Raw genomic sequence first — 57671 nt, forward strand, 5'->3', positions numbered from 1 at the left:
GGGCGCGGGCTGCCCGTAAAACCGTTGAGCTGGCGCGCTATGGGCAACTACCGACAGTTGCTGTTATTCATAAGCCGTTATGGGTGATCCATCACGCGGTTCGCCAAGGCTGCCAGCAACTGGTGCAACAGTGCTATTTCACCCCTCTGTTTAAAAGCCAGCTTGCGGCTGCGCCCAGGCGTTTGCAGTTATACAGCGGTATGCCGCAGTTAAGCGGTGGTTTGCAGCTGAGTATTGGTGAAGGTTCGCGGATCAGTGGAATCAGCAGCTTCTTTGGCCGCAGCAGTGCTCAGGCACCGGTGTGCCGCATTGGCGCTAATGTTGATATCGGCTGGCAATCCACCATCGCCGCAGGCCGCACGGTAATCTTGGAAGACAACGTTCGTATTGCCGGTCGCTGTTATCTGGCGGGCTTTCCCGGGCACCCGGAAGACCCGGCCGGGCGCATTGCCGGCCAGCCCGAAACCGATGACCAGGTGGGCGATATTGTGCTTAAGAATAATGTCTGGCTGGCCACAGGGGTCACGGTTATAGCCGGTGTCACCATTGGAGAAAACAGCATCATCGCCGCTGGCAGCGTGGTTACCAAAGATATTCCGGCCAACGTGGTGGCCGGCGGTGTACCGGCGAAAGTATTGAGACCGATAACAAAAACAACAGCGGAAGAGGGCAGAGCGGATGACTAAGTTAATTGTATTTGGCGAAGACTGGGCATCGCACCCGAGCAGCACGCAGCACCTGATGCCCTATATCGGTCAGGATATCGAGGTAATCTGGGTAAACTCGATTGGCATGCGTCGGCCTACATTCTCGGCGAAAGACCTGAGCCGGCTCTGGCAAAAGGTGGTTGCCCGGCTGAAAGCTGGCCAGGCAACGGAAAGTGATACGCCGGCTCCGTTCCCCGTGGTTAAACCTCTCGTTATACCGTTATCTAAATCGCGGTTGCTGCGCTGGCTGAACCGTAAACTGCTCTCCGCGCAAATCTCTAAACATGTAAAGAAGGGTGATCAGGTATGGGTTTGGACGTCTTTGCCCAATGCGATTGAGTACCAGGGCGCATTCTCGGAAAACGGCTGGTTTTACTATTGCGGTGACGATTTTGAAGCGCTGGCCGGTGTTGACCATGCGCGGGTAAAGCCCTTTGAGGATTACCTGATCAATCAGGCCGCTCATATCTGGGTGGCGAGCCCATATCTGAAAGAAAAATTCAGTGTAGTAAAGCATCGGGTCAGCGTTGTCGAGCACGGTGTAAATCTGCAAAAGTTTTCTGAGCCCAACCTGAAGCCTGCTGAACTGAGAAAAGACAAGCCAACGCTTGGTTTTTATGGCGCGCTGGCAGATTGGATCGATCAGGATTTGCTGCTGCAGATTGCCCAGCGCCTGCCGGATTGGCAGCTGATGCTGATTGGCCCAAGGCTGACCGATGTCAGCAGGCTGGAGGCACAACCGAATATCCAGTTACTGCCGGCGAAAAGCCACGATGAATTACCGGCCTATCTGCAGCACTGGCAGGCGGCCATCTTGCCGTTTAAAGATTGCCCGCAAATTCATGCCTGCAACCCGTTAAAGCTGCGCGAATACCTGGCCAGTGGTACGCCGGTGATCACCACCGATTTCCCTGCCTTAGATCCTTACCGCGACCTCGTTAAAATCGTGCAGTGCGGTGAAAGCGCGGCACTGGCGCTGGAGCACCTGGAATACACCGATACCCTGCAGGCCAGAGCACTGCGCCAGAATCGCATGAGCAATGAAAGCTGGCAGTCGCGTGCCTATGGCATCCGAGCAGATATGCAGCGGCTGATGAACAACCACTCGCAGCTCGAATCATTCGAAAAGGCGATACTCGATGGTAAAACTTTGTCGTGAAATTCACGCTGTGGGCACTATGCTGAGTGCCGGAACCTAAACAAGCAGCCACAGCGCAGAGGCCAAATGAACTTCAGTCATAGCTACAAAAACTTAGGGCCGGCGTTTTATCAGACTGCACGGCCACAATCGCCCGCACAACCGCAGCTGTTACTCTGGAATGCACCCTTGGCAGAGTCGCTCGGTTTAGCGGCGCTTTCGCACGATGCAAGCTTGGCGGCACGGTACTTCTCCGGTGCCGAAGTGCCCGGTACGGCCGAGCCGGTCGCGCTGGCCTATGCCGGGCATCAGTTTGGCTATTTTAATCCGCAGCTCGGTGATGGCCGCGCGCATTTGCTCGGTGAGCTGAGTACCCGTGATGGCCGCCTGCTCGAACTGCAGTTGAAAGGCTCGGGCCAAACCCTGTTTTCGCGTCGTGGCGATGGCCGCTGCGCTTTGAAGCCTGCGGTTCGGGAATTTATCATGAGCGAGGCGCTGCATGCGCTGGGCGTACCCACCACGCGGGCGCTCTGTGTGGTGACCACCGGTGAGCCGGTATACCGCGAACGGGTCAACCCCGGCGCCGTGGTGACCCGTGTTGCGTCCAGCCATATTCGCGTTGGTACCTTTGAATACTTCGCCTCCCGCGGGGATGCAACCTCGCTGAGTCAGCTGCTCGATTACGCCATCGCTCGCCATTACCCACATCTGGATGCCCGCGCTGATGACCGCGCGGTACAGTTCCTGAGTGAGGTGATGCAGCGCCAGATCCATCTGGTGTGTGAATGGCTGCGCATTGGATTTATTCACGGTGTGATGAATACCGACAACACCGCCATCAGTGGTGAAACGATCGATTTCGGGCCGTGCGCGATGATGGGTGTTTATGACCCGAAAACCGTCTTCAGCTCAATAGACGAACAGGGCCGTTATGCCCTTGGCAATCAGGCCAGAATTGTTCACTGGAATATGGCGCGGTTGGCCGAAGCCCTGATGGCACTGGATTCCTCAGCTGAGCAAACCGCTCAGTTTCAGACTGTGATCGACAGCTTCCAGCAACGCTTTGATCAGCACTACCTGGCCATGTACCGGCGAAAGCTCGGCTTAATTGATGAACAGGAAGGCGATTCAGCTTTGTTGGCCGGGCTGCTTGAGCTTATGCAACAGCATCGGCTGGATTACTGCCAAATCTTTGCCGCGCTGACGGAACAGCCAGAGAGCCTGCCCTCAGTACTGCAAGGCTGGCAGAATCGCTGGCAGCAACGGCTGGGCGATAACCGGGAAAGCCTGCAGCAATCGCGGGCGCTGATGCGTGCCGCCAACCCTCTGGTAATACCGCGCAATCATCATGTCGAGGCAGTGCTCGCAGAGTGTGAGGCGAGCCTGACCAATACAGCCGTTGAGCAATTCCTGCAGGTGTTGCGTTCGCCGTACATCGAAACCGAACATACCGCGAAGTTTCAGAGCTTGCCGGAAGATGGCGATGTTGGTTACCAGACCTTCTGCGGAACCTGAGGCAGCGACCCTGAGTATTAGCAATTTAAGAATATTTGCTGATTAGCATTCGCAAATTGCAATCGCGTCTTTTGCTGATGTTCGTAACTGATTGATTTTAAAGCATTAAATCTTTGGCACACCCCTTGTAATGGTTTTGGCATAAACCGGAATTTAAGGATTCATCATGCCAAAGCCAACTTACCTGATCAGCGTACTTACAGCCTTGTTGCTGTCTGGCTGCGCGCATCAATCTGTTAGTTTGGCGGATATTCAATTGGCTCAGGTGCAGGTAACGCAACCGGAGGTCAACGAATTCCGCTGGGCCTGGCTGGCACAGGAAGCCGATAACAGCGAATTTACCCAGTGGCTCAACCGTCAGCAATCCCGCCAGCTACTGGCTTGTATTTGCCTGCCGCCGGAAGAGCCCGACAGCCAGTTGCTGTTTGCCGGCTGGCGCAATATTCAGCCGCTGATCGAGCAGGCGAAGCAACAGGGCTTTGCCGTAGAGGTGGAGCTGAAAACGGCTTTCACCGGCCCGGAGATTCTGTTCCGAAACGCGGCCGGGGTGCAGCATGGCCGCTAAACAAGCCTTTTACAAAAACGTTCACAGCATTCTCTTTGCTGCCTGGCGTCACCGTTATTTGTTGGTGGTGCCGGCATTGGTACTGCCGGTGCTGGCGTTTTTGCTCAGCCAGGTCACGCCAAAGCGCTATATCAGCCACACCACCGTGCTGATTCAGGAAACCACCAAGCTGAACCCCTTTCTGCAGGATTTTTCGGTATCCACTCAGCTGAAAGAACGGATTGCCGGCCTAAAAGCTCTGCTGCACAGCCGCCATATGCTGCTGGAAGTTGCCGAAGAGCTGGGCCGGATTGAAAGCCCGGAAGATGACCATGCCTCGCATGAAGTGTGGGTGCTGTCGCAGGGTCTGGCGGTGCAGTTGATCGGCTCCGATATGATTAAGCTCAGCTACCGCAGCTCAAACCCGGTGGAAATGGCGCACGTACTGGAGGTGGTTGCCAAGCACTTTCTGGAAAACCTGCTGGCGCCGGAGCGCAGCTCGGTGAACGCCTCGGAAACCTTTCTGGCCGATCAGCTCGCCATTCAACAGAATTCTCTGGTCAGTGCCGAAAAGAAACTGGCGGCGTTTAAAGGCAAGAACTCAGCACGCCTGCCTAACCAGTATCAGTTTGATGTGCAGCAGATGCGTGCCGCTGAAGATTCGCTGCGGGAAAAACAAACCTTGCTGGCCGGTGCGAAAGCGAAAACCGATTCACTGAAAACCCAGCTGCTAAAGACCAACCCCATGCTGTCCAAAATTGAAGAAAATCTGGTGCGCCTGCGTGCGGACCTGTCGATGCTGAAAACCCGCTACACCGGCGCTCATTCGCGCGTTGTGTCGCTGCAGCGGGAGATTACCCAACTGCAGATCGAGCGCGATGCGGTGCTGGCGAGCACCAATCAGCTGACCAACCTGGATATTCAGCAACTCTGGCACCTGGCCAGTGAACTGAGCCTGGACAGCAATGCCGGCAGCGTCCGTCCGTTGCTGGTCAGCCAGCTGGAATCTCTGGAAGCGGCCAGTGCCGACGAACGTCAGCTGGAGCAAGAGATCGCCCAGCTGGAATTTGTCATCGCCGATCTGGGCGTAAAGCTGGAGTCGTACGCGGAGATCGAGCAGCAACTGATTGAGCTGGAGCGCGATATTCAAACCAAACAAACGCTCTATAACGATTTTTTGAAGCGCTACGAGCTGGCCAAGGTGACCGGCGCGTTGGGCCGTTACGAAAAAAGCGACCGCGTGAAGGTGATCGACCAACCCTTTGTTCCCGGCACACCCATTAACCCGAGCACCATCCTTTATGTGATCGGCGGGTTGTTTGGCGGCCTGGCATTGGGGGCCGGCATCGCGCTGGTACTGGAGGTTTCCAATACCCGTGTTTACCGCAAAGACGAACTGGAAAAACTGACAGGCATGCCGGTACTGACAAGGCTGCCACGCGTTTCTGAGGCGGCACTGCAAACCTCAGTTGCAGTTGAATAAAAGAGGGCACTTAGCAATGGGAAAACAATCAACCACCGCAGTAACGCATGTTCAGATAGTGCAGCACCTGCAACCGGGCGGCATAGAAACCATGGTGCTGGATCTGGCCCGCTTTGCCGAGCAGGGCAAGAAGGCGCTGATCGTCAGCCTGGAAGGTACCGAGACAGAAGCACTGGCCCGCTGGCCGCGGCTGAAGGAGTTTCGTGATCAGCTGGCGTTTTTAAACAAACAGCCGGGCTGGCAGCTGAAAACCTTTTGGGAACTGCACCGGTTGCTGCGCCGCAATAATGTTGAGCGGGTTCATACCCATCACATCGGCCCGATGCTGTACGGCGGCGTGGCCGCGCGCCTTGCCGGCGTTCAGCAGTGGGTGCACACCGAGCATGATGCCTGGCACTTACAGAACCCGCGCCACCGTAAGTTGGCCGGCTTTTGTTTCCGTTCGTTTAAGCCTTGCCTGGTGGCTGATGCCGGCATGGTGGCGGACCAGATTAAAACCCAACTGCCGGGTGTTTCAACCGAAGTGATCTATAACGGCATCGATACCCAGCGTTTTTGCCCGGGTAATCAGCAGCAGGCACGCGAGCACCTGGGCTTACCTGTCGATAAACAGTTGATCGGCTGTGCCGCTCGCTTGCATGAAGTAAAAGGCCAGCACCGGTTAATCCACCTGATCAAGAAGTTTCCTGCACATGTGCATCTGGCTCTGGCCGGCAGTGGCGATACCAAGCAACAACTGGTTGAGCTCGCTTACAGCCTGAAGGTGGCAGACCGCGTTCATTTCCTGGGCGCCATAGATGACATGCCGGAGTTCTACCGCTCGCTGGATGTGTTCTGTTTAACCTCCGACTTTGAAGGCTTGCCGCTTTCTCCGTTGGAGGCGCAGGCGTGCAATATCCCGGCGGTGGTGACGGATGTCGGCGGTGCGCGTGAAACGGTTTGCCCGAAGACCGGTTACTGGGTACCGCTGGATAACGAAGCAAAACTGATTACCGCAGTGGCCAATGCCTTTATGCGGCCTCAGTACCCTCAGCCGCGAACCTTTATCGAACAACAGTACGACGTACGCAAAATGGTTAAAGAATATTCCGCCGTTGCGAAAATGGCATCTCAGTCCAACTGGAGGACAGCATCATGAACCTGTTCAGCATTATTTGGTTTTCTGCTTTGGCACTGGTGGTTTATCACCACCTTGTTTACCCGTTAATCATGAAATTGGTGGCCTCGAAAATTAAGGCGACACCGGCGCAACCTAAGTCATTGGCCGATCAGGATTTACCGCCGGTTACGGTGATTGTACCTTGCTATAACGAGTCGGAAACGGTGGTGGATAAGCTCTATAACCTGCAGTTTCTGGATTACCCGGAAGACAAGCTGCGCGTGCTGCTGGTTGATGATGGTTCCAGCGACGATACCGTCCGCAAAATCAGCTCAACGCTGTCTACAGACGAGTTCGCCGGTAAAGACTTTCAGCTGCTGGTGCAGCCGCGTAACGGCGGTAAGGTAGCCGCCATCAATGCCGCCATGCGCAAGGTCAGCCACGGTGTTGTTGTGCTGAGTGATACCTCGGCGCTGGTTTCGATTGATGCCTTAAAGCGTGCCGCCGGCTTGCTGGCCGATGATTCCATTGGCGTGGTCTGCGCAACTTACAAGTTTCTGCAGCCTGGCAGCGAAGGCGAAGACCGCTACTGGCAGTACCAGACGCAGATGAAGCACACCGAAAGCCTGCTGGGCTCCACATTGGGCGCGCACGGTGCGCTCTATGCGTTCCATGCAGAATCATTTAAGCCTCTGGCGGCAGATACCATCAATGACGATTTCATTCTGCCGATGAGCATCTGCCGCAGCGGAAAGCGCTGTGTGTACGATACCGAGATGATCGCAGTTGAGCTGGAATGCGCCAGCAACGAGCAGGATTTCAACCGTCGCCAGCGCATTGCGGCCGGTAATTTCCAGCAGGCGATGCGCCTGGTTGACCTGTTGCATCCTAAATACGGCTGGTCGGCCTGGAACTTTGCCTCCGGCAAGTGGATGCGCGTCTTTATGCCGTTCATCCTGCTGGTTTTATGGCTGGCGTCGCTGTTTAACCCGGTACAGAACCCACTGATCGAGCTGGCGGCGATGGTGCAAACGGTCGGCTACAGTGTGCTTACCATGCGCCACTTCTTCCCCGATTTCAGCTGGCCGCGCCTGGTGAATGTTGCTTACTATCTGGTGAGTGCGTATGTGGCCAGTGGTCTCGGGGCTGTGCGCTACATTATTAACCCGGAAACCTTCACTGCCTGGGCGCGTGCCGATGGTCAAAGCCTGGAGGAGTATGGCTATTCGCGCAGCACCTTTGTGGCCAAGCGCTTTACGGATGTCGTCGTGGCAGGTGCCGCACTGCTGTTCACCTTGCCGCTTTGGCCGCTGATTGCACTGGCCATTAAACTGGAAAGCAAAGGGCCGGTATTCTTCAGGCAGCTGCGCATCGGCCGAGCCATGCCGGATAAAACCGAGCTGTTCCACATGATTAAATTCCGCACCATGGTGACCGATGCTGAAGCCAAAAGTGGCGCGGTCTGGGCGGCCAACAACGACCCGCGCATTACCCGCATTGGCAACTTTTTGCGTAAAACACGCCTCGATGAACTGCCGCAGCTGTTTAATGTGCTCAAGGGCGATATGAGCCTGATTGGCCCGCGTCCGGAGCGCCCGGGCATCGCCCGTGACCTCAACCGCGCACTGCCGTTTTATGCCGAGCGTACCTACTTTGTACCACCGGGTATTACCGGTCTGGCGCAGGTGAATCAGGGTTACGATACCTGTCTGGACGATGTCAAAAACAAGCTGCTCTATGATCATGCCTATGCGCTCACCCTGAGCAACCCGCTGCGCTGGCTGAAGGCCGATGTGCATGTGGCCTTTAAAACGGTGTGGGTGATGGTGGCCGGGCGCGGGCAGTGATGGCTGTTGTGTCTGGGGCTCGTAATCTTTGCTAAAAGGAATGCCGGTGCTGTTAACGCGCCGGTTTTTTACTTTTAAACCGGGCTTGACCGCACGTCGAAAATAAATAAAAGGGGCATTCAGGCTGATGTGAATCTTATCTAAACTATTGAAGAAACTTCTATGTGTTCTGTATAGGAATAAATATCAGGTCCTATATTGTGAGGTTGGCGGCCAAAAATATAAAAAACAAACTCTAGAATAGCCTTCACGTATCAAGTTGAAATCGCCGTACAGCTTTTTAGCCATGACATTTTCCAAATAAATTTCATTTTAATTTTAACGAGGGCGTTACAACATGAACGGTCAGAATTGTCTGCGATTAATTTCGGCGTCTGTGATGCTGTTTTCAGCCTGCCTGTCTGCGGCGGAAACCTTTTATGTGTCTAGTGCCGATGAGCTTACCGATGCCTTAGCAAGCGTTGAGGCGGGTGACACCATTCTATTGGCTGGCGGCACATACCAAGCGAGTACCACCACCGGCGCTATCGCAACGGGTAACGGTGGCACCGTAAACCGCAGCTGGTATTACCGGGCCGAAGCTGACGGTACAGCAGATGCACCCATTACCCTGAAAAGCCAGTACGACTACGACCCCGCTGTGCTTTCCGGCGCTGGCTGGAGCGAATCGGGCTACACCCTTTATGTCACAGGTGACTACTGGGTGATCGAAGACATAGCGGTCACCGAAGGTGCGAAAGGCATTATGTTGGCAAACTCTGACTACAGTGAAATTAACAATGTTGAAATCTACAACATGGGTCAGGAAGGTTTGCATATCCTCGATGGTTCTTCCTATAACACGATTGATGGCATCAATATCCATGACGTCGGTAAAAATGACGATGGCTACGGTGAAGGTATTTATATTGGTTCAGATAACTCAGTCTGGTGGGAAGGCGACGGTGTAAACACCGGTGAAAGCGGTTTGTATTATCATCGTGATGTACACGATAACCTGATTACGAACAGTATTATCGGCCCGGAAATTACGGCTGAACCCTTTGATATTAAAGAGGGTGCTTACAACAATATTGTGGAATACAGCACCATTTACGGCTCGGGTATTTCCGGAAACAACTTTGCCGACAGCCACATCGATATTAAAGGTTACGACACCATTATTCGCTACAACACCTTCTATCAGGATGCGAATGAAAATATATCCCGCGCTATTATGATCGTTCCGCGTACCAGTGCTGGCGTAGATGCTGAGTACACAGCACACGATATATACGTGCACGACAACGTTTTTTATATGGATGAAGACGATGTAGAAGTTCTGGTCGCTAATTCGGGTTCTGAAAATATTTATGCCTGGGACAACGTTCGCGACCCTGCGGAGGGTAACTGGTACAACAGCCTGGTTATTGAAGAGGTACCGGAAGGTTACGATGAATACAGTGACAACCAAACTCCGGTTGCTGATGCCGGCAGTGATATCAGTGCCGAGACAGCCAGCCAGGTCGTACTCGATGGCTCATCCTCCAGTGACCCGGATGGCGATGAATTAACCTACAGCTGGAGCCAGACTTCCGGAACTGAAGTTAGCCTGGAAAATACAAGTTCAGCTCTGGCCCAGTTCTATGCTGAAACGACTGGCGAATACGTGTTCTCGCTGGTTGTTGATGATGGCGAAGCGACCGCTTCAGATTCGGTGACGGTCACCATTAGTAATCCGGATGACATCGACGACGGTACAACCGAACCCTCTGATTCCAGCACGCAATTGAGCTGTGTGATCGGCAGTGAAAACGTTTGGTCTACGGGCTTTGTATTGAACAACATTGAAGTGACCAATAATTCTGATTCATCCATCGAAGATTGGCAGGTGCAGGTGCAGTTAGGTGCAACCGATGTAACTGTCAATAACTACTGGGGCTCGGAAGTCACCCTCGATGGTGACATTGCTACAGCCGTCAATGCCAGCTATAACGGTAATCTGGATGCCGGTGAGTCAACCACCTTTGGCTTAAAAGGTACCTACAGCGGGACCTGGGGCGAGGCAAGCTGCTATGTCAGCGGCAGTGATACCAGTACGGCAACGGTTACTGAAGACTAAGACAACAGCGAAACGGAATATGAAACAGTTGCTACCGGAAGTGAAGAAGTCTCAGACACTGAAATCATTATCACCGAGCAAACGGATGACGATGCTGATATGAAAATAGCCATTATTAAAATAGCCATTATTAAAGCAGAGACCGATAACTGAAATTCCTTCGTTGACGGGCACTTCGACGAATACAGCCAGATCATCGATTTTCTGATCAGCGAAGGCTGGACCTTTATGCTGCCATCAGAGTACATCGCGTATGTAGAATCGTTCGATTAAGTTCCCCTCAGGTAAAACCAATACCGATAGCCTTTCCATTCCAAACTGCGTTGCATTTTGCAAACGCAGTTCTTCGTAATACCTTCCAAAAAATCCTAAGTTATTGAATTTAAAGTGTTTTCATATGTGGCACACGCCTTGCGATATCAAGCCTATCAACTGGAGGAAGCCATTATGAAAATGATATCGGAAAACATTAACGGTTATCAGGTAGTAACGCTGCACGGCTGTATGGATGTGGAGACGGTTCAGGAATTACGCAGCGATTTCGATACTCTGGCGGTTAACGCCCAGAGTGATGTGGTGTTCGATATGACGGATGTGAACTTTATGGATTCATCCGGCGTCGGTGCACTGGTATTTACCTTTAAGCGGCTGAAGGCCAAGCGTCTTTCGCTGCACATGGTGGGGTTGTGCAATCAGCCGCTGAAACTGGTGCGGTTGCTGCGCATTGATCAGAGCATTCCGGCTCATGCCAGCATTGACGATCTGACGGGTCTTTCCGGCGCAACGCTGCAGGGGAGCTGATCATGGCTATTCGCGCAGCAGCAATTTCAGGTTTAACCGCGGTTCTGCTGAGTTCTTGTGCTCAGTGGCCGGAAAAAGGCGTGGGTGGCGATGCGGAGCGTTATGTGCCGCAAAACTACTATCTGCCGGCGGCAACGGTTTCAGAAACCAAAGCGCATCAGCAGAGTCAGCTGGAGATTCTGCAGGCTCAACTGGACGTGTTGAGCTTGCAGGGTGCCAAAACCTGTTTGCCAGCCAGCGTGAAGCGTTTGTTTTTAATGAGTCACCGTGTACGCAGGCAGATAGATGGCGGTTTATTGGCCGATGCCGGACACGATCTGGTGGCGTTTCAGCACGAATTGCGCCTGTTGCGGCAGCAGTTTATCAGTGTCGCTCAACAAACCGGCTGCAATCAGCCATACCAGGATGCCAGTCAGCCGCTGGTCGCACTGATCAGCGTTTATTTTGATATCGACAGCACCGAAATTCAGCCTACCTATCTGCAACAGCTGCAGTGGTGGGTCAGCAACAGCAGTGCACAGGCGCAATGGCGCTTGCATGGTTACACCGATAACGACGGCAGCGAGGTGCACAATCAGGATCTGGCGCAGGCGCGGGTTAAAGCGGTAAAGGATGCACTGATCGGCCTGGATATCAAACCACAACAACTGTCCCAAAGTGCCGAAGGCGAAGCCGCGCCATTGCTGATGGGCACTAATGATTTTTCGATGGGGCTGAATCGCCGTGTCGATATCTATCTCACCTCACAAACGCAAACCACTCAGGGTGTGCCGGTGCAGCAGTGGGAAGAATTGAACCTGAAAACGCATCGCCACCTGATGCCGGATTGGGAATAGGGGGCGGTCATGTTTTCGCGTTGCTTGCAGCTGAACAAATTTCACGCAGTTTATCTGGCCGCTCTGATATTGCTGGCCTGTGTATTCCCGGCCAGTGCAGAAGCCGATGAAAACCGGGCATTGCAGGCCGGTGATGTGCTGTACATCGCCTTCCCCGGTGAGGATCTGTTCAACAAAAACTTCGTCATTGATGTGGATGGCAAAATAGATGTGCCGGAGATCGGCCTGTTTGCCATTGCCGGGCAGGATATTGAATCGGCGCAGAACCGTTTGCGCGATCTGCTCAGCCTGATGTTTGTTGACGTGTCCAGTGTGGTGCTCAATCAGCGCGAAGCCAACGTTATGGTCAATGTTATGGGCTATGTTCGTGAGCCTGGCCTGGTGACCATTCCCAGCCGGGGTAATGTGCAGACGGCCATCGAAGCGGCGGGCGGGCTAATCCCCGGCGCTCAGCTCGATAGATTTCAGTTGCGTAGCGAAGCAGAGACTCTGCACTTCAGCTATAAGGCGTATCTTGATTCCGGCGACCCGGCGTTCTTACCCGAGCTGAGCTCGATGGATACGCTGTTTATTCCGGCTTCACCCCTCACCGGTAACGTGCAGATCGATTTTGATGCAGCAACGCTGTCAGCCGGCGGCGATGCCGGCGATAAAGAAAGCAGCTTCCGCATTTTTGGTGAGGTAAAAAGTGCCGGTCGATACGCGTTAAAGCCGGATATGAACATAATTGATGCCATCATGCGCGCTGGCGGCGTGACCCGTTATGCCGGGGTCGACCAGATTAAGGTGATCGCCGGCAACGAGCCAATCACCTTTAACCTGATGCAATACCTGGAGACCGGTAGCCGCGATCAATTGCCACCGCTGTCACCGAACATCACAATATTTGTACCGATTCAGGAAGAAGAAATTAAAACCGGTGCCAACGTGGTTTACATCATGGGCGAGGTGTTTAAACCGGGTGCCTTTGAAAGCAAGCCCGGCGCAGGTTTTCTGGATATTTTGGCCAACGCCGGCGGGCCAACCCGGTTTGCCGATTCTCGCCAGATTCGCATTTTGCACAGCAGTGGCGAGGTCAGTGCGTTCGATCTGGTCGCCTTTACTGAAAACGGTGTATCCGAGGCCGTACCGCAGGTTGTTCCGGGTGATGCCATCTTCGTACCGGAAAAAACCGATCTCAATGAGCCTTCCTGGCTGAAAACACCGCCGGATCGTGCGATTCATATTATCGGGCAGGTTTATAACCCGGGCCGTTATGAGTGGTCCGGCGAGATGTCGATGATGGATTTGCTTTCCCATGCCGAAGGCCCCACGGCCAAAGCAGATATTGCAAACCTGCGCATCCTGTCGCCACAGCCCGACGGCACCGTGAAGAGTATCGATTTTAATCTGGACAAATTTATCCGTCAGGGTGGTTTAACGAGCGATCTGCCTCAACTGAAAGCGGGCGATACCATCGTTGTGCCGGAACTGCCGCAAGACCCAAGTGATAACAAGGGTAACTGGGTACGCCAGGCAAAAGAGGACTCTATTTATATCTTCGGTCAGGTGGGTTCGCCGGGGCGCTATATGTTCAACCGCGACATGAGCTTCCTGGATATTTTATCGGCAGCCGATGGCCCCAATGAAACGGCTGATATCCATAACATTCGCATTGTGCACCGTTATGAGAATCATACCGAATACCGTGAGTTGAACCTTTCTGATTACTTTCAGACCGGTGATGAACTGATGCTGCCGGATGTGCGCCCGGGCGATGCCATCTACGTACCGGCCATGGAATCCAACTGGCTGGATAAGCCACGCGATTCAGTCGTCAAGGTGATGGGCGCTGTACAAAAGCCGGGCCGTTACGATTTTAACGATTCCATGACGCTGCTCGATTTGCTGGCCGAGGCGGGCGGGCCAACCGACGGTGCATTCCTGAAGAAGATTGTAGTGGTCAACAGCAGCCGCTTGGAAACCCGCTCGGTGAGTTTTAACCTGATTAAATTTTTGAAAAACCCGGACCCGACAGAGCTGCCTGTGCTGCGTGCCGGTGACACCCTGTTTATTCCCGACAGAACCCAATCGGCGTGGAGTAAAACCATGGAAGGCGTGCGTGATTCACTCAGTGTGCTTTCTGTTCTGGCCATCGTAGGAGCGTTATAAAATGGCAGCACTTTCAGAATACCTGGAAATTGATGAGGTTTGCTTTCAGCTGGCACAGGGCAAGCAAAAGGTCGTGGCCGTCACCTCGGCCAACAGTGGCGAGGGTGTTTCCACCATTGCCTGTGCGCTGGCCGAGCGTTGTCAGAAAGCCGGTAAGCATACGCTGTTGGTGGATATGAATTACCACCGTCCTTCACTGCATAAAAAATACAATCTGCAGCGTGGTGTCTGGCAATGTGGCGAAACGGCCAGCTCGGCCATTCATAAAGTAGGCGGGCACCTGTCGGTTTTACCGGCAAGTCTGACGCTGGATAAAAGCCTGCGGGAACCGGATCTGCTAACCGAACAACTGCGCAACTGGCAGCAAAGTTTTGATGCCATCGTGTTTGATACCTCACCACTGAACGCGATTAACCGTCATAACCTGGCGGCCGAGCAGGCATGTGCGGCCGCCGGCTCCACACTGGTCGTGTTGCAGGCGGCGGTAACAAAAGAAGCGGATATATTAGAAGCCTTGGCTAAACTAAAAAGTCATAAGGCAAACATTGCCGGTTGGGTGATGAATGACCTCTGCTGCCCGGCGCTGGCCAGTGAAATGCAGCGGGAGGTGAAACGGCTGGCGCGATACGCTCCCAGGTTCGCGCGCTGGTTGGAACGAAAGATTCTTCAGAACGACTTTATTAACCAGGTGATGTGATATGAAAACGATAAAAAAAATAATGCTTGTGACCCTGTTAGTGTTCATTACGGCTCCATATGCAACGGCGCAAACCTATAACTTTGCCGTTGTGCCACAGCAGAGTGCCCAGCAGCTCGCCCAGCTATGGCAGCCGGTGTTTGATGAAATTCACGCCCAAAGCGGCATTGAGCTGGTGTTTACCACGGCACCGAGTATTCCGGATTTTGAGCAACGCTTAAACGATGGCGAATACGATTTCGCTTACATGAACCCTTATCATTACACGGTCTATTCGCAGCAGCCGGGCTACCGGGCGTTTGCTAAGTCGGCCGGTAATCTGATTCAGGGTATCGTGGTGGTTCACAAAGACAGTCACTACCAGAGCCTGGAAGATTTACAGGGCATTGAAATGGCTTTTCCGGCACCCAAAGCGTTTGCCGCTACTCTGTTGCCGTTGTCGCACCTTCGTAACGATGGCGTAGAGGTAGAGCCTTTTTATGTGCGTACACACGATTCAGTTTATTTAAACGTGGCCCAGAAACTCTTTGCGGCCGGCGGTGGTATTTACCGTACCTATAACAATATGGCGGAAGAGGTGCGTGATGAACTGCGCGTGTTGTGGGAAAGCCCCGGCTATACTCCCCATGCACTGGCGCATCATAACCGGATAGAAAATGATCATGCCAGCAAGGTTCAGCAGGCATTTATTGATCTTGCTATCAGCGATACAGGTCAGCAGTTATTGGCTAAGCTGGGTATAGACCAGTTTGAAGCCGCCGAAGATGCCAATTGGGATGATGTAAGGGCATTAGGCATAAAAGATAATTAAGGGAAATTATGCGCATCAGCTTCCGTACAAAAACCATTGTTGGAATAGCTGTCATTGAAGCGCTGTTCTTAAGTCTGCTTATTGTGAACAGCATCAAAATACTTTCATCCTCCCATGAAGATGAACTTGAGTATCGCGCCAACACGCTGACCAATGTTTTTTCGCACGCGGTCGCTGATGCCGTGCTGTCGTTAGATCTGGCAACGCTCTACACGCTGGTTGACGATCTTCTGGCCAGCGATGAGGTACTGCAGGTAGAGGTTGCCAACCGTCAGCGAACGCTGATTCTAAAAACCAAAGAAAATGCGACCGTCACGGCTGAACAGGCTATCCAATCTGAACGGCCGATACGGGTCGGTGATTCCGAATTCGGCTACGTTCGTCTCTGGCTCGATTCCACCTACGTCGAAGATGTCGTCGCGCACGCTAAATTCCAAAGCATCCGCATTGCAGTTATTGAAATTTTATTTGTCTCGCTGGCATCGATTGCCCTGGGTGCCTACCTGACCACTCAGCTTTCCCGTTTGCGCGGAGAAATCAAGAAGGTCGGTGAGGGCGATCTTTCACCCACAGAGCGACGCTTCATCCCCAATGATGAACTGGGCGATACGCTGACGGCCTTTACGAACCTGAAGGCAGCGTTATCTGCTGCAGAATCTGAACGGGCCGAGGTACTGCGCCGGGTTTCTGAACTGGCTGAAGAAAACCTGCAGAAGGAACTCTGGCTGAAAACCATCATTAACCAGTTGGTCGATGGTGTCGTTGCCTTTAATGCGAAAGGCGATATCCAGTATGCCAACGCGCCCGCACAAAAACTGTTCGGTTATTTAAATGAACCGCTCGCGGGGCTGAATATTTTTACTCTGCCGTGGACCGAGCTGCAAAAGGAACGCATTGCCGAGTTTATTCATCGTGACCCATCTGATCAGGTGCGGGAAAGCCTGACCCGCCACTCGGATGAAGTGCTTTACCGTATGGATGGCAGCTCGATTTCTGCCATCTTAACCCTGAGCCATACCAGCATTAATGATGAAAGCTATTTCATATTAACCCTGCATGAAATGGTCTGGCGTAAGCAGGTTGATGATCAGCTGGCGGTCAGTGATGCCATTCGCACCGGCATGCTGGAATCGAGCAGCAGCGCGGTCATTGCCATTGATGATGACGGCTTGATTCTGGAGTTTAATCCGGCGGCGGAACGCTTGTTTGGCTATCGGCGGCAACAGGTATTGGGGCAGGATATGGCCGAACTGATTATGCCGGAGCGCTTGCGGGAAGGTCATCGCATGGGCATGGCGCATTACAAAAAGACCAAAGAAGGGCCCATTTTACGTCAGGTCGTCGAAGTGGTTGCCCACAACTGCGAGGGCAGGGAGTTTCCGATTGAACTGGCGGTCGCACCGATCGAAACGAAATCCGGGACCATCTTTACTGCGGTGATCAGCGATATCAGCGAGCGCATCAAGAATACGGAGCGGCTGCAGCAAGCCAAAGAAGATGCCGATGATGCCAACCGTGAAAAATCCCGTTTTCTGGCGTCCATGAGCCACGAGATTCGCACGCCGCTGAATATCATTTTAGGTATGGTGGATTTGCTGCAAAACACCCCGCTGAATGATAAGCAACGGGGTTTTACCCTCAGTGCTGAAAACGCCGGCCGCAATCTTTTGGATATGGTGAACGACATACTCGACCTATCCAAAATTGAAGCCGGTAAAATGGAACCGAAGCTGCAGACCATTAATCCGGTTCAGCTGTTCGAGGAAACCGTTCAATTGTTTAACCAGCGCTGCATTGCAAAGAATTTGGCGCTGACAATCGAAACCAGCTCGGAGCTGCCCAAGGCAGTCGTTACCGATGCTTCTTTTTACCGGCAAATTATTTCCAACCTGATGGCTAATGCAGTGAATTACACCAATAATGGCAGTATCACCGCGCGCCTGCAGATAAAAACCATCAATGGCCTGCCGCATCTGTCTGCTGAAATTGAAGACACCGGGGTTGGCTTAAGCCCGGAAGAGCAAAAACAGCTGTTTCAGGAGTTTACTCAGGTGCATCAGGCGCACCCTAAACAGACCAAAGGCAGTGGCATTGGCCTGGTCATCTGCCGGGAACTTGCCAACCTGTGTGGTGGCGACATTACGCTGACCAGTGAGGTTGGCAAGGGGTCGACCTTTGCCTTCCAGCTGCCGGTAACGCTTGCCGAAATATCCGAACCGGCGCAGCAACCCCGTGTTGAACAGGCGCATAACGTACTGAAAGGTGCGCGCATTCTGTTGGTGGAAGACAGCGAAGCCAACCGGGTGATTGCCAATACCTTCCTGGAAGATGCCGGCTGCATTGTGACTGAGGCGGTCGATGGTCTGGATGCTATCGAGCAGGTTAAAAGCCATCACTTCGATGCCATTCTGATGGATATGCGCATGCCGAATATGGGCGGTGTTGAAGCCGCCGAGCATATCCGCAGGAATCAGCTTGCGGAATCCACCCCCATCATTGCCCTGACAGCGCATGCCCTGGTTGAGGTGCGTGATAACTGCCTGGCCGTGGGCATGCAGGATTTTCTGACCAAACCGATCGAACGGAAGTTACTGCTGCGTACCCTGAACCACTGGCTGACTGAACCGATGCAAAACAGCCAAGCCGCACCTGCGGAACCTGTCATCAACGATGAAAACGACTTGCTAATTTTTGATGAAGGCGCGGTGAATCAGCTGATTGAAGACACCAGTGAGAAAGCCGTCAGTCACATGCTGAATGTGTTTTTCCGAGAGTGCGATCAGCGCCTGAAACTGATTTTACAGGCCCGGCAGGATGCCGACAGCGAAGCCATGGGCGTGAGTGCTCATGCGTTGAAAAGCAGTGCAAAAACCTTTGGTGCCATGCAACTTTCGGCGGTTGCTGAAAAGCTGGAAGCCGCCTGTGCAAATGCAGATGCAGCCTTGCAGGAAACCCTGGTTGATCAATTGCCGGAATTGATGGCCGATACCAAAGGGTTAATGAACACGATGTTAGCCAACTGGTGGCAACCGGAAACGCAGGAGCAAACCTAACTGTGACAAACACCTTTACCCTGGCCGATGACGCCCCCTGTACCGTTGAACTGGTGCGCAAAATTCGCAGTAAAATTACCACGCTGCTGAAAAAGCAGGGCGAGCTGCAACTGCAAATAGACGATTTGCTGCTGGCGGTATCGGAACATTTAGCCAACCTGAGTGAACACGGCGACGGCCTTATTTGTGACCTCTACTGGCATAGCGACAGCCGTACCTTTGAATGTCGTGATAACGGCAACAGTATTGAAGCGCTGCTGAAGGGCGCGAGCCTGTTGGATGACAGCGAACAGACCTTTGAACTGCAGGAGAGTGGCATGGGGCTGTCGTTGATTACAACGCTGTTTCCTGACTACCGCTACCTTGCCGCCGATGACCGGCAACCTCGCAACCGCCTGTTAATCCGGCTGCCGAAGCCGCGTCATAAGTTGGCCGTGGTGGATGACGACCCGGTATTCCTGGAATTGCTCAAAGCTTACCTGGAAGCAGATTACGATCTCGTCACCTACGGTTCGGCTACCGAGGCACTGGCGCAAAACCTGCTCGCGCAGGTCTCTCTGGTTATCGCAGATATGCATATGCCCGGTTTTAACGGCATTGAATTGCGCAAGCACCTGCTGGATGACGATCAGACAGCCAACACGCCCTTTATCTTTTTAACCGGGGATGAATCGGCGACCAAACGCCAGAGTGCCAGTGAACTGCAGATTGACGATTACCTGCTCAAACCCATCAACAAGGCGCGGTTGATTGATACCATTGAGCGCGTGCTGCTGCGTTCGCAACGAATTAAATCGCGTTTAAATGCACAGATAGACAGCCGCATAAACCGCAGCCTGTGGCCAAAAGGGCCCTGGCAGATTGGCCCTGTTCAGGCCGATTACGCCTATGTGGTGGCAGAGCGGGGCGGTGGCGATTTTCTGTTTCACCATGCCTATGAAGATAAACAGCGCTTTGTGCTGGGCGATGTTATGGGCCATGGCGAGCAGGCCAAGTTTTTTGCTTTTTCTATGTCTGGCTTTATTACAGGCCTCAGTGCTGCCTCGACAGAGGCAACAGAGTGTTCTGCGTTTTTAAACCGCCTCTCAGGGTTGTTGTGTCATTCTGAGCTGATGATGAACACTTTGGTCACCTTGCAGGTGATTGATATTTACGAGGACGGGACCGTTGAAATCTGCAGTGCCGGGCATCCGCCCCCCTTCCTACTGGCGAAAAATGCAGCAGCAACGGAAGTCGATGTGAACGGGCCGTTGCCGGGCATGAGTGAAGATGCGCACTATCAGAGTGTGCGGCTGCAGCTAAGCAAAGACCAGTCTCTGATGTTCTATACCGACGGTCTGGTTGAAGCGCTGCTGATGAAAGATTGCCACACAGCTTTAGCAGAGACACTCAATGCGTTGCAGCAGCAATCAACACAGGTGCTCAACGCCGGTCAACTGGCCACAGAGCTGGCCTTTGAAAACCGCCTGTTGGATGACGACGTTTCGGTGTTTTCGGTTTTCTTTTCCTGTCAAAATGACGACTCTGAAAATATTAGCTAGGATTTAACTGAATACCTCAGAGTTCAGCTATGAAAAAGAGAGTTCTGCTTGTTGAAGACAGCCCGTCTTTATCTGCCGTTTATCAGGGTTACCTTGCCAATTCCGAAGAGTATGGAGTCGCAGCCGTTGAAACCGGCCGTGACGCGATGGTCAAGCTCACCCAGGCACCACCGCAGCTGCTGATTCTGGATTTAAAACTGCCGGATATGAACGGCATGGATATTCTGAAGCATATCAAGGCTCAAGACCTGCCAACTGAAGTCATCGTGATTACCGCGCACGGCTCGGTAGATGTGGCTGTCGATGCGATGCATAACGGTGCTTTTGATTTTCTGGTGAAACCCTTTGATGCCAAGCGTCTGCTGGTGACCTGCGAAAACGCTTTGCAACACCGCGAGCTTGCGCAACAGGTGCAAACCTATCGCGACAGCTTCGACCGCACTCACTATGAAGGCTTTATTGGTGAATCGCTGCCGATGCAAAGCGTGTATCGCATCATCGACAGTGCCGCCAGCAGCAATGCCACGGTGTTTGTGACCGGCGAAAGCGGCACCGGTAAAGAGGTTTGCGCCTCGGCCATTCACCAGCGCAGCCCGCGGGCCAAAAAGCCGTTCATTGCTCTCAATTGCGGTGCCATCCCCAAAGATCTGATGGAAAGTGAAATCTTCGGTCACGTTAAAGGAGCCTTTACCGGCGCCAGCACCACCCGTGAGGGTGCCGCCAGTCAGGCCGATGGCGGTACGCTGTTCCTGGATGAAATCTGTGAAATGGATTTGGAGCTGCAAACCAAACTGTTGCGTTTTATTCAGACCGGCACAGTGCAGGCCGTAGGCGGCAGCGAAACCAAACAGGTGGATGTGCGTTTTGTCTGCGCGACCAACCGCGACCCCTGGTTGGAGGTTCAGGAAGGGCGTTTCCGCGAAGATTTATATTACCGGTTGCATGTTATCCCTGTACATCTGCCGCCCCTGCGCGAACGGGAAACCGACGTTAAGCTGCTGATGGATTCGTTCCTGCGTCAGTACGCTCAGGAAGAGGGTAAGGAACTGACGAACTTCAGCAGTGAAGCATTGAGCATGCTGATGAGCTACGACTGGCCGGGTAATGTGCGTCAGCTGCAGAATATAATTCGCAATATCGTGGTGCTGAATCAGGGCAGTGAGGTCACCGCTGAAATGATTCCTCGCCCGGTGTGTGATTTGGCCTCAAGGGGCACACCTGCCGCGCCAGCGGCTGCGAACCTGCAACAAGCGCCGTCAGTTTCCGGCTCCGGCGGTGTACGGCCGTTGTGGGAAGTAGAGCGTGAAGCCATTGAACATGCCATTGCCGCCTGCGAAGGCAATATTCCTAAGGCTGCAGCCTTGCTCGATGTCAGCGCCTCGACCATCTACCGCAAGCGGGAAAAATGGGAGAAAAACGGCGTCTGAGCCCGTCAGACTCACTGACGGGTCCATCTTAATCAGCCTGCCATTTCCATTTCAGCAGGCTGCCAATTCCCCTTGAATGGTTTTTCCGGCACTGTGCTTTTTGCGATGCAGTTCGCATATTCGCATTTTGCGAATCAAATTGCAGAGTATACCTAAGCCTTATTCTTCAAATACTCCCTAAGTTATTGAAATTTAATTAAATCTTAAATTTGGCACCGGCTTCGCACCTGATCTGTAAATTGAATAAAAGGCGTAAGACGATGCACAAATTGATAGTTGGCTCGGCTGTTGTGGTGGCCGGTTCATTCAGCAGTGTCTATGGCGATCCATTTCAGGAATGTCCGGGAGAGGCGTTTCTGTTTCAGAAAAACCCGGTACAGATTTACAGCGTAGAGCTGCTTACCGGCCGGTTCGATCTGCTTCAGGATGATGCAGGTATGCCGGGCAACATCAACGGTGTTGGCTTCAGCTTTGATGATGGCTATCTCTATGGCTTCAACACCTCGCAGTATGAGGTGGTTCAGCTGGATAAAAATTTTAAAGCGAAGACGCTACCCGTCGATGGCCTGCCTTCAAACGTGACTTTTTACGTAGGCGATGTATCCGATAGGTATTACTGGCTGTACCGCAAAGGGACCGGCTTGTACCGCATCCATCTCGATGAGTCTGCCGATAAATACCTGCAGGCAGAGCAAGTTGGTGATGAAAACGCGAGTTTAACGCTGACGGACTTCGCCTTTCACCCTTCAACGGGTGAGCTCTACGCCATCGACAACAAGAGTGGCTACCTGTATCGGTTAAACATCAATAATGGCGAGTTAGACGACGATAGCCAGTTTGAATTTGTGGGTGATGCCGGTATTACCGGTACCTTTGGTGCTGCCTATTTTGATGTTGAAGGTTACTTTTACGTATCGCGGAATTCCGATGGTCATGTTTACCGTGTAGATCTGACCAACCCAAAGCAGGCCGAAACTCAGGCACGGTTTTTTGCCTATGGCCCCAGTTCCTCTCAAAATGATGGCGCCCGCTGCGCCTTTGCCAGTGTTCGATCAACCCGTGTGGACTGGGGCGATGCGCCCGACAGCTACGGCACCACTCTGACAGAAAATGGGCCCCGTCATGGCTTTGATGACAGCCTCTATTTTGGCACCGAACTGACTGATGGCGAATATTATGCGGCCGCTTACCCTGCAAGCGACGATAACGACCTGTTTGATGACGAAGATGGCATCCGCTGGCAGAGCGAATGGCAGGCCGGTTTACACCAAGAGCTTCTGCTCAGCGTTGTCGGCAGTGGCTACGCCAATGTCTGGATCGACTGGAATGGCAATGGCCGCTTCGATGAACAGACGGAGCATGCGATTCGCAACCAACGCCTGGCCAGCGGTGAACACCGTATTCCAGTCTTGATACCTAATGACGCCGTAATCGGTGATACCTGGTTGCGCGCACGGATCAGCAGCGACGAAGGTTTACAGCCGACCGGTGGCGCGGTTGACGGTGAAGTGGAAGATCACCTGATAAGCATTCAGCCAACCGCCTTAACCAAGCGCTACTTTCCGAGTGCCGCGGGCTGGGCCACCCTGGCGTTTGAAGACCGTTGGCCGCAGGCGGGCGACTATGACTTCAACGACGTGGTTTTAAATTATCGGATAGTTGAAACCTGGCAGGGTAGCAATGCTTTGCGTACCGATATCACCATTCAGATTAAGGCACTGGGGGCGAGCTACCGATCCGGTTTTGCGGTGCATTTGCCGGGCTTTGACAGCAGCCAGATTAACGTGCAGGAGCTATTCATCAGCACACCCGCCGGAGCTTATTTCTCGCCGCAATCGCTGGATGCAGAGCACAGTATTCTAGAGGTCTCGGATGATCTGTTGGCGGCAACGGGAGTGGGCTGCGCGTTTTATCAGACCTCCGGGTCTTGTTCAGATGACAACATCCATGAGCTGACGCTCTCGGTACCCATGGTTTCCGGCACCCCGGTGACGCAACTTCCGGCTTTTCCCTATAACCCCTTTATCTTTGGCAGTGATGAGCACTGGCGCGGAGAACTGGTCGCACCGGTAGAAAAACAACGTGTTGAGGTTCATCTGGTCGATTTTGCGGCAACCACGCGGGCTGAAGCGTCGCTGTGGCTGCAGGGTGATGATGACAGCTACCCGGAGCTGAGCCGTTACTACCGAACTGACGGCAACCTACCCTGGGCGTTGATCTTTGGTGAAGACTGGCAATATCCAAAAGAAGGCGTCTCAATCCTGCAGGCGTATCCGGCATTTCAGCGCTGGGCCGAAAGCAACGGCAGTGAGCAGGTTGATTGGTATCTGAAACAGAACGCGGTAACTGAAATGTTGTATGGAGAAAACCAATGAGAATGCTTTGTCTGATGTTTACCCTGAGCCTGGTGGCTTGTATGCCGGAAGCGGATCCGTCGCAAGAATCTGCCAGCACAGCTACGTCTTCGCCACAGCCGGGCGCAACTGAAGCGCCGGCGGCAGAAGCAACGGTGGCGATCACCGATTTAAAGGTGACCGATGAGTTTAATTTTCATACACAAAACAGCTTCAGTTTAAGCGTTTCAAAAGCGGCGGAATCGCAAGCCGTTTACCTGAAGGTTTACTTCAGCGAGCAGCAGGCATCCAACCTGTTGATCGAGCAGGTATTGACCGAGGCAGATGTGGTTCTGGAAGGCCTGTACCCGGCCAGAACCGAAGTGCTGATCGCAGCGTGGTTTGATCAGTATCAGCAGCCGCTGGGCAACATGAGCTGGCAACTGGATCGTGAAAGCGGCTCACAGCTGGAACTGACGCTGGAGTAACAATAATGGAATCGACCTTCACTCAGGCCAGAGAGGCGGATGCCATTAAATTGTTTGCAGGCAATCAGAGTATGCGCGGTGATGGCAGCGTATTGCTGAGCCTGCTGTCGCGTCTGGCGAATTGCAAAGAACCTGAGTTCGAAGAAATCGCAGACAATTTGTTCAAGCTGAATGCGCCGGTAAGCCGTTTTTTTCAACTCGATAAAAAGCAGCTCAGCGCACTGGAGAAAATGATCGGTCTAACTTTTGTTGGCCGGCTGTTTCACGAAACGCCATGTGAACAGGATCCGTATGCCTTTGAGCAGCTGGAATGGCTGTTCCGGGAAAGTGAGACGCTTTCGGTGCTGGCCACCGCCATGTGCCTGAGTATGGAGCGGGCCGACGGCAGCGGCAAGTACTGCCTGAACCTCGATACCATTCCGCTGCTTTCCACCGTTTACCGGGTGCTGTTGGAGTGCTCCCAGGTTACGTTGAACGGTAAGGAAATGACCGCTGCGGTCGGCCGGCTGACCCGCAGGCTCAACGATTATCTGGATTCCGATCGGGTTCAGAAACTGATGAAGGTGATTTTAAGCGACATGCCCAAGTCTTCGGTGGAGTGGATTAACCCCATGCAGCTGGTGCCGCGAATGGTCGTTCTTGAAGACGTTATCAGCCCGGAAGGGATACTGCTGATCGCAAAAAATACCCGCATGACCGAAAACATGATCAGTACCTTGCTGAACTACGACTGTATGCGCGGCATTACCCACAATATTTCTGTTAGACCACCTATGTAACTTAACTGGAGAAACAAATGACCAAGGAAAAAGATTTACGCATCGCACATTTTCTGGATGCCTCGGCTGTGGGTGGTATCGAGCAGCATGTCGCGACGTTAGCCGGTGCCCTGAACAAGGTTTATGGCATTCAACCGTACATTCTTTTGTGGAAGGACTACGGCAATGAAGAGCTGTTGCAACGGCTGGAAAGCGCCGGTTGCCCGGTGCATATTGTTCAGGGTTCTTATGATCGCCTGCGCCGATTTTTGCGTGATTACGAGATTGAAAGCCTGCACAGTCATGGCTATAAAGCTAACCTGATCAGCCGCTGGTTGGGCATTCGCTTTGGCGTTCGCAGCATTGCCACACATCATAACGGCGATGTTGGCACCGGCCGGGTAAGGCTATATACCATGCTCGACCAGTTAACCGCGCAGTTTTCTGAAAACTGGGCTGTCAGTGAAGGCATTCTCAACCGCCTGCCGAAGCAGGCACGACTGATGCCGAATTTCGTCGAAGCATTAAACATCAGAAAAGATCAGGGCAGTGAGGTTGTCTTTGTCGGCCGGCTGGAACAGGTTAAGCGCCCCGACCGCCTGCTGAACATTGCCCGCCAGTGCCCGGATGTACAGTTTAAAGTCTTCGGTACCGGAACATTACAGCCGCAGCTTATGGCGCAGCGCCCGGCCAACGTGCAGCTGATGGGCTTTGAGAACAACCCCGAAACCATCTGGCGCAATGCCGGCCTGTGTGTGATCTGTTCAGATACCGAAGGCCTGCCTCTCACTGCGCTGGAAGCCATGGCCGCTGGCGTGCCGGTTATTGCGACCGCCGTGGGTCAATTGCCGGCGCTGATCGAACACGGCCAGAATGGCTGGCTGGCAGAAACCGATGCAGACTTCGCCGATATTATTCTGCGCTGGCAAAAATCCAACTGGACGGTGAAGGAAGATATAGCCGAATACGCCAAGTACACCGTGCAAAATAAATACAGTGTTGATGCCTGTTTGCCCACCTACATCGAGGCGCTGTCACGAAACACTCTCTGAATTGTATAGCCCGGGATTAGGGTTTATTCTTAAGCGCAGTTTCACCTAACGGCGCTTTCGCCCCTTTCTGTCTAATTATCACGGAGCTATATATGACAGCCTTTCAACAAGCTGCAAAAGAACTACTGAGTCGTCGCCAGGCGGGCACCAAAGCCCCGCGTCTGGAAGAATCCATTCGCCCTGAAAGCATTGAAGATGCGTTGGCTATTCAGGACGAGATGGCAAAAATTGAAACAGTAGGTGGTTGGAAGTGCCTGCAGCCATTAGCAGAAGACAAGATCATTGCGGCTCCAATTTTCAATGTGCAACGTGACAGCGCTGTTGTTGAACTGTTTGAAGATAAAGAAGTTGCGCGCGTTGAGCCGGAAATCAGCTTCGTTCTGGCGAAAGACCTGCCACCTAAAGAGGGCGACTACAGCGAGCAGGAAGTGATCGATGCAATCGGTTCGGCTCACATGGCGCTGGAGTTGATGCAAAGCCGTTATGCAGACGATGCTGAGCAAAGCTATTTTGAAAGCCTTGCCGACTGCATGGTGAACCAGGGCATGTACGTAGGCCCGGAAATCGATAAAGCCACAGCTGTCGGTGTAAGCACGGTTCAAATTAAAGTTACGCAGGGCGATGACGTTCGTGAGCTGGATGGTAAACACCCAAATGACCGTGCCGTTGATGGTTTGATTTGGCTGGTGAACTACATGTCTAAGCGTGGCGTCACTCTGAAAAAAGACGCTGCAATTATCACCGGTTCTTTCAAAGGCATCGTGCCGATGGCATTCGATGTTGAAACGACCATCGCCTACGAAGGCTTGGGTGAATACAAGGTAACCTTTAAGCGCCCGGCTTAATCGTTCGAGTTTTTTGTTCAGCCGGTCAGGAAACTGGCTGAACAATTTCCCTGTAACTAAATTTCCAGATCTCGTTACAATGAATTTTCTACTCACAGCCCGTGTTTGCTTTAGTGAGTAGCCGCATTCCGATCAATTGGCTTTATTGTTGGTGAAAGCATGGATACTAAAAAAATTCTTGTATTGGGGGCTTCCGGTTACATCGGTTCTCAGCTAATCCCGCACCTGTTAACACAAGGCCATAAGGTTACTGCGGCGGCCCGCAATGTCAGCTACCTGCAGTCACGCCTGAAACCACACCCTAAACTGACGTTTACCTACCTGGATCTGGTCGATAAAGACCGAACCCTTGAAACGGTGCACGGTCATGACGTTGTTTTTTTTCTGGTTCATGGCATGGCGCACGGCCATGACTTTCTTGAATATGAATTGTCGCTGGCCATTAATTTTCGCGATGCGCTGCAGGGGAGTGGCGTTGAGCACGTTATTTATTTAAGCGCCATTCAGCCGCAAACCGGTAATTCAGAACACCTTGAAGCGCGTAAGAAAACCGGCGAGGTGCTACGGCAGAGTTGCGTACCGGTAACCGAGTTGCGTGCCGGTGTCATCGTCGGTACGGGCTCCGCTGTTTACGAGATCATGAAGGATCTGGTGTATAACATGCCGGTGTTGCTGGCGCCGAAGTTTGTCAGTTCAAAAGCGAACCCCATAGCACTGGCCAACCTGAATCATTATCTGGTCTCACTGGTAAAAGAAACGCCAGCCAGCCATCAGTACTTTGAAGTCGGCGGACCGGAGGTGCTCAGCTATGCTGAGCAGTTCAATATTATTGGTGAGGCGATTAATCGTAAGCGTAAACTGGTGCCAACTGCGTTGCTTACGCCAAGCATGGCCGCCTTTTGGCTTGGCGTGGTAACCTCGGTGCCGTCAGCAATTGGTAAGGCACTGTTGGCTGGCATTAGCCACGATTACATTGCCAACGCTGATGAAATTCAGGCCCGTTATCCGCAAACAATGATTACCTTTGAACAGGCTGTGAAAGTATCGGTCATGCAGGAAGGGGAGTTTGTCCGCAGTAATGTCTGGGGGTTTGACCCTCAGGCGCTGAACCGTTGGCAGCCCGGGTTTGGTTACTACCCGAAGAATGCCGGCGCCAGCATTTACACGGAATTGAGCAGTACACAGCTTTGGCAAATCATTAAAAAGATAGGCAGCAAAGAGGAAGGCTATTTTTTCGCCAATTATCTATGGCGTACCCGGGAGTGGCTCGATTTCTTCTTTGGTGCCGGCGTGCCGGTACGCAGGGCACCAACAAACCCGGAGCTGGAGGTTGGTGAATTTATCGATTCCTGGAAGGTGATCCGCTGTGAAAAGGGGCGGTTTCTTTCCTTACTGTTTGGTATGAAAGCACCCGGTATGGGCCGGCTGGAATGTACCATTACCGATCGGGGTGAATACCGTGAGTTGGATATTCGCGCCTGGTGGCACCCTAAAGGATTTACCGGTTTGCTCTATTGGTTTGCCATGATGCCCGCGCATCTTTTTATCTTTCGGGGTATGGTGCGCGCGATTGTGAAAAAAGCCAAGGCCGCCGGCCTTGAATGAAGAGTGGTTGCATTAGCCGCTCCTTATAACTAATCCGGCTATTTTTTCAGCCGAATACGACCAGAACATTTATTAACCGTTATCGCGAGGAGTGAGCAGATGAAAGTAGGTGTCATTGGTGCAGGCGCAGTTGGCGTCGGAATCAGCAATATACTGCTTATGATTGGCAGTATTACAGAGCTTGCGTTACTGGATTTAAACAAAGAGTTGGCGGAAGGTGAGGTACTGGATTTCAGTCATACCAGTGCGCTGACCTTCAGTAAAAACACCCAGATGAAGGCCGGTGATGATTACGAAATCATTCGCGATGCCGATATTGTTGTGATAACCGCAGGGGCACAGATTAAGAAGGGGCAGAGCCGTCTGGACCTGGCCGAAATCAACAGCAGGATCGTTGTTGATATTGCCAAGAAGATAGAACAGGTCGCGCCTGATGCCGTTCTGATTGTGGTGACCAATCCCTGCGATATTGTCAGCTACTTTATTTCGGCCAATACCGGCTTTAGTGCGGAAAAAGTCATCAGCTCCGGCTGTGTGGTCGATACAGCCCGTTTGATGAGTATTGTCGCCGGTAAGGTTGGCATAGACCCTAAAAACGTATTTGGTTATGTGTTGGGTGAGCACGGCAGCCACTGTTTTACGCCGAAAAGTTTAATCAGCGTGGCAGCCCAGCCGATCGATTACTACTGCACAACCAATGGTATTGATCATATTGATGCCGATGAATTATTGAACGAAGTGAAGCAGGCGGGCTTTGATATCTTTTCCCGCAAAGGCAATACCGTGCACGGTGTTTCTGCCAGTGTGTTCCGGGTTATTCAGGCTATTCATATTAACGAGAGGTCGGTTCTGCCCGTTGGTACGCTATTGCGTGGCGAGTATGGTTTGCACGATGTGGTACTGAGTTTACCAACGGTCGTCAGCCAGAAGGGGGCCGAAAAAATCCTTATCCATCCGTTTACCGATACCGAACTTGAACAGCTGCATAGCATCGCCTCGCAGCTACAGGCGTTGATTAAAGATGTCGCCGCTAAAACCGGACTGCAGACCGGCCATGCTTAATTTGAAAGGATAGGAACCTGTCATGCTGAATAAACTGTTTTATCTGTCGCTTCTGCTGGTGTTGACGGCCTGCTCTAACGATGCCGAACGGGTCGGCAAGGTAAGCCTGGGGCTACTGACGACCAAGGATGTCAAAGTCCTGGCCTTTAACGACCCTAAAGTGCCCGGTGTAACCTGCCATATCTCCCATGTTGATGCGGATCTTTCCCTTGCCGATCCATCAGACATGAGTATCGCCTGCCGCCAAACCGGCCCGATAGCCAGCGCAGACCTTTCTGATATTGATCTTTCGGCCAATGGTGAGGTTGTTTTTACCGAGTCTAAATCGGTATTTTTCAAACGGCTGAAAATCCGCAGAATATACGATGCCGACAATCAGGTACTGCTGTATCTGTCGTATTCAACCAAAGAGATTAACGGCAGCCACAAGCATTCACTTTCTACCGTGCCGCTATGGCAAACAGGGGCCTGGAAGGCTCCGGCAGAGGGTTGATTCAAACGCAGTGAGAATTCAGAGCCGCTCATCCGGCTCTGTTTCACCGGCAATTTTCTGTACCGCCGAGGCCAGCTTCGGGTAAACTGCCGCCGTTTTTCAGGTTATCTAGTGGGTTATCATGTCAATTAAACACGCCATTGTTCATCAATTAATCAGCAATACAGCTGTCACACTGAACCTTCGTGAAGAAGAGTTGATGTCTGGAGAGCAGCTGACAGAGCTGATGAATCACACTAAGTCTGCCTTTTATAACCGCAGCAGCAAGCAGTACGGTCAGTTTGCGGAAGAGGCCGGGCACTTTAAAGCACTGACACAGCAGTGGCAGGCCGGAGGCATCGGTTTTACCTCATTGACCACCCAGCTGATGAAGCAACTGCAGCTGGAGATTGAAGAGCAGAAGCTGGAAACAGAGGGGCACTGGTTCTTTGCGCTTGAAACACTGGAAAGCGGTGATAACTTCTGGTTTTTCCATCTGAAGCATAAAGATGGAATGATGTTGACCCACGATATGAACCTTTCGGATGCCCGGCTGATTGATTTCGCCAAGCTTGGCTTCGGTGGTTACGTTGATCTGACCGCCATGAAGAATAATGAGCAGAAATACCTGACGGTGAGTTTTGGCTTTGGTGACCGGGTGCTGCAATCGGCGCTGCTTAATTTCGTCAACTTTGTCGATACCATTAATACCGCAGAAGATACCGACCGCTTCCTGGAAATTGTTAAAGCCTACAGTGAAGCGCTGCCGCAGGATAAAGGCAGTAACTACCGCAAGAAGGCCATAGAGTTCTGTACCGAGCAGGACAAGCTGGGTGAAACCGTTGTGGCTGAAGAGATGGCCACGGTTCTGAAAGACGAGGTAGGCACGGAAGGGCCGGAAACACTGGTCACCTTTATGGAAACCCGTGAGCCGGAAGCGAAGCGGGAGTTTATTCCAAACCGCGCATCGCTGAAGAAGTTTCAGCGTTATACCGGTAAGACGAAAGAGGTTTCCATCAGCTTCAGCAACGAAATTCTCGGCCGCAATGTCAACTTTGATCCGGCCAGCGAAACACTGACCATTTCTAACCTGCCGGCAAACCTGCTGAAGCAGTTGAAGTCGGTGGTTGGCGATGGCGATTAAATTAACCGTCTATCGCATCATGATTAAAAATCAATCAGTTTAACGTTGTCAGCCTGATCTAACATGACCAAACACGCAGTCCACCGCTTATTTGAAGAACGGCTGAGCCGTGCTACACGACCTTTCCAGGCCCGGGGCAAGCTGGTTGTGCGTTGCCCCAGGTGCCGGATTCATCAGAGCTATTGCATCTGTAATCTGGTGCCGGAGCTGCACTCGGCAGCCGGTTTTTTATTGTTATTCTACGATGATGAGGTATTAAAGCCTTCAAACAGCGGCAAGCTGATTGCTGATCTGATTCCCGATACCTATGCATTTATCTGGCAACGTACCGAAGTAAACCCGCAAGTTTTAACGCTGTTGCAGCAAGAGCAATGGTACCCTGTGTTGGTGTTTCCAGCGGAGTACGCCCTGGCAGAGCGCGAGGTTTTTGAAGACGAGCTTAAGGTGCCGGAGCATAAGCGACCACTGTTTATTCTGTTTGATGGCACCTGGCGTGAAGCTAAAAAGATGTTTCGCAAAAGCCCATACCTTGATCAGTTCCCTGTGCTTTCCATTACGCCGGAAGCATTGTCTAAATTTCAGATTCGCAAATCCAGCCGTGGCCATCAATTGGCGACTGCCGAAGTTGCCGCTTCGGTGCTGTCGGTCTTTGGTGAGCATGGCAATGGTGCGGTGATGAACGCCTGGTTTGATCTGTTCAATTACCGTTATCAGCAGGGAAAAACGGCTGTCAATCTGGGCAATGAACATGCCGAGCGCGACTTTTTAGCGGCAGTTGAGCGCTTAAAAGTGTAAGACGTCATCAAAATAATGAGCTGAGCGGTTGCAGCTAAAATACCGAAAGTTTTTTTGCGCTATGTCTGTGAAACCTAACAATTGTTCAGTAAATCGGGCCGGTTGAGATTGCAATGTCGCTCTTTAGTCGGATAATCCCCCGGTCTCAAAATACAACACGAAATGTTACGGCTGCTCAAGAAACAGTCAAATTTATCTATGAAACTGGAGTAATGGAAGAATGAAAGCTCTCGTAGCCTTAATGACTCTGCTGCTTGTACCTGCACTCAGCTTTGCCAGCGACGGTACAACCACCACAGAGTTACTGAATCTGACGCATACCTGGTATGGCTATGCATCTGTCGCCATCTTTGTCATCGCATATCTCTTCGTAATTTTTGAAGAGCAACTGCACTTACCAAAATCCAAACCTGTCATGGTTTCGGCCGGTATTATCTGGATCATCATCGCTTTCGCTTACTCTTCACACCACATTACCGGTGTTATTGAAGAAGGCATCCGGCACGACTTTCTTGAGTACGCAGAACTGTTTTTCTTCCTTCTTGTGGCAATGACCTATATTAACGCCATGATGCAGCGTGGTGTTTTTGAGGCGTTACGCAACTGGTTAATCGAACGCGGCTTCAGCTACCGCCAGCTGTTCTGGATGACCGGTATACTTGCATTCTTTATTTCTCCGGTTGCCGATAACCTGACCACAGCATTGATTATGTGTGCCGTTGTTTTAACCGTCGGCAAAAACAGCCAGAAGTTTATCGGTATTGCCTGTATCAACATTGTTGTTGCAGCAAACGCCGGCGGTGCATTCAGCCCGTTTGGTGATATTACAACGCTGATGGTTTGGCAGAAGGGCAACGTTCAGTTTGGTCAGTTCTTCTCACTGTTCGTTCCTTCGGTTGTTAACTTCCTGGTGCCGGCCATTATTATGAATTTTGCTTTACCGAGCGGCACTCCGGAAAAAACATCTACGCTGAAATATTCTTCCGGCCGCATCATGAAGCCGGGCGGCATGACCATTGTTGGTCTGTTTATTATGACCATCATCACGGCCGTTTGCTTCCATAACTTTTTCCACATTCCACCGGTTTACGGCATGATGTTTGGTCTGGCTTACCTGAAACTGTTTGCCTATTACCTGAGCCGCCGTTCACGCAGCTGGAAAAGCCGTGCGGATAACCCTCCAGGCGATACCGCTGACCCTTATAAGTTCGATGTGTTTGCCAAGGTTGCCCAGGCAGAATGGGATACACTGTTCTTCTTCTACGGCGTTATGATGTCTGTGGGTGGTCTGGGTTACATCGGTTACCTGGCCATGGCTTCTGAAGCCGTATATGTTGGCCTGGGCGCGACTACCGCCAATATTCTGGTTGGCTTCGCCTCTGCTATTGTTGATAACATTCCAGTGATGTTCGCAGTATTGAGCATGCAGCCAGATATGGACCTGTTCCAGTGGTTGCTGGTCACACTGACAGCCGGTGTAGGTGGTTCTATGCTGTCGATTGGTTCAGCGGCAGGTGTTGCACTGATGGGTCAGGCGCGAGGCAAATATACCTTCTTTGGTCACTTGCGCTGGACGCCGGTAATCATTCTGGGTTACTTCGCGAGTATCGGTGCTCACTTCCTGATCAACGGCTGATCCTTCGGTTCGGTCTGATGTTCAGATATATGAAGACTCCTGCTTTTAGCAGGAGTTTTTTCGTTTATAAATACAGTTTTATTTGCTACTGAGAAGAGGTGGTAAAAATGCCTAAGGCACCAGAGATTAAATCCGGTCAGGTTATTGATATTGATGGCCAACAGTTTGTGGTCCGGTCCATTACCGTGAGCAGCCCAACAGCCCGTGGTGCGGCAACGCTCTATAAAATGGTTTTGAATGATCTGACCACCCGGCGGAAAAAGGATGTCACCTTTAAGGGTGACGACATGGTCAATCTGGCTGATTTTCAGCAGATTACAGTCAGCTACCTGTACGCCGATGGTGAGTCACACACCTTTATGGATGGCGAAGACTACAGCCAGCACATGCTGATGAGTGACGAATTAGGTGATCAGCTGCTGTGGCTGCATGAAGGTATGGAAGGTATTAAGGGCCTGGTGGTGAATGACAATTTGGTGGCAATTGAGTTGCCGCAATCGGTGGTCAAAACCATCACTGAAACCGCTCCGGGTATTAAGGGGGCTTCGGCCTCTGCACGTACTAAACCAGCCACGCTGGATGGTGGCATTGTTGTTCAGGTACCGGAATACATTGAACCGGGTGAGCGCATTCGCGTGAATACTGAAACCCAAAAATTCATGTCGCGGGCAGGCAAAGAATAAAGCCGCCGCCCAGCCAATCTGCCGGACGCTATTGCAGGTAGAATTGATACATCCGCGAAAAGGTTTGCGGGTGTTGCCGTTCAAATGCCTGCCAGTTCTGCAGATTGGTCATTTTTTCATCGTTCGGGTATTCGCCCGCATATTTCTGCTTCACTTCAGACGTCAGTACAAAGCCCAGAAAATCCATTTCCTGTTCACGGATCAGCTCGCTTAAGCCTTGTGGCGTAAACAGTAATTCCTGTGCGTGGAACAGCAGGTCACGGCAGCCACTGCTGCTGTAGAAATCCTGACTCTCGAGAATGCCTTTGTTATCCAGCGGCAGCTTGTTGTTGATAATGGCCTGTCTCATGGAGCGGATGGATTGTCGTGTCGTCGGCACTGCGTAAGCGTTGATCAACTGGCGGATACTTTGAATAGAAGATCTCGCTTGTTCACTGTATAAGCCCAGTTTAATGAGGCCCTTGGGCAGCAGTTTACTTTTAAGGTGTGCCAGTCCCGCAGCCGGGTTCTGCATATGATGCAGTACACCCGAGCATTCAATAACATGGAATTGTTCATCCAGTGCGTCCAGATGAAGTATGTCCAGGTTCAAAAACTTAATGTTTTGAATGTTGTACTCATCTGCTTTTCGTTTGGCGTAAATCAATGAGCGCTTGGTAATATCGATGGCGGTAACTTCCACATTACGGAAGTACTTTGCGACCCGCAGTGCATGCTGGCCGGTACCGCAGCCTGCAATTAATATTTTAATTGTGCCCATGTTGAAGAAATCCGGGGCCCGGAAGTTAACCAGTTCCTGCTCCAGTGCGCGGCCATAATTTGTTGGCGTGTTGTAGCCTAAATGCAGCCAGCGAGGGTAGGGGTTCTCTTCATACTGTTCTTTTACGGCCAGAGAAATCTGATCAGAAATTTTATTCACTGAAGACAGCTGCCGTGCTTCTTTTTGCTCGTTTAAAAACTCAAAAACAGAAAGCTGCAGGTACTGCCGTGCTTGCGCAGACCAATGGCTGACGGTAGCGGCAGTCAGCTTCGAAATTTGTTTTATCTGGGCCGGAGATTCATACATGCCGTATAACGTAAGCATGGGTTCCAGGGCATCGGCATTCGCATTGTTACGCAGTGCATTCTCTATGGCGCTTTTCAGCAGTCTAAGAATTTCAGACTCTGTGTCATCGTACAGATACAGGTATTCATTGTGGTTGGAATGGAGCGCCAGGTTAGTCGCCAGCGTTAATAGTTTTTTATCGTGGTAGTCGCAGGCAATCAGGTTGAGCAGAACCTGTTTTCGAATCTCGATAACCGTTTGTTCCAGCGTGATATCTGTAAAGTATATTTTCCCAAGTGCCAGATTGAACAGTTTATCGACAGCCAGCGATTGCAAATCGACGATGGCATTCGGATCTGTCAGATCATACTTGTGAGTAATCAGCGAGATCGCCAGTGGCGCCAGCTTCTGATAATTCACATTGCTCAGCTGTAACCAGCGAACCACATCGTCTTCTAAATCCTGCTGATAAAAATCCGCTTTTATCTGCTGCAGCAATTCAAACAGCTTCGCCTGAACATGATCATCCGATGGGTGCACATGGTAAAGCTTACGGTAAGCCTGAAATGCAGCGACCTTGTGGCCTTTTTTATCCAGCGTATACGCCAGAGATGTCGCCGCACGGGTTTGCTTAGGCGAAATATCGAGTGATTTAGAAAAGCACAACATTGCCTGATCGTAGTCTTTCACGGCCAGGTAAACATGACCCAGTGAATACCAGCAGCCGGCAGAGTTCGGGTCATTGCTCAGCGCTTGCTCCAAATACCGTGATGCTAACGGGTAAAAGCCTTCGTCTAAGGCGATACGGGCGAGCAGGTTTAGCGCAGAGACTTTTGTTTTCTGGTGCGTGGCCAGTTCATTAGCAATGATTTTGGCCTGGTGGCGGTGGGCAACGCTGTCTTCATTTCGGGTGGATTCTTCAAGGCTCGTCTCATAGTGCTTCAAAGCCTGCTTTTCCAGTTTAACCAGCTGGCTGTGATTTAGGGCTTGTTCTGAACCGTGGTCAGACCAGTGATCATATTTTTTAAGCGCCTGTTCCATAACCTTACCTTCTGAATGAGTTTTGCCGTTCATTGCCGGTCACTAATGAAAAGCGGCAATGTATATCCGGCATTACTGAGCAATGAGTGCTGTTTAATTGTTATTCAGCAAGGGCTATGCCACTGCCGGTTGAACCCCTTTTAGCGCGGGGTTGGTAATGGTTAAAGGCAGTGGGGAGGGGTTTGAGAGGCCTGTTGTTCCGTTGGCGTAAGGCCGCTACAAAAAAGTACTAAAATAAAAACAACCCCGGCCGATACATTGCTTGTATAGGTAAGCACCGGTTATCTGCATAAGAGGTAAAGAGATGTACGCACAGAGCATAAAAAACTATCAGTCCATTGGAACGCAGACATCGATTGTTGATGCCGATCCTCATCGATTGATCCAGCTGTTATTTGAAGGCGCAGCCTCGCGCATTGCTGCGGCGAAGGGTCACATAGACCGAAAAGAGTACGATAAAAAAAGCAGCCAGATAAATTCAGCCATTGCCATTATTGGTGGCTTGCAGGATAGCCTGAATCTGGATGCCGGTGAGATTGCTCAAAACCTTGAGCGCTTGTACAACTATATGATCCGCCGTCTGTTTGAAGCCAGCGTCCGTAATGACATTGCCATGCTCGATGAAGTCAGCCATCTGCTCAGCCAGATTAAATCGGCCTGGGATGAAATTCGTGATGAGGCACTTACCGAGTTGCGTTCTGCCGGTCGAATCTAGTGGGCCTCAGTTGCAGTGCTTGAGAAAATACCGGCTTAATGCGTGGGCACTTTGCAGCCATGATTAAGCCGGGTCAACTCACGCAATCGCCATTGCCTGTTGTTTAAGCAGGCGCCGCGTTACACGTTGAAATGAAATATCCATGTTAATTCGTTTTATTCATAGCAATTTGTCTACAAATTCGTCAATTTCACGTCGATCTGAACAGATTCTAACCATGTGCTTTATATGTGCATTATCTCTGCAACATTTCTACAAAAACTTAAGTCATTTATTTGACTGCCCGTCAAAAAGTGACTTAACTTCCCCATAATTGAATTGTCGATCTTTTGACAGTGTTTGAACAAAAGCCTTACCGCTATAAATAAGCTCGGAGCTAACCGAATGTTGAGAGAAATTAAATTACTTTTAGTCGATGACAATGCGCAGCGCCGTCATGATTTTAAGGTAATTCTCGAATTTTTAGGTGAAGACCTGATCATCGTGGAAGGAGAGAACTGGTTTGAGCAAGCGACTCAGGCTGTTGAATCCCCTGCAACAATCGTCGGTGTTTTGATTGGCGAGGTTGGTCAGTCTTTAACCAAAGCAATGGAAGCACTCACGGAATGGGATGGTGGCTTACCTGTTATGTTAATGGGCGACCACCCGGAAAGTGAGTTGCTGAGCGACGAGTTACGTTCGCGAATCATTGCCAAACTGGCTTTCCCGACAACCTATAACAAACTGTTGGATACGCTGCACCGCGCGCAGATGTACCGTGAGCAATATGATTTAACCCGTGGCCGCGACCAGCGACGCGAGATTAACCTGTTCCGCAGCCTGGTGGGCAGTAGCCGAAGTGTTCAGGCTGTCCGTGAAATGATGGCTCAGGTTGCCGATAAAGAAGTTACCGTGCTGATTACCGGTGAAAGTGGTACCGGTAAAGAAGTGGTTGCTCGTAACCTGCATTACAATTCTCACCGCCGTCACAAGCCGTTTGTTCCGGTAAATTGCGGGGCGATTCCGGCAGAACTGATTGAAAGTGAATTATTTGGACATGAGAAGGGTGCCTTTACCGGTGCAATCACTTCCCGTGCCGGCCGCTTTGAAATGGCCGAAGGTGGCACCCTGTTCCTTGATGAGATCGGTGACTTGCCGCTGAACATGCAGGTGAAACTGCTCCGGGTTTTGCAGGAGCGAACCTTTGAACGGGTCGGGGGTACCAAAACGTTTACCACCGACGTTCGCGTCATTGCTGCAACCCACCGCAACCTGGAAGACATGATTGAAAAAGAACTGTTCCGCGAAGACCTGTTCTATCGGTTGAATGTATTCCCGATTGAAATGCCGGCACTGCGCGACCGCCACGAAGATATACCGCTGTTGCTGAATGAGCTGGTCTCCCGCCTTGAAAACGAAAAGCGCGGTTCTATTCGCTTTAATTCGGCGGCCATTATGAGCCTGGTACAGCATGATTGGCCGGGCAACGTGCGGGAAATGGCGAACCTGGTTGAACGTCTGGTAATTATGCATCCTTACGGCGTCATCGGTGTGCAGGAGCTGCCGCTGAAATACCGCCATGTTGATGACTTGGATGAAGATGTACTTCCAAAGGCCGTTGTGGAGTCTTTAGAAGAACATCACCCAACCGCATCGATGGATCAATCCGCTGCTTTATTACCGGTGAATGGTTTGGATTTGAAAGAGTACCTGACCGATTTGGAAAGAAGTTTAATTCAGCAGGCGCTGGATGATGCTCAGGGCGTTGTTGCGCGGGCAGCAGAAAAACTTCATATCCGCAGAACGACGCTGGTTGAAAAAATGCGCAAATACAATATTAACCGTCGTGAAATTGCCAGCTGACAAACCTTTTATCATTCGCTGAATGTCCTCTGAAAGCCCGCACTGTGCGGGCTTTCTTTTTATAGCCTCTGTTAAAAACCGCCTCCGAAAATCATTCTTAAAAACTGGCACTGCGCTTGCAGTACTCTGGTTACTGTCAAAGTTTTGAATGAAAATAACTATGCAAGCTGTGCCACTCACTGAAAATATGCCGGTTAAAAAGAAGCGCCCAGATCTGAATAAGCAGACGATCATGGAGCTTCAGAATGCATTTTCTGCGTTTACAGAAATGAGTGAACAGCTGTCTGATAGTTACAGCCAGTTAGAAAAGCGTGTCGTTGAATTGAGTGGTGAACTGGCAACCGTTTCTGAACAGCGCCTGCAGGAATTAAACGAAAAGGAACAGATTGCAGATCAGCTTGGCAGTCTACTGAGGTTGTTACCGGCAGGTGTGATTGTTCTGGATAAACGCGGAACGATCGAGCAGGCAAACCCGGCTGCAGAGCGGTTGATTAATAATGCGCTGGGTCAGCAGGCAGACGTTTCTCTGGTGGGTATGGCCTGGGGAAAAATAGTGCGCGAAGCCTTTGCACCCAAACAGACGGACTACCACGAAGTCAGTTTAAAAAGCGGCAAGCTGGTTAAATTAGAAACCAGCCCGCTGGATACCTCCGGCCAGCTTATTCTGTTAACGGACCAAACCGAAACCCGAGCCCTGCAAAGTCAGGTAGCACGGCAGCAAAGGCTAACGGCAATGGGGCAAATGGTTGCATCACTTTCCCATCAGATTCGTACGCCGCTTTCGGCAGCCTTACTGTATGCCGGTAATCTAAAAAGCCCGAGTTTAACGCCGGAAAAACATGATCTGTTTGTCGATAAGCTGGTTGGCCGGCTGAATCATCTGGAGCGCCAGGTGCAGGATATGCTGCTGTTCGTGAAGGGTGAATGCCAATTGGTCAATCAGTTTTCGGTTGTAAAAATATTGTCACTGCTGGCGGAATCTGTTCAGGGGTTACCGCCGGAACATCAGAAAAAGGTGCTCTGGCCGAAGCGCGCACCGAACGCCATTGTTCAGTGTCAGGCCGACGCATTGATCAGTGCCTTTATGAATATCATCAATAATGCCATTGAAGCGACGGATGGTAAGGCGCTTATCCATATTCATTCAGTTCAGAAAGAAAACGAAGTCGACATAATTTTTTCAGATGAAGGTCCGGGCATGGATGAATCGCAAATTCAGCGTATTCAAGAGCCGTTCTTCACAACAAAAAGCCATGGTACCGGCTTGGGTGTTCCTGTGTTATTGGCCACCGTCAAGGCACACAGAGGCAGTGTTCAAATTAAAAGTAAAGTAGGTGTGGGCAGTCAGTTTGTCATCACTTTACCCACAATGCAGCAGAGGTAAGTCCAGTGAAAATTCTTATCGTAGAAGATGATATTAACTTACGCGAAGCAGTGTGCGACACGCTTATGCTTCATGACTATCAGGTTGAGGCCGCTGAGTCCGGTGAAGAAGCGGTGCTGAAATTAAAGCAGCAGTCGTTCGATTTTATTGTGTCGGATGTCAGCATGCCCGGCATGAGTGGTCATGATTTACTGGAGTTTGTCCGGCAGAATTATCCACATATTCCTATGCTGTTGGCGACCGCCTATGCTGCTGTCGATAAAGCCGTTGAAGCAATGCAAAAAGGTGCCGTAGATTATCTGGTGAAGCCTTTTGCTCCGAATCAATTAATAGAATTGATCGAACAACACAGTACGCCGGTAGCAGATAACAGTTTCGAGCCGGTAGCGGTGGATGCCGGCAGTCAGCATATATTGTCACTGGCACGCAAGGTGGCAACCTCTGAAAGTACCATCCTCATCAGTGGTGAAAGTGGCACCGGTAAAGAAGTGCTGGCGCGCTATATTCATGCGCATTCTGATCGTGCCGACGGCCCTTTCGTTGCCATCAACTGTGCGGCCATTCCAGATAACATGCTTGAAGCCACATTGTTTGGTCATGAGAAAGGATCATTCACCGGAGCGGTAGCAAGCCAGGCCGGCAAGTTTGAACAGGCCGACGGCGGTACGTTATTGCTTGATGAAATTTCTGAAATGGATATCAACCTGCAGGCTAAAATACTTCGTGTGCTGCAGGAAAAAGAAGTTGAACGTATTGGCGGGCGCAAAACCATTTCATTGAATGTACGCGTTCTGGCAACAACGAACCGTCAATTAGTTGATGAAGTCAAAGCCAATCGTTTCCGCGAAGACCTTTACTATCGCCTCAGTGTCTTTCCGTTAGAGTGGAAGCCTTTGCGCGAACGCAAAGCAGACATCATTCCGCTGGCAGAAAACCTGTTAGCCAAACACGCCGCCAAAATGCACAAGAACGGTTTGCAGTTGGATGCATCAGCAAAGGCTGCGTTACTCGAGCACAGTTGGCCCGGCAATGTGCGCGAACTGGATAACGCCATTCAGCGTTCATTGATTCTGCAGAGTGGTAATACAGTGACCGCCCAGGATTTAGGTGTGTACGGTGAGCACCTGATTGATTTTGAACCCGTGCGCGACCGTGAACTGGTAAATACTGCGATGGACCGCATGGCAGAGCCCGAGGCGGTTGCTGTCACTGCGCCTGCCGAGAATCAGGGGATTCATGCCGGTTTAAAACACAAAGAATTTGAAATTATTCTGGATGCACTGCGCATTCATAATGGCAGAAAAAATAAAGCGGCTGATCACCTTGGCATCTCTTCCCGAACCTTGCGCTATAAATTGGCGAAGATGAGAGAGCTGGGTATGAATGTTGATCAGGCTATTGCAGACATACGATAAACAGTTTTTAAACGGAATAAATCAAAGCCTCCTGATCGGGAGGCTTTTTTAATTCCAGGTTGTGGTTGCGGAAACGCTTTGCAGCCTTTTCCGGAAAAGCGGCAATAGTTGGCCTGCCAATTGCAAAATTAGACTCAGCAGCGGAAAGATTACGCCAAAGCGACTAAATATTGTCGAATTAGCGTGTAGAAATTCGCATTCAATGTTCAGAAAGAAAATATTTTGACACTAGCTGAGGTGGCATATGGTTGATCGAGTGGATATACAGGGTGTTCTGGAGCAGATGCGCTCTTTGCGCAGCCAGGTCAACGTTCCGGATTCATCTTCTACAAACAATCAGTTCGCGAATACTATCGAGCAGGTGCGCCAGCAAATGAATGCTGCCGAAGCCACCGATAGTCTGCGTGCAATTAATACCGATACCGTTTCAGCTGTGTCGCAGACACCCACCGCCGACGTTCCTTCCTTTGGGGAAATGCTTGGCTCTGCAATTAACAACGTTAACGATAATCAACAGACTGCCAATGATCTTGCCACCCGATATGAAATGGGTGATCCGGAAGTTGATTTGCCGGAAGTCATGATTGCGTTGCAGAAATCCAGTGTTTCTTTTCAGGCGATGACGCAAGTGCGTAACAAGATGGTTGAAGCCTACAAAGAAATTATCAACATGACTCTGTAACAGCAGGGCCGTAAGCGGTAGAGATTCTTATGACTGAAAACGTACCCGTCGCCTCAAATAATCAATTGAACCCATCCGGCAATGCCGAAGCCGGAAGAGTGCCGGCGGCATCAGGTGGGCAGATTCCAATGGCCACTGAAAATTCCGATCTGATGGAAAAGGATGTTGGCGGTGTATCGCGCATGCATCCGCTCATGGTTGGCTTCAACCGCCTGACGATGATGCGTCAGTTCGGCCTGTTGATTGGTCTTTCTGCGAGTATTGCTCTCGGTTTAGGGATCGTGCTGTGGTCGCAAAAAGAAAGTTACCGGCCGTTGATGAACAGCAGTAACAGTTACGATGCTAGTGAACTGATTGAAGTGCTGCAGAGCCGAAATATTGAGTTCGATATTGATCCGGCCAGCGGGGTTATTCTGGTTAAACAGAACGATCTGCATGATGCCCGCCTGGCCGTTGCCGGTGCCGGCCTGGCAGACGATCAGACCGTGGGTTATGAATTGCTCGATCAGGACCAACCATTGGGTCAATCGCAGTTTATGGAGAATGCCCGTTACCTGCGCTCCCTGGAAGGTGAGCTGGCGCGAACCATTTCCTCGATCAATCAGGTACGTTCGGCGCGTGTTCATTTGGCCATTCCTACGCGATCTGTGTTTGTACGTGACCAGCGTGAACCCACGGCATCGGTTTTTGTTGAGCTGTTTGCCGGTACTGAGCTGGACAGCAGCACTGTGAAGGCAATTCGTAATTTGGTGTCGACATCGATCCCTGAGCTTTCTGATCAGAATGTATCCATCGTTGACCAGCGTGGACGACTGTTAAGTGACAGTGAAGAAAACCCCGAAGAAGAACTGACCAATCGCCAGTTTGAGTATCAGCGCCGAATTGAAGAAAACCTGGTGAGCCGAATCAATTCGATTCTGTCCCCGATTCTGGGTATGGATAAGTTTCAGGCCGAGGTGTCTGCCGATATCGACTTCACTAAGGTTGAGCAGGCTGAAGAACTGTACAACCCCGACTTAATCGCGTTGCGCAGTGAACAAACCGTTAATGAAGAGCGTGTGAATGAAACTCAGGGCGGCATTCCCGGTGCGCTGTCAAACCAGCCGCCTACCGATGCTCAGGCACCTGAAGTGACCGGAGAGGGTGCAGGTGCTGCCGCTGCGCCGCGCTCATCTCGTGATGAGTCGGTTCGTAATTACGAGGTAGACCGCACGCTCAGCTATACGCAATTCCAGCAGGGGCGCGTACGCCGCCTGACGGTTGCCGTGGTGGTCGACGACATTCGTGTGGTCGACCCGGAAACCGGCGAAACGGTCGATAAAGAATGGGACGATGCATCCATACTTCGCTTGCGAACACTGGTTCAGGACGCCGTCGGCTACGATGTCAGCCGCGGTGACAGCATTAACGTCATTAACTCCACCTTCCTGGCGACCGACGAAACTGTCGAGCCAGCCGCCTTTTATACTGAGCCGTGGTTCTGGGAAATCGCTAAACAGGTACTGGCCGGCTTATTTGTACTAATATTGGTGTTTGGCATTCTTCGTCCAGCCGTGAAAAACCTGCTTTCCAAAGGTGAAAAAGAACAGCAGGAAAGTATGGAAGATGCGGCGCTGGCAAACCTGGATGTTGACGAAGATATGATCGCAGACGACAAGGTTACACTGAATGCGATTGATGAATATTCATTACCCGGGCCTTCTGAGAGCTTTGAACGGCAATTGGATGCATTGCGTGGCCTGATTGCCGAAGATCCGGGCCGGGTAGCACTGGTATTAAAACGATGGGTTATGTCGGATGACTGAGAATAAACTGCCTGTTCCTACAGACATTGGCGAGTTCGAAAAGGTACTCGATGGTATTCCCAAGCAAATGCGTGCCGCCATTCTGTTGATGAGCGTCGGTGAAATTGACGCGGCCGAGGTGCTTAAGCATATGGGCCCGAAAGAGGTTCAGCGCGTGGGTACGGCAATGTCGACCATGCCGGAGGTAAAGCAGGAACAGATTGAAGGCGTTGTGCGCATGTTTCTGGAAGAAGTAGGCGGGCAATCGGGTCTTGGTGTCGGTGCAAACGACTATATCCGCAACATGCTGACCAAGGCGCTGGGTGAAGATAAGGCCGCCGGCCTGATTGACCGTATTATTCTGGGCGGTAACACCACCGGCCTGGATACCCTTAAATGGATGGAACCGCGAGCCGTTGCTGATGTGATCCGCAATGAGCACCCACAGATTCAAACCATCGTACTGGCCTATCTGGAACCGGATCAGGCCGGTGAAGTGCTGGCGCAGTTCCCGGAAAAAACACGTCTCGATATTGTGATGCGAGTGGCAGCGCTGGAGTCCGTTCAGCCGGCGGCGTTGCAGGAATTAAACTCCATTCTGGAGAAACAGTTCTCTTCCAGTGCCGGAACCCAGGCGCAAACTCTGGGTGGTGTGAAGACCGCCGCAGAAATTATGAACTTCCTGGAATCGAGCGTCGAAGCCGAGATTATGGATGGCATTAAAGAGGTCGATGAAGATCTGGCCACCGAAATTGCAGACCTGATGTTCGTGTTTGACAACCTCATTGATGTTGATGACCGCGGTATTCAGGCGTTACTGCGCGAGGTTTCCACCGACTCACTGAAAATTGCGCTGCGCGGTGCAGATAGCGATCTTGCCGACAAGATTCTTGGCAATATGTCGAAGCGTGCGGCGGAAATTCTGCGTGACGATATGGAGGCCATGGGGCCTGTTAAGGTCTCTGAAGTTGAGGTGGCGCAGAAAGAGATTCTTGGTATTGCCCGCCGTATGTCCGATTCCGGTGAGATCGTGCTGGGCGGCGCCGGCGGCGAAGAAATGCTGTGATCGCCGGGGAGCCTTAAATGTCATCATCTTCTAAGCCTGTGCTGCGTCAGCACGTTGCTAAACCCAAAGCTGAGAGTGTCTCTTTACCCCGTTGGGATAAAGCCGGCAACCTGGTTACTCCTGCAACTAAACAGCCGAAGCCCGTTAAGGTGGACGATGTCGAAAGCAATGCCATCAAGCCACCGACGGTTGCCGAACTGGAAGCCATTCGCGAGCAGGCCTACAACGAGGGCTTTGAACAGGGCTTTGAGCAGGGTATGGCCCAGGGCGCCCGTAAAGGCGAGCAGGATGGCCATGCAAAAGGTTTGGCGGCCGGCGAAGAAGAGGGGCGCAAGCTGGGTCAGCAGCAGGCTTATGACGATGCACTGAAGATGGAACAGGCTGAATCACAGAAAAAATTCGATTTGTTTGATTCCCTGACTCTGGCCATGACCCATCAATTGGCGGCAGAAGAGCAGGAACTGAAAGAAGCGATGATGGCGCTGAGCATTCGCATTGCCCGTCAGGTCTTACAGGAAGAGCTGCATACCAACCCGGAGCATATTCAGACTATTGTTCATGCGGCGATTCAGGCGCTGCCAAATCCGGATGAAAAGCTCAGCGTGCAGGTAAACAGCCAGGATGCCGAGCTGATCAAGGCGATTGCCGAAAGCCATTGGCGTGTGGAGGTAAACGATGCCATCTCCGCCGGAGGCTGTCAGGTGAAGAGCGGGTACAGTTACATCGATTACACGCTGGAGCATCGCTTCGATAACGCCGTCACGCACCTGGTAAACAATCCCGAACACCCGATGCCGGAGCAGATTAAGCAGCCGCTTTCCAGTGAGCCCTTGCTTAATAAGCCTGAAAGCAAAGCCGTTGAAGCCGAGGCAATGTCGGAGCCTGAACCGGCTGGTGAGGACCAGAGCACTGCGGAAGAGCAGGCAGAAGCCCCGATTGAGTCTACAGCCGATGCCGACACTGAGTTAGCCGATGCACCTGCTGTTGAGGCCAAGCCGGTACTTGACGCGGCTGAAGATTCCCCGGAAAACCAACCCCTAACCAAAGAAGTGGCAAGTGACGACACCAATCACTGATTTTGTTCGCGAATGCGAAGGCTGGGTAGATAACAACGGCGCGCCTGTTGCGCAGGGGCGCTTGACTCGCATGGTCGGCCTTACGCTGGAGGCGGTCGGCTTGAACACCTCAATCGGCCAGCGCTGCCAGGTAATCGATGCTCACCAGGTGGTTGAAGCCGAGGTTGTCGGCTTCCACGATAAGCAAACCTTTTTAATGCCGGTCCAGGCGGTGCATTCGTTGCGCGCCGGGGCTCGTGTTGTGCCGCTGGAATCGGCCAATGAGCTGGTGATTGGTGATGAACTGCTTGGCCGTGTGGTCAATGGCTTCGGCGAGCCGATTGACGGCAAAGGCGCGTTGCGCTGCCGTGTTCAGCAAAGTTTGAACGGCAGCGTTATCAACCCGCTGCACCGTGAGCCCATCCGCAAACCGCTGGATGTTGGCATTCGTTCCATCAACTCGATGTTGACGGTTGGGCAGGGCCAACGTCTTGGCTTATTTGCGGGTTCAGGCGTTGGTAAGTCTGTTCTGCTGGGCATGATGACCCGTTTTACCAACGCAGATATCACCATTGTTGGCCTGATTGGTGAGCGTGGCCGTGAGGTGAAGGAGTTTATTGAAGATATTCTCGGCGATGAAGGCTTGGCACGCAGTGTGGTGGTCGCCTCGCCAGCCGATGACGCACCCTTGCTTCGGTTGCGTGCGGCGCAATATACAACGGCGATTGCGGAATACTTCCGTGCGCAGGGTAAGTCCGTATTGTTGCTGATGGACTCATTGACCCGCTATGCCATGGCACAGCGCGAAATTGCGTTGGCCATCGGTGAGCCACCTGCCACCAAAGGTTACCCGCCATCGGTTTTTGCGCGCATACCGCAGTTGGTGGAACGGGCCGGTAATGCGGAAAAAGGCGGGGGTTCAATCACTGCCTTTTATACTGTATTAACGGAGGGTGATGATCAGCAGGACCCGGTTGCTGATGCCTCGCGCGCCATTCTGGATGGCCACTTTGTGTTGAACCGGCGGTTGGCCGAAGAAGGGCACTACCCGGCGATCGATATTGAACAGAGCATCAGTCGGGTAATGCCTCAAGTGGTGTCTGAAGATCACCTGAAGATGGCACAGGCGGCTAAGCAGCTGTGGGCAACTTACGCCCAGAACAAAGATTTAATATCCATTGGCGCATACAGCCGTGGCAGTAACGCCGAAATAGACCGAGCCATCGAGCTTCAGCCGCGTATCCGTGATTTTCTGCGCCAGGGTCTGCGTGAGCAGTCGCCCTACGGTGATTCAGTTGAAGGTTTAAAGGTTGCGCTGACCGGCGGAGTTGCCGAACAGGCCGCGCCAGGCATGGCTATGAATGCTAACCAGGAAGCCGCAGCCGTGGCACAGCCAAGAGCGGCAGCTCAGCCTCAGGCAAGACCGGCAAATAAAGCAGGGGGCCGCCCGGTGAAATCTCAACGGGGTATTGCAGGTAAGCGTACGGTTAAGGGTGCACGGAATAAATGAGTCGATCAAAGCGGTTAGAGGTGGTGGAAAGGTTGGCTCAGCAGCGTGAGGATCAGGCCGCTCAGGCGCTTGCACAGGTTCGCACCCAGCTGGATGTCGAGCAAAAGCGGCTGGATGAATTATTTGAATACCAGGCTGAGTACCAGGGGTATCTCGATCAGCAGTCCTCTCAGGGCATTTCTATAGAGCAGTGGCGGCGCACCCAGGGCTTTATCGATCAGCTCGGCAGCCTGGCTCAGCGTCAGCAAAATGCTATCGACTCGTGGCGTCAGCGTGAGCAGCAGGTTCTGGCTAAGTGGCGCGAGCTGTATCAAAAACGCAAAAATATTGCTCAGTTTATCGGCAAGGTCTCAATGGAAGAGCTGGTAGAAGCGGATAAAAAAGAGCAAAAAGCAATCGATGAGCTGGTAACCCAGCGCTTTCATTCCAACTAAGGGCCGTTGTTCCCACTAATCGCCTACATTCACCCCTTCATTTTTCTGACAACATTGGCAGCGATTGAAAGTCCGGCTACGCTGAGGTTAAGGCCGACAATTTTTCGATCTGACCGCTTAGGCTGTATATTCAACCGCTGACTGAAATAATCACCGTCAGTCTGGATAAAAATCAGAATATGCTTTCTAATGAGCGGTCTAAACATGGAAAAATCCAATAAAAACAAGGAATTGCTCAACAATTCATTTACGTGTTCAAAATGAATGCTATTGTAATTGATGGGTTATGGAAAGATTACGTAGTCCCACTATACTAATGTTAACGATCCACTCGTGAGGAATTTTTATGGCAGTCACTGCAACCACTCAGGGCAATTCAATAACAATCCAAGTGTCTGGTCGTTTTGACTTCAGCTCACATCAGGAGTTTCGCCAAATTTATGAAAACGTGACTGAAGAGGTAAATCAGTACACGGTTGACATGAAAGACGCCACCTATTTAGACAGTTCGGCATTGGGTATGTTACTGCTCATGCGTGACTACGCCGGCGGTGACAGTGCAAAGATTGAAATCATCAATTGCAATGACGATGTTAAAAAGATTCTGACCATTTCTAACTTCGGGCAGCTATTTGATATTCGCTAGTGGCCGGCAATGAATTCAATTCACTTCGCATACTGATTGCCGATGACAATGAGTCGGACCGGATAATTCTGAAAGGAATTGTCACCAAAGAAGGTCACGAAGTCGTACAGGCAAAGGATGGCGAAGAAGCTTTAAAACAATATCGGGACACTCGTCCCGATTTGATTTTGCTGGATGTAATAATGCCGGGTTTGAACGGCATAGAGGTGGCCAAAGAAGTTCGCCGCACCTCGCTGGCAGATGAATACGTTCCTATTATTTTCCTGACGTCCCTTGTTGACCCCAAAGCCTTGGCCGAGTGCCTGGAGTCGGGCGGTGATGATTTTTTATCCAAGCCCTATAGCCGCACAATCCTCAAAGCAAAAATCAAAGCCTTTGGCCGCATGCGCAATATGCAGGAAAAACTGCGTGACCATAACCGTCAGATGCTCATTGAACAGCAGGTTGCCAAAACCATTTTCGATAATGTGGCTCACGCGGGCTGCCTGGGTATGAGCAATATCTCTTACAGCCTGTCACCGCTGTCGGTGTTTAACGGTGATACGGTTCTGGCCGAGCGCAAACCGGATGGCGGCATGCATCTGTTTCTCGGTGACTTTACCGGCCACGGCCTGCCGGCTGCTATTGGGGCCATGCCGCTGGCAGAGATTTTTTACGGCATGACGGCGAAGGGCTTCTCTACCGAAGAAGTGCTGCGGGAAATGAACAGCAAGCTCAATGATATTCTGCCGACCGGCGTGTTCTGCTGTGGCTGTTTCATTGCGATGGATTTCTATGAAAACATCGCCACCATCTGGGTGGGTGGCTTGCCGGATGTTGTCTGTTTTCGTGCCGAGGAGCGCTCAATCGATATTCTGCCCTCAGAGAACCTGCCTCTGGGCATCTTAAGTGCGGAGCAGTTTTCGCCTAAGTTTACCGAGCTGCGCATGTCGGCAGAAGATGAACTCTTTGTCTGGTCAGACGGCATTATCGAGGCGCGTAACAGCGAGAATGAATTCTTCGGTGAAGACCGGCTCTTTGAATGCTTCACTCATGAAGTTCAGGGCTCGATGTTTCAGCGCATCTTAAACAGCGTTGAAGAGTTTGTCGGCCAGGCCGGTGCTGAAGACGACATTACATTGCTGAGCGTAAAAATGGCCGATATAGATGAAATCGGCTTGCCGGATTTCAACTCGAAGCGGGGCTCGCTAGGTGGCCCATTGGACTGGTCCTTCAGCTATACACTGCGTCATTTATCGCTCAAGGAATTCAACCCGCTTCCGGTGGTGTTGTCGATTATTACCGAAGTTGAAGGCCTGCGAAGCCTGAGTGGCCAGCTCTATACCCTGATTGCAGAACTCTACTCCAATGCTCTGGAGCACGGTGTGCTGAATCTTTCTTCCAGCTTAAAGGCCTCACCAGAGGGTTTTGAAAAATATTATCTTGAACGCGAAAGCCGTCTGGATTCCATGACCGATGGTTCGGTGACGATTCATGTGCATCACGAACCTCTGGGCACCGGCGGCAGGCTGACACTGACAATTGATGACAGTGGCAAAGGCTTTGATCACAAAAAGGTTACGGAGGCAGCCCGGTCAGATGCCGATTACTGCGGCCGGGGTATTCCTTTAGTTAAAGGCATAAGCAAAGACATCCACTATAATGAATCGGGTAACTCAGTTACTGCGTATTTGGAATGGCCACAGGAAAAATAGGATAACCGTCGCTATGCAACTGATCGATTCGGACTTTCTGAATGAATTGCAGGAAATACTGGAAGATGAATTCTGCACCCTTATTAGGACTTATGTTAAAGACACCTCGGCGCGGGTTGATGTGCTGAAAGGTGCAATTCAAAACCAAGATACGACGTCGGTGTATGAGGTGGCCCACAGCATCAAAGGCGCCAGCCTTAATCTTGGTGTAACCGTGCTCAGCGAGCTCTGTCTGCAGGTTGAAACTGCAGCGCGTGAAGGCGATCTGACAGTCGCTGAAAGGCTGTTCGACACCATCAACACCAAGGCCTCTGAAACCTGCAGGGTCTTGCAGGAATCTTATTTATCCTAAGCCAGAAATAAAACTGGCCCTATGTTTGCTAAATTCGGTTGTAACTGTAAATACCGGAGTAAGGTTTCATGCTTCAACCGATGGTATCCCTATCTTCCGGCAGAGATGCCGGTGTAATCGATTCTGCCCGATCCGACGCCAATAGCGGCGTGACGGCCGATGCCCGGGCGGATCATTCAAGTTTTGATCGCTTAGTACGTGATTATCAGTCTGCTGATAAACAAATTCCTGCTATGAAAGAATTAGCCGCCGGCGTGAAGGATGCCAGCAGTAAAAGCGGTGAAAGCTCTCCGCTTTTGCCTGCTGCCGATGCCGAGTCGGACCCGCTGGACAATATCAACGATGACGAAGGGCTGATGTCCTATCTGATGGCAAATTCGGGTGCCGTTGCAGACTCCGGTGCATCCGACGCTTTGGGCAACCAGGCACTTGCCGGTGCGGCTATGGCGGAAACGCTGGATACCGAAACCGGTCTTCAGCTGCAAGCGGCCAACCTGGAACTGGCAACCGTTAGCGGTGAAGGTGAATCGCTGGATACAATCGGTCTCGATGGCGAACTGGCCAATGGCCAGGGGCTGACTCAGCAGGGCGGCTTGCTTGAGGGCGTAAATGCAAAGGGCTCTGAAGCGGCAGTCAGTCAAAGCCGGCTGAGCGGAGAGAAGACGACTGCCGAGCAGGTGCTGAATAGCACATCGATATCAACGGACGCTGCCAAACAGAATTTAGCCACGGCGCAAACGACTCAGGCATTGAGTGAAGATGCGGTGCTGGAACAGAACCAGCAGGTGCTATCCCAGCAGGGCTTGAAGGACTCGGCCAAACAGGTGGATATCAACCAGAGTCAGATGCTGGCGCAGCAGGGTGCAGATGCCGATGAGCTGCTGGATGCCGGTTTGGAAAAGAACCTGCGCACACCGGCCGACATGCTTCATTCTTCCAATGTTCAGGCTAAAAACCAGCCCAGTCTCGATCTGCAGAACATTCAGCAGGGCGATAATTTTAACCGCCCAATGAGGCTGGCTAATGCTGCCACGGCTTTGTCTGAGCGTATTCAGACGATGATCAGCAGTAATACCCAGAACGCGACCGTACGACTGGACCCTCCGGAGTTGGGGTCGATGGAAATTCGCATACAGGTAAAAAATGATCAGACCCATGTGCAGATCATTACTTCATCTGCCCAAACCCGGGAGGCCCTGGAGCAGCAGTCTGTTCGATTACGTGAAGCTTTGGTGGATCAGGGGTTGAACCTGTCGAACCTGGATGTTTCTGATCAGCAGACACAGGAACGTTCCGGTAACGGTGAATCCGGTTCCGGTCAGCGGGGCGGAGGTTTGCTTGGCGAGGGCGAGCCGCTGGATGAGCCAGAATCTATAGTGTCAACAACGCTGGGCTTTATTGATCAGTATGTGTAAAACCGTGGCAGAAAATTGACGAATCATTCTCAGGGTCCACACAATTAGCGCCAAAGCCTTATAGGCGTAGGCTGCAGAGGCTGATCTGGTCTAGACTTAGCATCATTGAAAAGTCTGTGGCACAGCCATTGCTTAGTAGGAACTGGAATAACGATAGGAGCCATCATGGCCGAAGAAGACGTCCCTGAAGCCGAAGAAGGTAAGAAGAAGGGCGGTAAGCTCAAGTTAATTATTTTGATTGTTGTTGGTGTGCTGTTAATCGCCGCGCTGTCTATTTTTGGCACCTGGTTCATGCTGAAAGATAAACTGGCTGGCCCGGATGATATGAGCATCGACGAAATGGCAATGTCAGATCCGTCGCTTTCTGCTGAGCAGGGCGAGGCGCTCTATTTTGCGATGGACCCGGCATTCATTATTAATTACACCAATGGCGGCAAATCCCGTTTTTTACAGGTGGAGTTAACCCTGTTAACGCGTGACCCGGAAGCCTTGGCTGTTATTGAGCAGCACAATCCGTTAATCCGGAACAATCTGCTGGATGTTTTCAGCATGCAGGACATCAGCATGCTGGCCACTGCCGAAGGTAAACAAAAGCTGGCTGAAGAGCTGGCCGCCGCGGTACAGGCTATATTAGATGTTGAATTAGGACGGCCCGGCGTAGAGTCCGTTCTGTATCGTAGTTTCATTATTCAATAGGAAGTCCGCAGTGCAAGACTTGTTATCGCAAGACGAAATTGATGCGTTACTTCATGGCATAGATGACGGGGCTGTCGAAGAGGATGATGGCCTTGATGCTGATGGCGTAAAATCGTATGACCTGACAACCGAAGACCGGATTGTCCGTGGTCGTATGCCCACGCTGGAAATGATCAATGAGCGTTTTGCCCGTTACACCCGTATCAGCATGTTTAACTTCCTGCGCAGAAGTGCGGATGTATCTACCGGTGGTATTCAGATTCTGAAATTCGGCGAATACGTGCATACGCTTTACGTGCCTACCAGTCTGAATCTGGTTAAGGTTCGTCCGTTACGGGGTACGGCACTGTTCATCCTTGATGCAAAGCTGGTCTTTAAGCTGGTTGATAACTTTTTTGGCGGCGATGGCCGGCACGCAAAGATTGAAGGCCGCGAATTTACACCAACGGAAATCCGCGTGGTGCAAATGGTGCTGTCTCAGGTTTTTGAAGATATGAAAGAAGCCTGGGGTGCGGTTCTGGACATCGATTTTGAGTATGTCACCAGTGAAGTAAACCCGGCGATGGCAAATATTGTGTCACCCAGCGAGGTGGTCGTTGTCAGCACTTTCCATATTGAGCTGGATGGTGGCGGCGGTGATCTGCACATGACATTGCCGTATTCGATGATCGAACCGGTGCGTGAAGTTTTGGATGCCGGTGTTCAGTCGGATGTCGATGAAATCGATGAGCGTTGGGTAGAGTCGTTACGCACCGATATTCTCGATGCCACCGTGCCGACCAATGCCATTATTGCCAAGCGAAGAATTAAATTGCGCGAGCTGGTTGGTTTGCAGGCAGGCGACGTTATTCCCATCGATATGCCGGATACCATTACCCTTACGGCCAATTCTATTCCGGTATTTGAAACCAAGCTTGGGCAGTGTGGCGAGAATCTGGCGCTGCGCGTTGAAAGACCGGCGGTTAAACCGAAGCGTGATACCGGCGACATGAAATCAAGAATATTAGGGCTGCGCGAAAAACACCGCCAAGAGCAAGCGCAGGCCAGTTCAACAAAGGAATAAAACAATGGGTGATGATGAAGTGACAAATGGCAACAAAAAAAACGGTAGCGACTCATTGGATATTGACGCAAACGCTCTGGCCGATGAAGTAGCGGCAAGTGCCGATGATCAGGCTCTTGCAGACGAGTGGGCTGCTGCGATGGAAGAGTCGGGTGATGCCGAAAGCTCTGAGCCGGAAGTCGCACCACTGGAGCAGTTTGCCAGTACATCGGGTCAGGAATTCGACGAGGACAACCCAAATCTGGATGTCATTCTGGATATTCCGGTGACCATCTCCATGGAGGTGGGCTCAACAGAGATTCCGATTCGCAACCTGCTGCAACTGAATCAGGGCAGTGTCATCGAGCTCGATCGTCTGGCCGGTGAGCCGTTAGACGTTCTGGTCAATGGTCGCTTAATTGCCCACGGCGAGGTTGTGATGGTAAACGAAAAATTTGGTATTCGATTAACCGATGTAGTCAGCCAGCAGGAACGGGTAAAACGGTTGCGTTAATCAGGGTGCATTATGAGCAGGCTAACTAAAAAGAGTTATATAGCTGTCGCGGGGGTGCTGTTTTCGGCACCCGTTCTTGCGCAGGTAACCGGGCCACAATTTGATCAGGATTACACCAAAGTATTTTTGATGCTTGTGATCGTAGTTGGCCTTATCTTTGCGTGTGCATGGTTGATACGACGAATGTCTGGCGGCATGGGTGTCAATCAGAAACACCTTCGGGTTTTGTCGGTGATGCCATTAGGTACACGCGAGAAAATCATGATCATTAAAGCGGCGAATGAATACCTGTTGATAGGCGTAACGCCTACCGGAATTCAAACACTGCATCGGTTTGAAGAACCAATCGATATAAACGACACACTCATCGCCAGCCCTTTCGCCGACCGATTAAAAGGTATTTTAAAGGGTTTAGATAGTGATCCATTGGCCAAGCACCGCAAGTCTACTGACCATCCGGAAAATTAGCTTCCGCAGCCTGAGAGCATACAGGCTGTGGTTTTGTTGTTTAACCGTATTAACGCTCTTCTCGTTAAGCATGGCGGCCCAGGCCGCCGGCATCCCGGCTATTGAATTAGAAACGACCCCTGAAGGCGGCACCCGTTACAGTGTCACCCTTCAAATTCTGGCGTTGATGACGGCGCTGGGTTTCCTTCCCGCTATCCTAATAATGATGACCAGCTTCACGCGTATTGTGGTGGTGTTCGCGATTCTGCGTCAGGCAATTGGCTTGCAGCAAACGCCGTCCAATCAAATGCTGATTGGCTTAGCGCTGTTCTTAACCTTTTTTATTATGTCTCCGGTTTTCAACCAGATAAATGCCGAAGCCTTGCAGCCCTATCTGGCTGAAGAGATGGCGCCGGTTGACGCCGTAAATACGGCAATCGAGCCGCTTAAAAAATTCATGTTAGCCCAGACCCGTGAAAGCGACCTTATGCTGTTTATGGAGTTGGCTGACAAGGTTGGCCAAATCGAAAGCCCAGAAGACACGCCGCTGACTATTCTGATGCCGGCATTTGCAACCAGCGAATTAAAAACAGCCTTCCAGATAGGCTTCCTGCTGTTCATTCCGTTTTTGATCATCGATCTGGTCATCGCATCGATCTTAATGGCCATGGGTATGATGATGCTGTCACCCATTATTATTTCGCTGCCGTTCAAGATTATGCTTTTTGTTTTGGTAGATGGCTGGGCAATGGTGATGGGTTCCGTCGCTGCCAGCTTTAATCTTTAAGGAGTTGATATGGACGCACATAGCATTGGCGATATCTTTTCAGAAGCGCTGTTTATTGTGGTAACGATGGTCAGCGTCATTATTTTGCCAAGCTTGTTTGTTGGCCTTGTGGTGGCCACCTTTCAGGCGGCAACGCAAATTAACGAACAAACCTTAAGCTTCCTGCCAAGATTATTGGTAACGCTGTTGATGATGATTGTCGCCGGCCCGTTCCTGGTGAACAAGATGATTGATTATGCCAATGAGATTTTCATTAATATTCCCACCCTGATTGGTTAGCCTGTGTATCTTATAACCGATGAGTTAATTGCCAGCTGGGTCAGCCACTTTATGTGGCCATTCATTCGCCTGAGCTCATTTTTTATCATCGTCCCGGTGCTGGGTTCGCGGCTGATCCCTGCGCGTATCCGTATCGGCTTGGCACTGGTGATTACTATTCTGGTTTATCCGCTTCTGCCCGAAATGCCGGTGCTCGAAGCTGTAGATATTCAAACGTTCATACTCATTTTTGAACAGATTATCATTGGCTCCACGCTCGGCTTTATGGTTTTTGTGCTTCTGCAGATATTCATCCTGGCCGGGCAAACCATCTCCATGCAGATGGGCCTGGGTTTCGCCTCAATGGTCGACCCTGCCAACGGTGTTTCGGTTGCGGTTCTGTCGCAGTGGTATCAGGTTCTGGTGACACTGGTGTATCTGGCAATCAACGGGCATCTGCTGACACTGCAGGTCGTGGTTGAATCCTTTTATAGCCTGCCAATTGGACAGGGGCTGTTTACGACAGATTCCTGGTTCGCTCTGGCAGAGTTCGGTGCCTGGCTGTTCCGGGCGAGTTTGATGTTGGCGTTACCGGCTATCAGCTCATTACTGCTGGTGAATATTTCTTTTGGTGTCATGACCAGAGCAGCGCCACAGTTAAACGTATTTGCGCTCGGCTTTCCAATTACCATGTTGGCGGGTCTGGTTGTGGTTTGGGTCAGCTATTCTGCAGCTGCAGATCTGGTTGAGCAGTTCCTTGGCGTTCACGTTAACGTGATGCGCTCGTTAGTTGGGCAATAGGCGGCGAGATGGCTGAAGATACCTCCCAGGAAAAAACAGAAGAACCCACGGAGAAACGCAAGAAGAAAGCCAGGGAAGAGGGCAACGTTGCCCGTTCGCGTGAGCTTAATACCAGCCTGATTCTGATCGTGGCGGCGTTTGGCTTCCTGTTTTTCGGGCCAATGGCGGTGCGCTCACTCATGTCGATTATGGCCTTGTGCTTTTCATTTGACCCGCGAGCCAGCTGGGATACCGACATCGTTGGTGAATACCTGCACGGCTCAATGAAAGACATTTTCACTGCAATCTCACCGATCTTTGCCATGCTGTTTATTGCAGCTTTGGTTGCACCCATCAGTATGGGTGGCTGGAATTTCTCTAGTAAAGCGATTATGCCTAAAGGGTCGCGTATGAACCCGCTTTCCGGCCTTAAGCGCATGTTC

Annotated in this window: 51 protein-coding genes (2 of these 51 cut by a window edge); 50 read left to right on the forward strand and 1 reads right to left on the reverse strand. The window is 51.4% G+C overall.

Translation table 11 applies throughout. The features are described 5' to 3' along the window. The 28 genes from BCF53_RS19520 to efpL form a co-directional block, all read left to right on the forward strand. Positions 1-686 carry the 3' portion of an acyltransferase gene (locus BCF53_RS19520; protein WP_132700303.1) on the forward strand. Its footprint begins 61 nt before the window's first position, so 686 of the gene's 747 nt are visible here — the last part of the coding sequence; its start codon lies off the left edge, out of view; its stop codon occupies positions 684-686. Then, on the forward strand, positions 679-1866 hold the full coding sequence (locus BCF53_RS04415) for a glycosyltransferase (RefSeq protein WP_132700304.1): 1188 nt from the start codon (positions 679-681) through the stop codon (positions 1864-1866). The genes BCF53_RS19520 and BCF53_RS04415 overlap by 8 nt, the downstream gene beginning before the upstream one ends. Before the next feature lie 66 nt (positions 1867-1932). After that, positions 1933-3360 carry a protein adenylyltransferase SelO gene (locus BCF53_RS04420; protein ID WP_132700305.1) on the forward strand — a complete coding sequence of 476 codons (1428 nt, stop codon included), beginning with the start codon at positions 1933-1935 and terminating at the stop codon, positions 3358-3360. Between the two features lie 166 nt (positions 3361-3526). Beyond that, complete coding sequence (locus BCF53_RS04425) at positions 3527-3925, forward strand: hypothetical protein (RefSeq protein WP_132700306.1); 399 nt, start codon at positions 3527-3529, stop codon at positions 3923-3925. Then, positions 3915-5387 carry a GumC family protein gene (locus BCF53_RS04430; RefSeq protein WP_132700307.1) on the forward strand — a complete coding sequence of 491 codons (1473 nt, stop codon included), beginning with the start codon at positions 3915-3917 and terminating at the stop codon, positions 5385-5387. Before BCF53_RS04425 ends, BCF53_RS04430 begins: the two co-directional genes overlap by 11 nt. A gap of 16 nt (positions 5388-5403) precedes the next feature. Beyond that, positions 5404-6525 (forward strand): glycosyltransferase, encoded by a 1122-nt coding sequence (locus tag BCF53_RS04435; RefSeq protein WP_132700308.1) that lies wholly within the window; start codon positions 5404-5406, stop codon positions 6523-6525. Then, positions 6522-8333, forward strand: coding sequence for a sugar transferase (locus BCF53_RS04440; protein WP_132700309.1), 1812 nt, complete (start codon positions 6522-6524; stop codon positions 8331-8333). The genes BCF53_RS04435 and BCF53_RS04440 overlap by 4 nt, the downstream gene beginning before the upstream one ends. Before the next feature lie 337 nt (positions 8334-8670). Further along, the gene (locus BCF53_RS04445) at positions 8671-10434 is read left to right on the forward strand and encodes a PKD domain-containing protein (RefSeq protein WP_132700310.1); all 1764 of its coding nucleotides are present in this window, start codon (positions 8671-8673) and stop codon (positions 10432-10434) included. 447 nt (positions 10435-10881) lie between these two features. Next, a complete protein-coding gene (locus BCF53_RS04450) occupies positions 10882-11235 on the forward strand; it encodes an STAS domain-containing protein (protein WP_132700311.1) in 354 nt (117 codons plus the stop codon). Between the two features lie 2 nt (positions 11236-11237). Continuing rightward, positions 11238-12071: an OmpA family protein gene (locus tag BCF53_RS04455; protein WP_132700312.1), complete on the forward strand. Its 834-nt coding sequence runs from the start codon at positions 11238-11240 to the stop codon at positions 12069-12071. Positions 12072-12080: 9 nt separating this feature from the next. Continuing rightward, entirely contained in the window at positions 12081-14222 is a 2142-nt protein-coding gene (locus tag BCF53_RS04460; RefSeq protein WP_132700313.1) for an SLBB domain-containing protein, read from the forward strand. 1 nt (position 14223) lies between these two features. After that, positions 14224-14919 carry an AAA family ATPase gene (locus tag BCF53_RS04465; RefSeq protein ID WP_132700314.1) on the forward strand — a complete coding sequence of 232 codons (696 nt, stop codon included), beginning with the start codon at positions 14224-14226 and terminating at the stop codon, positions 14917-14919. A gap of 1 nt (position 14920) precedes the next feature. Beyond that, positions 14921-15730, forward strand: a complete 810-nt coding sequence (locus BCF53_RS04470; RefSeq protein ID WP_132700315.1) for a phosphate/phosphite/phosphonate ABC transporter substrate-binding protein — start codon at positions 14921-14923, stop codon at positions 15728-15730. Between the two features lie 8 nt (positions 15731-15738). After that, entirely contained in the window at positions 15739-18783 is a 3045-nt protein-coding gene (locus BCF53_RS04475) for a PAS domain S-box protein (RefSeq protein ID WP_132700316.1), read from the forward strand. Positions 18784-18785: 2 nt separating this feature from the next. Further along, complete coding sequence (locus tag BCF53_RS04480) at positions 18786-20324, forward strand: SpoIIE family protein phosphatase (protein WP_132700317.1); 1539 nt, start codon at positions 18786-18788, stop codon at positions 20322-20324. A 29-nt stretch (positions 20325-20353) separates the two neighbouring features. Further along, positions 20354-21751, forward strand: coding sequence for a sigma-54-dependent transcriptional regulator (locus BCF53_RS04485; RefSeq protein ID WP_132700318.1), 1398 nt, complete (start codon positions 20354-20356; stop codon positions 21749-21751). A gap of 260 nt (positions 21752-22011) precedes the next feature. Next, the gene (locus BCF53_RS04490) at positions 22012-24126 is read left to right on the forward strand and encodes an LruC domain-containing protein (RefSeq protein WP_132700319.1); all 2115 of its coding nucleotides are present in this window, start codon (positions 22012-22014) and stop codon (positions 24124-24126) included. Next, complete coding sequence (locus tag BCF53_RS04495; protein ID WP_132700320.1) at positions 24123-24572, forward strand: hypothetical protein; 450 nt, start codon at positions 24123-24125, stop codon at positions 24570-24572. Before BCF53_RS04490 ends, BCF53_RS04495 begins: the two co-directional genes overlap by 4 nt. A 5-nt stretch (positions 24573-24577) precedes the next feature. Next, on the forward strand, positions 24578-25351 hold the full coding sequence (locus tag BCF53_RS04500) for a hypothetical protein (protein WP_132700321.1): 774 nt from the start codon (positions 24578-24580) through the stop codon (positions 25349-25351). A gap of 17 nt (positions 25352-25368) precedes the next feature. Next, positions 25369-26382, forward strand: a complete 1014-nt coding sequence (locus BCF53_RS04505) for a glycosyltransferase family 4 protein (RefSeq protein ID WP_132700322.1) — start codon at positions 25369-25371, stop codon at positions 26380-26382. A 92-nt stretch (positions 26383-26474) separates the two neighbouring features. Continuing rightward, positions 26475-27227 carry a hydratase gene (locus BCF53_RS04510; RefSeq protein WP_132700323.1) on the forward strand — a complete coding sequence of 251 codons (753 nt, stop codon included), beginning with the start codon at positions 26475-26477 and terminating at the stop codon, positions 27225-27227. 159 nt (positions 27228-27386) lie between these two features. Then, the gene (locus BCF53_RS04515; RefSeq protein ID WP_132700324.1) at positions 27387-28832 is read left to right on the forward strand and encodes a DUF2867 domain-containing protein; all 1446 of its coding nucleotides are present in this window, start codon (positions 27387-27389) and stop codon (positions 28830-28832) included. 99 nt (positions 28833-28931) lie between these two features. Then, a complete protein-coding gene (locus BCF53_RS04520) occupies positions 28932-29894 on the forward strand; it encodes a lactate/malate family dehydrogenase (RefSeq protein ID WP_132700325.1) in 963 nt (320 codons plus the stop codon). Between the two features lie 22 nt (positions 29895-29916). Then, complete coding sequence (locus BCF53_RS04525) at positions 29917-30387, forward strand: CreA family protein (protein WP_132700326.1); 471 nt, start codon at positions 29917-29919, stop codon at positions 30385-30387. Positions 30388-30508: 121 nt separating this feature from the next. After that, a complete protein-coding gene (locus tag BCF53_RS04530) occupies positions 30509-31510 on the forward strand; it encodes a nucleoid-associated protein (RefSeq protein WP_132700327.1) in 1002 nt (333 codons plus the stop codon). Between the two features lie 63 nt (positions 31511-31573). Then, entirely contained in the window at positions 31574-32305 is a 732-nt protein-coding gene (locus BCF53_RS04535) for a tRNA-uridine aminocarboxypropyltransferase (protein WP_132700328.1), read from the forward strand. Between the two features lie 220 nt (positions 32306-32525). Then, on the forward strand, positions 32526-33941 hold the full coding sequence (gene nhaD / locus BCF53_RS04540) for a sodium:proton antiporter NhaD (RefSeq protein ID WP_132700329.1): 1416 nt from the start codon (positions 32526-32528) through the stop codon (positions 33939-33941). A gap of 107 nt (positions 33942-34048) precedes the next feature. Further along, the gene (efpL, locus tag BCF53_RS04545; RefSeq protein WP_132700330.1) at positions 34049-34624 is read left to right on the forward strand and encodes an elongation factor P-like protein EfpL; all 576 of its coding nucleotides are present in this window, start codon (positions 34049-34051) and stop codon (positions 34622-34624) included. A 28-nt stretch (positions 34625-34652) separates the two neighbouring features. On the opposite strand, the gene BCF53_RS04550 is transcribed toward efpL, so the two are convergent. Beyond that, the gene (locus BCF53_RS04550) at positions 34653-36743 is read right to left on the reverse strand and encodes a class I SAM-dependent methyltransferase (RefSeq protein ID WP_132700331.1); all 2091 of its coding nucleotides are present in this window, start codon (positions 36741-36743) and stop codon (positions 34653-34655) included. Between the two features lie 271 nt (positions 36744-37014). Between BCF53_RS04550 and fliS the strand changes: the two genes are divergently transcribed. The 22 genes from fliS to flhB all read left to right on the forward strand — a co-directional run. Beyond that, positions 37015-37425 carry a flagellar export chaperone FliS gene (gene fliS / locus BCF53_RS04555; protein ID WP_132700332.1) on the forward strand — a complete coding sequence of 137 codons (411 nt, stop codon included), beginning with the start codon at positions 37015-37017 and terminating at the stop codon, positions 37423-37425. A 384-nt stretch (positions 37426-37809) separates the two neighbouring features. After that, entirely contained in the window at positions 37810-39267 is a 1458-nt protein-coding gene (locus tag BCF53_RS04560) for a sigma-54 dependent transcriptional regulator (protein ID WP_132700333.1), read from the forward strand. Positions 39268-39499: 232 nt separating this feature from the next. Then, the gene (locus BCF53_RS04565; protein ID WP_165901807.1) at positions 39500-40651 is read left to right on the forward strand and encodes a sensor histidine kinase; all 1152 of its coding nucleotides are present in this window, start codon (positions 39500-39502) and stop codon (positions 40649-40651) included. Between the two features lie 5 nt (positions 40652-40656). Further along, positions 40657-42066, forward strand: a complete 1410-nt coding sequence (locus BCF53_RS04570; RefSeq protein WP_132700335.1) for a sigma-54-dependent transcriptional regulator — start codon at positions 40657-40659, stop codon at positions 42064-42066. A gap of 244 nt (positions 42067-42310) precedes the next feature. Further along, the gene (gene fliE / locus BCF53_RS04575) at positions 42311-42748 is read left to right on the forward strand and encodes a flagellar hook-basal body complex protein FliE (protein ID WP_132700336.1); all 438 of its coding nucleotides are present in this window, start codon (positions 42311-42313) and stop codon (positions 42746-42748) included. Positions 42749-42777: 29 nt separating this feature from the next. Continuing rightward, positions 42778-44553 carry a flagellar basal-body MS-ring/collar protein FliF gene (gene fliF, locus BCF53_RS04580; protein WP_243645768.1) on the forward strand — a complete coding sequence of 592 codons (1776 nt, stop codon included), beginning with the start codon at positions 42778-42780 and terminating at the stop codon, positions 44551-44553. Then, complete coding sequence (gene fliG / locus BCF53_RS04585) at positions 44546-45598, forward strand: flagellar motor switch protein FliG (RefSeq protein WP_132700337.1); 1053 nt, start codon at positions 44546-44548, stop codon at positions 45596-45598. The genes fliF and fliG overlap by 8 nt, the downstream gene beginning before the upstream one ends. Before the next feature lie 17 nt (positions 45599-45615). Continuing rightward, positions 45616-46674 carry a FliH/SctL family protein gene (locus BCF53_RS04590; RefSeq protein ID WP_132700338.1) on the forward strand — a complete coding sequence of 353 codons (1059 nt, stop codon included), beginning with the start codon at positions 45616-45618 and terminating at the stop codon, positions 46672-46674. Next, complete coding sequence (gene fliI, locus BCF53_RS04595; RefSeq protein WP_207902655.1) at positions 46655-48163, forward strand: flagellar protein export ATPase FliI; 1509 nt, start codon at positions 46655-46657, stop codon at positions 48161-48163. The genes BCF53_RS04590 and fliI overlap by 20 nt, the downstream gene beginning before the upstream one ends. Then, positions 48160-48597: a flagellar export protein FliJ gene (gene fliJ / locus BCF53_RS04600; protein ID WP_132700339.1), complete on the forward strand. Its 438-nt coding sequence runs from the start codon at positions 48160-48162 to the stop codon at positions 48595-48597. Before fliI ends, fliJ begins: the two co-directional genes overlap by 4 nt. 346 nt (positions 48598-48943) lie before the next feature. Next, a complete protein-coding gene (locus BCF53_RS04605; RefSeq protein ID WP_132700340.1) occupies positions 48944-49243 on the forward strand; it encodes an STAS domain-containing protein in 300 nt (99 codons plus the stop codon). Then, positions 49243-50937: an ATP-binding SpoIIE family protein phosphatase gene (locus BCF53_RS04610; RefSeq protein WP_132700341.1), complete on the forward strand. Its 1695-nt coding sequence runs from the start codon at positions 49243-49245 to the stop codon at positions 50935-50937. The genes BCF53_RS04605 and BCF53_RS04610 overlap by 1 nt, the downstream gene beginning before the upstream one ends. Before the next feature lie 13 nt (positions 50938-50950). Next, positions 50951-51289, forward strand: a complete 339-nt coding sequence (locus tag BCF53_RS04615; protein WP_165901808.1) for an Hpt domain-containing protein — start codon at positions 50951-50953, stop codon at positions 51287-51289. Between the two features lie 68 nt (positions 51290-51357). Then, positions 51358-52704: a flagellar hook-length control protein FliK gene (locus BCF53_RS04620; protein ID WP_132700343.1), complete on the forward strand. Its 1347-nt coding sequence runs from the start codon at positions 51358-51360 to the stop codon at positions 52702-52704. Between the two features lie 165 nt (positions 52705-52869). Next, positions 52870-53400 carry a flagellar basal body-associated FliL family protein gene (locus BCF53_RS04625; protein WP_132700344.1) on the forward strand — a complete coding sequence of 177 codons (531 nt, stop codon included), beginning with the start codon at positions 52870-52872 and terminating at the stop codon, positions 53398-53400. A gap of 10 nt (positions 53401-53410) precedes the next feature. Then, positions 53411-54463, forward strand: a complete 1053-nt coding sequence (gene fliM, locus BCF53_RS04630) for a flagellar motor switch protein FliM (RefSeq protein ID WP_132700345.1) — start codon at positions 53411-53413, stop codon at positions 54461-54463. Between the two features lie 4 nt (positions 54464-54467). Beyond that, the gene (gene fliN, locus BCF53_RS04635; protein WP_243645769.1) at positions 54468-54956 is read left to right on the forward strand and encodes a flagellar motor switch protein FliN; all 489 of its coding nucleotides are present in this window, start codon (positions 54468-54470) and stop codon (positions 54954-54956) included. Between the two features lie 12 nt (positions 54957-54968). After that, complete coding sequence (gene fliO, locus BCF53_RS04640; RefSeq protein WP_132700346.1) at positions 54969-55424, forward strand: flagellar biosynthetic protein FliO; 456 nt, start codon at positions 54969-54971, stop codon at positions 55422-55424. Positions 55425-55494: 70 nt separating this feature from the next. Next, positions 55495-56190: a flagellar type III secretion system pore protein FliP gene (gene fliP, locus BCF53_RS04645; protein WP_132700347.1), complete on the forward strand. Its 696-nt coding sequence runs from the start codon at positions 55495-55497 to the stop codon at positions 56188-56190. A 9-nt stretch (positions 56191-56199) separates the two neighbouring features. After that, positions 56200-56469, forward strand: coding sequence for a flagellar biosynthesis protein FliQ (fliQ, locus tag BCF53_RS04650; RefSeq protein ID WP_132700348.1), 270 nt, complete (start codon positions 56200-56202; stop codon positions 56467-56469). 3 nt (positions 56470-56472) lie between these two features. After that, entirely contained in the window at positions 56473-57249 is a 777-nt protein-coding gene (gene fliR, locus BCF53_RS04655) for a flagellar biosynthetic protein FliR (protein ID WP_132700349.1), read from the forward strand. Between the two features lie 8 nt (positions 57250-57257). Continuing rightward, positions 57258-57671, forward strand: partial view of a flagellar biosynthesis protein FlhB gene (flhB, locus tag BCF53_RS04660; RefSeq protein ID WP_132700350.1) — the start only. Its footprint extends 720 nt past the window's final position; 414 of the gene's 1134 nt are visible here — the first part of the coding sequence; it begins with the start codon at positions 57258-57260; its stop codon lies off the right edge, out of view.

It is taken from the genome of Reinekea marinisedimentorum, assembly GCF_004341165.1.
Taxonomy (GTDB): domain Bacteria; phylum Pseudomonadota; class Gammaproteobacteria; order Pseudomonadales; family Natronospirillaceae; genus Reinekea; species Reinekea marinisedimentorum.

What these genes read in the sequence shown, in the direction of transcription:
- BCF53_RS04415 (WP_132700304.1), top strand. Translation starts at nt 679, where the DNA reads ATGACTAAGTTAATTGTATTTGGCGAAGACTGGGCATCGCACCCGAGC.
- BCF53_RS04420 (WP_132700305.1), top strand. Translation starts at nt 1,933, where the DNA reads ATGAACTTCAGTCATAGCTACAAAAACTTAGGGCCGGCGTTTTATCAG.
- BCF53_RS04425 (WP_132700306.1), top strand. Translation starts at nt 3,527, where the DNA reads ATGCCAAAGCCAACTTACCTGATCAGCGTACTTACAGCCTTGTTGCTG.
- BCF53_RS04430 (WP_132700307.1), top strand. Translation starts at nt 3,915, where the DNA reads ATGGCCGCTAAACAAGCCTTTTACAAAAACGTTCACAGCATTCTCTTT.
- BCF53_RS04435 (WP_132700308.1), top strand. Translation starts at nt 5,404, where the DNA reads ATGGGAAAACAATCAACCACCGCAGTAACGCATGTTCAGATAGTGCAG.
- BCF53_RS04440 (WP_132700309.1), top strand. Translation starts at nt 6,522, where the DNA reads ATGAACCTGTTCAGCATTATTTGGTTTTCTGCTTTGGCACTGGTGGTT.
- BCF53_RS04445 (WP_132700310.1), top strand. Translation starts at nt 8,671, where the DNA reads ATGAACGGTCAGAATTGTCTGCGATTAATTTCGGCGTCTGTGATGCTG.
- BCF53_RS04450 (WP_132700311.1), top strand. Translation starts at nt 10,882, where the DNA reads ATGAAAATGATATCGGAAAACATTAACGGTTATCAGGTAGTAACGCTG.
- BCF53_RS04455 (WP_132700312.1), top strand. Translation starts at nt 11,238, where the DNA reads ATGGCTATTCGCGCAGCAGCAATTTCAGGTTTAACCGCGGTTCTGCTG.
- BCF53_RS04460 (WP_132700313.1), top strand. Translation starts at nt 12,081, where the DNA reads ATGTTTTCGCGTTGCTTGCAGCTGAACAAATTTCACGCAGTTTATCTG.
- BCF53_RS04465 (WP_132700314.1), top strand. Translation starts at nt 14,224, where the DNA reads ATGGCAGCACTTTCAGAATACCTGGAAATTGATGAGGTTTGCTTTCAG.
- BCF53_RS04470 (WP_132700315.1), top strand. Translation starts at nt 14,921, where the DNA reads ATGAAAACGATAAAAAAAATAATGCTTGTGACCCTGTTAGTGTTCATT.
- BCF53_RS04475 (WP_132700316.1), top strand. Translation starts at nt 15,739, where the DNA reads ATGCGCATCAGCTTCCGTACAAAAACCATTGTTGGAATAGCTGTCATT.
- BCF53_RS04485 (WP_132700318.1), top strand. Translation starts at nt 20,354, where the DNA reads ATGAAAAAGAGAGTTCTGCTTGTTGAAGACAGCCCGTCTTTATCTGCC.
- BCF53_RS04490 (WP_132700319.1), top strand. Translation starts at nt 22,012, where the DNA reads ATGCACAAATTGATAGTTGGCTCGGCTGTTGTGGTGGCCGGTTCATTC.
- BCF53_RS04495 (WP_132700320.1), top strand. Translation starts at nt 24,123, where the DNA reads ATGAGAATGCTTTGTCTGATGTTTACCCTGAGCCTGGTGGCTTGTATG.
- BCF53_RS04500 (WP_132700321.1), top strand. Translation starts at nt 24,578, where the DNA reads ATGGAATCGACCTTCACTCAGGCCAGAGAGGCGGATGCCATTAAATTG.
- BCF53_RS04505 (WP_132700322.1), top strand. Translation starts at nt 25,369, where the DNA reads ATGACCAAGGAAAAAGATTTACGCATCGCACATTTTCTGGATGCCTCG.
- BCF53_RS04510 (WP_132700323.1), top strand. Translation starts at nt 26,475, where the DNA reads ATGACAGCCTTTCAACAAGCTGCAAAAGAACTACTGAGTCGTCGCCAG.
- BCF53_RS04515 (WP_132700324.1), top strand. Translation starts at nt 27,387, where the DNA reads ATGGATACTAAAAAAATTCTTGTATTGGGGGCTTCCGGTTACATCGGT.
- BCF53_RS04520 (WP_132700325.1), top strand. Translation starts at nt 28,932, where the DNA reads ATGAAAGTAGGTGTCATTGGTGCAGGCGCAGTTGGCGTCGGAATCAGC.
- BCF53_RS04525 (WP_132700326.1), top strand. Translation starts at nt 29,917, where the DNA reads ATGCTGAATAAACTGTTTTATCTGTCGCTTCTGCTGGTGTTGACGGCC.
- BCF53_RS04530 (WP_132700327.1), top strand. Translation starts at nt 30,509, where the DNA reads ATGTCAATTAAACACGCCATTGTTCATCAATTAATCAGCAATACAGCT.
- BCF53_RS04535 (WP_132700328.1), top strand. Translation starts at nt 31,574, where the DNA reads ATGACCAAACACGCAGTCCACCGCTTATTTGAAGAACGGCTGAGCCGT.
- nhaD (WP_132700329.1), top strand. Translation starts at nt 32,526, where the DNA reads ATGAAAGCTCTCGTAGCCTTAATGACTCTGCTGCTTGTACCTGCACTC.
- efpL (WP_132700330.1), top strand. Translation starts at nt 34,049, where the DNA reads ATGCCTAAGGCACCAGAGATTAAATCCGGTCAGGTTATTGATATTGAT.
- BCF53_RS04550 (WP_132700331.1), bottom strand. Translation starts at nt 36,743, where the DNA reads ATGAACGGCAAAACTCATTCAGAAGGTAAGGTTATGGAACAGGCGCTT.
- fliS (WP_132700332.1), top strand. Translation starts at nt 37,015, where the DNA reads ATGTACGCACAGAGCATAAAAAACTATCAGTCCATTGGAACGCAGACA.
- BCF53_RS04560 (WP_132700333.1), top strand. Translation starts at nt 37,810, where the DNA reads ATGTTGAGAGAAATTAAATTACTTTTAGTCGATGACAATGCGCAGCGC.
- BCF53_RS04565 (WP_165901807.1), top strand. Translation starts at nt 39,500, where the DNA reads ATGGAGCTTCAGAATGCATTTTCTGCGTTTACAGAAATGAGTGAACAG.
- fliE (WP_132700336.1), top strand. Translation starts at nt 42,311, where the DNA reads ATGGTTGATCGAGTGGATATACAGGGTGTTCTGGAGCAGATGCGCTCT.
- fliF (WP_243645768.1), top strand. Translation starts at nt 42,778, where the DNA reads ATGACTGAAAACGTACCCGTCGCCTCAAATAATCAATTGAACCCATCC.
- fliG (WP_132700337.1), top strand. Translation starts at nt 44,546, where the DNA reads ATGACTGAGAATAAACTGCCTGTTCCTACAGACATTGGCGAGTTCGAA.
- BCF53_RS04590 (WP_132700338.1), top strand. Translation starts at nt 45,616, where the DNA reads ATGTCATCATCTTCTAAGCCTGTGCTGCGTCAGCACGTTGCTAAACCC.
- fliJ (WP_132700339.1), top strand. Translation starts at nt 48,160, where the DNA reads ATGAGTCGATCAAAGCGGTTAGAGGTGGTGGAAAGGTTGGCTCAGCAG.
- BCF53_RS04605 (WP_132700340.1), top strand. Translation starts at nt 48,944, where the DNA reads ATGGCAGTCACTGCAACCACTCAGGGCAATTCAATAACAATCCAAGTG.
- BCF53_RS04615 (WP_165901808.1), top strand. Translation starts at nt 50,951, where the DNA reads ATGCAACTGATCGATTCGGACTTTCTGAATGAATTGCAGGAAATACTG.
- BCF53_RS04620 (WP_132700343.1), top strand. Translation starts at nt 51,358, where the DNA reads ATGCTTCAACCGATGGTATCCCTATCTTCCGGCAGAGATGCCGGTGTA.
- BCF53_RS04625 (WP_132700344.1), top strand. Translation starts at nt 52,870, where the DNA reads ATGGCCGAAGAAGACGTCCCTGAAGCCGAAGAAGGTAAGAAGAAGGGC.
- fliN (WP_243645769.1), top strand. Translation starts at nt 54,468, where the DNA reads ATGGGTGATGATGAAGTGACAAATGGCAACAAAAAAAACGGTAGCGAC.
- fliO (WP_132700346.1), top strand. Translation starts at nt 54,969, where the DNA reads ATGAGCAGGCTAACTAAAAAGAGTTATATAGCTGTCGCGGGGGTGCTG.
- fliP (WP_132700347.1), top strand. Translation starts at nt 55,495, where the DNA reads ATGGCGGCCCAGGCCGCCGGCATCCCGGCTATTGAATTAGAAACGACC.
- fliQ (WP_132700348.1), top strand. Translation starts at nt 56,200, where the DNA reads ATGGACGCACATAGCATTGGCGATATCTTTTCAGAAGCGCTGTTTATT.